Below are 57,492 nucleotides of genomic sequence, written 5' to 3' on the forward strand. Positions count from 1 at the left end.
GGTCAAAGAAATCGTTGAGGATGTAGATGGCCGAAGCCACCGCACTGAAGGAGACGAACGCCAGCAGACATTGCCAGATCATGTTGGTGTTGAAGTATTCGTGCGACAGCACCATCGGCACCGCGATCAGCGAATTCTTCAGCCACTGATGCACCCGCAGCATCCTGACGAATGTCTTCAATGTCCTTTTCGGCGCCGGCAGCACTTCGGCGCTATTGGCGGCCTGCCAGCGCTTCGCATGGCGGTCGGGCGCCACGACGATGGCATCGCGCGCGGCTTCGAAAACCTTGAGATCGTGACGGCTGTTGCCGGCATAGTCGAAACCGCCATCGCCATAGGCGGCAGTGAGCGCGTCACGCTTGCGGCCCGAGGTCATGTTGTGCGGACCGTCGGTCGCCAGCACATAGTCGAAGATGCCCAGATGGGCGGCGATCGCCTCGGCGAACTTGCGTGGCGTACCTGTCGCCAGCACGATCTTGCGACCGTCGGCATGCTCGGCGCGCATGCGCTGCAGCAGTGCTTCGCGATAGGGCAGCGAGGCCGGATCGATGTCGATGCGGTCGGCAATGGCTTGCTTCAGCTGCGCCGGGCCGGCGACCAGCCAGAACGGAACCAGGAAGATATAGAGCGGATTCTTCTTGAGAAGGATGAACAGACCTTCCCACAGAAGGTCGGTCGCAATCAGCGTCCCGTCGAGGTCGACCGCAAGCGGGATTGCGTTCTTGTCCGACCGCGCATCCATGTCTGTCCTGTCCTGCTCATAAACCCGTCGCGCCGTGTTTCGGCGTCTTCACAAGGGTATAGCGGCGGAACGGCATAGTGAACGTTAAAACGCCTGGTTGCAGCCGGTAGACACGATGATATTTCCCGCGTCATTGTTAAGCAATTGCTACCACGAACAATAAAAGGCCGGGCATTGCCCGGCCTCTACAAGAGCTACCCGCCAATGTTACTTGATGCGGGCGACGCCACCCGAAATTTCGACCGTTTCCGAGCCGGTCAGGGCCTCGAGGTCACCATTGGGCAAGGTGACGAAACAGCCGTTAGGGCAGAATTCCACGGTCTCGCCGGCGGCCAGCGCCAGCTCCGTCTTGCCGCCGCCTTCCGTCACGATCAGCGTACGGGTCTCAGCGTCCTTGTTGACCGCGCTGGCGGCAAAGGCCGAGCCACTCGCTGCGGTAAAAGCGATGGCGACGACGAGCGACTTCCACATTTTGCAATATCGGTGTTTCCACACCGCCTCTGTTGCATTTCGCAAGGCATTATCGCCTTTGCATGTGAGCTTATATGAGATGCAAGCTGAACCGCAACTGAATGCCGCATTCATGCCGCAATTGGTTTCGCCAAGCGCCAAGGCGCCTTGAGATTCAGGTCAGGCCGAGTCGAAAATGGTTGATACCGAGAACCGGAGCGGAGCGTACTTAAAGTACGTGAGCACCGGAAGCGCAGGTATTGGCCATTTGCAGGCCGGCCTCACCTGAATATCAATGCGCCTAGCTGGGATCGGGCTTTCGCGCCTTACGGCCCGATTTGGCCAGGCGCGCCTTCTCGGCCGCCGCTTCGGCCTCCGCCTGCTCCTTCTCGGCGAATTCGACTTCGATCTTGTCGTCGTCGAGCGGCCATGCCTCGGTCTGCTTGACCTTGACCTCGGCGCGCGGCGTCGAGGGGATTTCGATGTGCTCGGCCTGAAACGCATCGAGCACGGCAAAGCGAATATCGTTCTGCACGATGGCCCCGTTCAGCACATCGGCAAGAAACACGCGGATCTCGAACTCGAGTGCTGCCGGCCCGAAATTGGTGAACAGCACGAACGGTTCCGGGTTCTTCAGCACCAGCGGATGGCTGCGTGCGATATCCAAGAGGATTGCGTGCACCCGCTTGACGTCGCTGCCATAAGCGACGCCGACCTTGATCTCCACACGCCCAAGCTTGTTGCGGTGCGTCCAGTTGCCGACCGCGTTGTTGATCAGGTTCGAGTTGGGCAGGATCACCGACTGCCGCTGGAAGGTCTCGATCTCGGTGGCGCGCACACTGATCTTCTTGACCGTGCCTGAGGTCTCGCCCGCGACGATCCAGTCACCGACCTTGAACGGCCGCTCGGCAAGCAGGATCAGGCCGGACACGAAGTTGGAGACGACATTCTGCAAGCCAAAACCGATACCCAGCGAAAGTGCGCCGGCAACCAGCGCCAGGTTGGAGAGATCGATACCCGCCGCCGAGATGCCGACGAGGCCGGCAACGGCGACGCCGGCATAGCCGACCGCCAGCCGGATCGAATTACGCACGCCGGTATCGACCTTGCCGCGCGCCATCACGGAGCCGTCGAGCCAACCCTGGAACCAGCGGGTCAGGAAATAGCCGATGATGAAGACGACGATGCCGGTGAGGATGCCGGTGACCGAAATCGTCACCGAGCCGATGGTGATGCCTGTCGCCAGCTTATAGGCCCAGGCCTGGATGTCGCCGGGCTGGAACCCCCACATGAACAGGATCAGCGGCAGGAACACCAGCACGATCATCAGGTTGATGGCGACGCTGACCACCAGCCCGAGCTGGTCGAGCGCGGTATCCTCGTAGCCGGCATTGGTCGACAGCCAGCGCCCGATCGAGGTGCCGGCGAAACCACCCTCCTCGCCGATCTCGCGCGCCGACAGGAAGCCTATATAGGCGGTGACCAGGATAGTGCCGGTGACCACGACCTGCAGCGAGACGAAGATTGCAAGGCCGATATAACCGAACAGCGCCGCCGTAATGGTGGATAGGCCCAGCGCCACGGATGTGTAGCGCAGCCAGGCCGGCCACGGGCGCCAGCTTCCGTCGGCTCTCTTATACGGCCTCAGCAACGCCATCAGGATCAGGATGACGCCGACGATGACGGTGGCGACAAAACTTCTGGCGATCGTCAGCGACAATGGCGAACCCATCTTGTCGTTGACGATCGACAGGAAGTTATTGACGCCGATGACGACCGCCATGGCCGTCGTCAGCCGCACCAGCCAGCGCGCCGGGCCGGTCTCGACCTGGATCAGGCGCCAGTTCGGCATCCGTGGCTCCAGCGCGGCATTGGTCAGGCGATTGACGCAGAACACCACCGCGATGACGGCAGCCAGCGCGTTGAGGAAGACGCCGATGTCACCGCGCAGGACATTGTAATAATTGTACAGAAAGACAGTCGAAACGAGGAAGGCGCAGACCGCCAGCGTCGGCAGCAAGGTCGACCAGAACGCCACGGACAGGCGGCTGAGATAAGTCGGATCCTCGACCGACGGATCGGCTTCGAAGATGCGCCCGAACAGACGGCGTCCCCCGACGAGAAGCACTGCCGCCAGCCCCAGCGACATGAACGTCGCGGCAAGCATCGCCTGGAACTTGAACTTGAAGGCAAAGCTCAGCCACGACGATACCGCCCTGAAAAGGTTGGCGTATTCGTCCCTTGCGTCGGAGAACACCTGCGAGCTCAGCGCTTCGGACAGTGTGTAGCGCTTGGTCAAAAAGCTGCGGAACTGCTCGCTGCGCATGTTGCCGATCTTGTCGATCAGCCCGCTGATGCGGATCGACAGGTTCTGAGCGCTGGCGACGACCGCGTTGATCTCGGCCTTTTCCGATGCCAGCGCCTGGCGCTCGCCGGTCACGATGTCGGGCTCCTGCGGCTGGCCCGCCGCCGGCGGCGGACCCAGCACCTCGATGCGGTTGTTGATATCGGTGAGCCGCGAACGGAACGCCAGCGCACTGGTCAGCGCCGCCCGCGACAGATCCTCCAGCTGCAGGCGGATATCGACGAGGGAGGCATCGTCCTGGCCGTCCTGCTGTAATTTCTTCTCGAGATCGTCGGTCTTGGCGGTCAGGCCCTGGATGACCTTCTGCTGGTCGGTGACCAATCCGGCAGCACCCTGGCCGAGCGCCTGGGCCAACGCGCCGACAGACGGCGCGGACACGACCAGCGCTAGGATCAGGAGCAGACGGAGCAGGCGAAAAAACATAATGCTAGCGACTCAATCGCGCGGCAAAGGCCGCTTCTAAAGCGATCCTTGATAAAGACGCTCATCCCAAGGGGCAAGTCATGGCCAGGTCATGGCGGTTGCCGGCCTTGCCGGAGTCGGCCAGTCGAAAAGCCATGGCGCAATCTTGGCTTTGCACCCGCCGCCTGCTCTATAGTCTGCCGCATCGCATCAAGGATGGCATGAAGAATGGCGGAATATTCAGCCCTTTCGCTTCTCACGAACGCGCTCAAGGGAAACCAGGACTGGAAGCCGGCCTGGCGCAAGCCCGACCCCAAGGCTTCCTATGATGTCATCATCATCGGCGGCGGCGGCCATGGCCTGTCGACGGCCTACTATCTGGCCAAGGAACACGGCATCACCAATGTCGCTGTGCTGGAGAAGGGCTGGCTGGGCTCCGGCAATGTCGGCCGCAATACCACAGCGGTGCGCTCCAACTACCTGCTGCCCTCCAACACCCGCTTCTACGAACATTCGATGAAGATGTGGGAGAACCTGTCGCACGACCTCAACTACAACGTCATGTTCTCGCAGCGCGGCTGCCTGAACCTGGCCCATACGCCGGCCCAGTTCGACGACTACGCACGGCGCGGCAACGCCATGCGCCATCTCGGCGTCGACGCCGAGCTGATGAGCACCGCCGAGATCAAGCGGCTGGTGCCGGCGCTGGACGTTTCGGCTTCGGCGCGCTTTCCCATCGTCGGCGGCCTGATGCAGCCGCGCGCCGGCACCGCCCGCCATGACGCGGTCGCCTGGGGATATGCGCGCGGCGCCGACCGCCGCGGCGTCGACATCATCGAGAATTGCGAGGTCACCGGCTTCCTTCGCGACGGCGACCGCATCACCGGCGTGCAGACGACGCGCGGCGAAATTCGCGGCAAGAAGGTTGCGGTCGCTGTGGCCGGCAGCACCGGACGGGTGATGCAGCTTGCAGGCGTCGACAGAATGCCGATCGAGAGCCATGTGCTGCAGGCCTTCGTCACCGAATCGCTGAAACCCTTCATCGACACGGTCCTGACCTTCGGTATGGGCCATTTCTATATGTCGCAGTCCGACAAGGGCGGCCTCGTCTATGGCGGCGACATCGACGGCTACAACAGCTACGCCCAGCGCGGCAATCTGCCGATCGTCGACGAGGTGATGAGCGAGATGCTGGCGCTGTTTCCCGGCCTTGCCCGTGTGCGCATGCTGCGCTCCTGGGGCGGCGTCTGCGACATGTCGATGGACGGTTCGCCGATCATCACCACCGGGCCGCTGCCGGGCATGTATCTCAACTGCGGCTGGTGCTATGGCGGCTTCAAGGCGACCCCGGCCTCGGGTTGGTGCTTTGCCTACACCATCGCCAAGGACGAACCGCACGACTTCAACGCGCCTTTTACGCTCGACCGCTTCCACCGTGGTCTCGTCATCGACGACAAGGGCCAGGGCGCAACGCCCCGGCTGCATTAGGGTTCAAACGAATGCTTATCACCTGCCCCTATTGCGGCCCGCGCGACGTCATCGAGTTCACCTACCAGGGTGATGGCAACCGCGAGCGCCCGCAGCCCAATTCGCAGGACCTCGACGCCTGGAACGCCTATGTCTACGACCGGCTGAACCCGGCCGGCGACCACAATGAGATCTGGCAGCACTCCGGCGGTTGTCGCACCCATCTGAGAATGGTGCGCAACACGGTCACGCACGAGATTTCCAGCACCGGTTTCGCGCACGGCGACCACAACGCCGCCGCCCGGCACAAGGCGGGGGGCAAGTCGTGAGCCCGCGCCGCATCGAGACCGGCGGCCGCATCGACCGGCTGCGCACCATCCGCTTTACCTTCGACGGCACGCCCTACACCGGCCATGCCGGCGACACGCTGGCCTCAGCGCTGCTTGCCAACGGCGTCACGTTGTTCGGCCGTTCGTTCAAGTACCACCGTCCGCGCGGCGTGCTCTCCGCCGGTGTCGAGGAGCCGAACGCGCTGGTGACGGTGCTGCGCGGCGACGTGCGCGAGCCCAATGTCGCGGCGACCATGGTCGAGATCTATGACGGGCTGGTGGCCGTCAGCCAGAACCGCTTTCCCTCGCTCGCCTGGGACGTCAACGCCGTCAACCAGCTCGGCGGCAAGCTCCTGGCCGCCGGCTTCTACTACAAGACCTTCATGGGTCCGGTCTTCGGCCCGCTGAAAGGCACCCGCTTCTGGATGTTCTGCGAGCATTTCATTCGCCGCGCCGCCGGTCTCGGCAAGGCCGGCATTGCCGCCGACACCTCGCGCTACGAGCGCATGAATGCGTTTTGCGACGTGCTGGTGGTCGGCTCCGGCCCGGCCGGCCTGTCGGCCGCAAAGACGGCTGCCGACCAGGGCGCACGCGTTATCCTGGCCGAGTTGGAGCCGCGTTTCGGCGGCTCGGCCAACTGGTCCGGCGAGACCATCGACGGCGCGCCGGCCGCCGACTGGGCGGCGCGCACCGTCAGCCAGCTCGAAGGCCATGACACGGTGCGCCTTTTGCCGCGCACCACGGTGTGGGGCTATTATGACGGCAACACGCTGGCCGCACTCGAGCGCGTCACCGACCACAAGGAAACGCCTGGCAAGGGCGAACCGCGCCATCGCTACTGGGCGATCCGCGCCAAAACCGTGGTGCTGGCCACCGGCTCTTTCGAACGGCCGCTGGTGTTCCCCGGCAATGACCGGCCGGGCGTCATGCTGGCGCATGCGGCCGAGCGCTATGCCAATGACTATGGCGTGCTGCCCGGCGACAGGATCGCGCTGTTCACCAACAATGACAGCGCCTATCGCTCGGCGCTGGCGCTGAAGAAAGCCGGCGCGGCCATTGTCGCCATCGTCGATGTGCGCCCCGAACTGTCGGCCGAGATGCGCAGCCTCGCCACCGAGGCCGAAGCCGAAATTCTCTCCGGCCATGCCGTGGTCGCCACCGAGGGTGGCAAGGCGCTCTCCGGCCTCAAGGTGCAGCGCTTCGACATGAACTCTGGCTTGCTCAGCGGCGACGCCCGCAGCATCCACGCCGATTGCCTGCTGATGTCGGGCGGCTGGTCGCCGACCATCCACCTCGCCAGCCAGGCCGGCGCGAGTGCCGAATGGAACCCTGCCCGCCAGGCCTTCCTGCCGCCGAAGCCGACACAACAGCGCTGGGTCGGCGCCGGCGCGTTCAACGGTAGCTTTTCCACGGTCGAAGCCATCGCCGAAGGTCGCGCGGCCGGCCTGTCGGCGGCAGGCGGCGCGACCGCGCCTGCAGCCTTGCCGGACGTCGAGGCAGCGCCCGGCAGCCCCGATCCGGCGCCGGTGTTCGAGATCAAGGCGAAAGGCAAAAGCTTTGTCGACTTCCAGCATGATGTGACGGCCGAAGACGTGCGGCTGGCGCATCGCGAAGGCTTTGTCTCGGTCGAGCACCTGAAGCGCTACACCACGCTCGGCATGGCGACCGACCAGGGCAAGAATTCCAACGTGCCGGGCCTCGCCATCATGGCCGAGGCGCTGGGCAAGCCGATCCCCGAAGTCGGCACGACGCGTTTCCGCCCGCCCTATTCGGCGGTGTCGATCGGCTCGCTCGCCGCCGAACGTTTCGGCGATTTGAAGCCCGAGCGGCTGACGCCGATGCATGACTGGCACCTCGCCAATGGCGCGACCATGTATTCGGCCGGCCTCTGGTTCCGACCAATGATCTACGGGCTTTCAGGCGAGACGGTCGAGCAGGCCTATGTCCGCGAGGCCAAGGCGACGCGCGAAAGTGCCGGCATCGTCGACGTCTCGACCCTGGGCAAGATCGCCGTGCAGGGTCCTGACGCGGCTGAGTTCCTCGACCGCGTCTACACCAACATGTTTTCCACCCTCGCCGTCGGCAAGGCTCGTTACGGCCTGATGCTGCGCGAGGATGGGCTGGCCTTCGACGACGGTACCACCTGGCGGCTTGGCGAACAGGATTTCCTGATGACCACCACCACGGCGAACGCCGGCAAGGTGATGCAGCATCTGGAATATTTCCTCGACGTCATCTGGCCGGAGCTGAAGGTGCACGTCACATCAGTGACCGACGAATGGGCGGGCGCGGCCATCGGCGGGCCGAAGGCGCGCGCCATCCTCGCCGCTTGCGTCACCGGCACCGCTGTCGACAACACAGCCCTGCCCTTCATGGGCATTGTGCATGGCCAGATTGCCGGCGTGCCGGTGATGATTTGCCGGCTGTCCTTCTCCGGCGAGATGGCCTTCGAGGTCTATTCCGGCGCCGGCCACGGCACCCATGTCTGGGAAGCGCTGGTCGAAGCCGGCAAGCCGTTCGGCCTGGTCACCTACGGGCTGGAGGCGCTGGGCACGATGCGCATCGAGAAGGGCCATGTTACCGGCGCCGAGATCGACGGCCGCACCACGGCGCGCGACCTGCATCTCGACTGGATGCTGTCGAAGAAGAAGCCTTTCATCGGCTCGGCGATGATGGATCGCGAAGGCCTGATCGCGCCCGACCGGCTGCAACTGGTCGGCCTGGTCTCGCTCGACAACCTTCCGCTCAACGGCGGCGCCCATATCGTGGCGGAGCTTGACGAGGCCAATCCGCACGATTCGCTCGGCCACATCACCGCCTGCTGCTATTCGCCGGCGCTGGGCAAGCATATCGCGCTGGCCCTGGTCGAGGGCGGCAAGGCGCGCCACGGCAGCCGCGCGTTCGTCTCCGATCCGCTGCGCAAGCGGTTCGGACCGGTCGAGATCGTCTCCAACCATTTCTACGACCCGGACGGGAGCCGCATGCATGGCTGAGCGCCAATCACGTGAAAGCCAACGACCTGAGCGCCTCTCGCCGCTCGAACCGGTGTTTCATCCGGGTTCACACGGCAATTTCGAGCATGGCGTCGATGTCATCCTGACCGAGACAAGGCCGGGCTCGATCCTGCAGCTTGCCGCATGGCCGGGCGCGGAAAAGCAACTGATCGAGGCGATCCGCAGCGTCACCGGCCTCGCTCTGCCCGACGGCGCAGGCAGCGGTCTGGCCAAGGACGGCAAGGCGGTATTCGGCTTTGCGCCGGGAAAGTTCACGGTCGTCGATGAAGCCGAGGGTCTGGCTTCGGCCTTTGCCAAGGCTGTCACCCCGGCCATCGGCACGGTGACCGACCTGTCTCATGGCCGCACTGCGATCCGCATCGCCGGGCCGAAGGCCGAATGGGTGCTGGCGAAATTCTTCGCCATCGACTTCGCACTGCCCGCCTTCCCCGTCGGTGCCGGCCGCTCGACCACCCATCACGACGTCTTCGCCCAGATCCAGCGCACCCGCGCCGATCAGTTCGACATCTATGTCTTCCGCTCCTTTGCCCGCTCGTTCTGGAAGGCGCTTTGCCATGCAAGCGAGGAAGTCGGCTACGAAGTACAATAAGCGAAGCGGCAAAATGGCCGTTTCCCCTCGACTTCTGGCATCAACGCCGACCGGTTCTGCCGCTAGAGAATCCTGCTGCAGACGCCCATGATGGAACAAGTGGCCGTCCAACCGGTCCAAGGGGTCAAAAAGATCCCGTCTCAGAGTCGGCATCGTCGTTTGGTTCGAACATCCCCATGACTGCAGAACTATCCGCCGGCGCCACGGATCGCGCCGATGTGTCGGCCAGAGCCTTGCTCTTGCTGCCGCTGACGGTCGCCTGCGGCGTGTTCATGACCAGCCTCGACCAGAATGTCGTGGTCACCGCCCTGCCCGGCATCAGTGAAAGCCTCGGCCGCCCGCCGAGCCAGCTCGGCCTGCTGATTACCGTCTATGTCGCCAGCCTGATCATCTCGATGCCGCTCGGCGGCTGGGCCGCCGACCGCTTCGGCCTGCGCAACGTCTACTGCTTTGCCTTGCTGGTGTTTGCGGCGTCATCGGCGCTCTGCGGGCTGTCCAACGACATCTGGACGCTCGTCGGCGCCCGGGCGCTGCAAGGGTTCGGCGGCGCGCTGATGGGGACGCTGGGTCAGGTCGTCATCCTGTCGACGTTCCCGCGCAGCCGCACGCTGAAGATCAACATGTACATCTCGCTCGCCGGCCAGTCAGGACCGCTGGTCGGCCCGCTCGTCGGCGGCGCGCTGACCACCTACATTTCGTGGCGCTGGATCTTCTTCATCAACGTACCGTTTGCGCTGGCGGCGGCCGTTCTTGCCGCGTCGCTGTTTCCGACGGTTACCAAACCGGTGCGCACACCGTTCGATTTTCCGGGCTTCCTGCTGGTCGGCAGCGGCATGGTGCTGCTGGTCTTCGGCATGGATTCGCTTGCCGCGAAAGACGCGAGCAGCAGCATGATCGCGGCCGAGTTGGCGTTGGCGATCGTCATCCTGACGGTTGCCTCCTTCTACTGCCTGCGTGCCCGCAACCCCTTGCTGGACCTGAAACTGCTGCGCATCCGCACCTTCCGCATCTCCTTCCTCACCGGCGGCGGGCTGGACACGATCGGCCTGAGCTCCGTCGTCTTCCTGCTGCCGCTGATGTTCCAGCTCGGCTTCGGCATGAGCGCGGTGCAGGCGGGCTCGCTGACCTTCGTGGCCGCGATCGGCTCGCTGACCATGCGTGTTTTTATGCCGCGGCTGCTCAACCGCTTCGGCTTTCGCCGTGTGCTGGTCGTCAACACGCCGATTGTCGCCGCCATGGTTGCGGGCTTCGCCGTGATAGAGGCGACCACACCCGTCTGGATCGTGCTTGCCTATATCTTCGCCTTCGGTGTCCTGCGCTCGGCGCAGTGGGCATCGACCGGCAATCTCGCCTATTCCGACATCGCGCCCGACCAGCTCGCCCGCTTCAGTGCCCTCTATTACATTCTCTGGCAGCTGGCGGTGGCAATCAGCGTCGGCCTGGCGGCAGCACTGCTGTCGTTCCTGGCCGGCGGTGGGCCTGCCGTGACCAACGACTTCCGCATCCTGTTCGTGGTCGAGGGCGTCATCACGCTGTGCGCACTGATCGCCTATCTCAAGCTGACGCCGCAGGACGGCGCCCATGTCAGCGGCCACGGCGCGCAAATGACCGTGGAATAGTACCGGCGAGCTAAGGCTCGCCCTATTCGCTGAACGTCACCCACTCTTCCAGCGGCACGCGGTCGGTGCGGAAGTCGTTTTCGGGCTTGGAGGTGTCTTCATGACCGAGTGCCATGCCACAGACGACGATTTCCTCGTCGGGAATGTTGAGCACCGGCCTTATCTGCCGGTGATAGGGCGCAAAGGCTGCCTGTGGGCAGGTGTGCAGGCCCCTGCCCCGCGCCGCGACCATGATGTTCTGCAGGAACATGCCGTAGTCGATCCACGAGCCCTGGTTCAGCCGCCGGTCGATGGTGAAGATCATGCCGACCGGCGCATCGAAGAAGACGAAGTTGCGGTCGTGCTGGGCGCGCATCTTGTCGACCTCGCGGCGGCCGATGCCGAGCGCCCCGTAGAGCCCGAAACCATTGGCGCGCCTGCGCGTGAGATAGGGTTCGAAGAACTGGGTGGGATAATAGCGATACTCGTCCCAATCGGCTTTCTCGGCGCGAATTCCGGAATTGAGAATGGCATCGGTAATCTGCTGCTTGATCTCGCCCTTGACCACATAAACCCGCCAGGGCTGCATGTTGGTGCCGGAAGGCGCGCGCGCGGCGACGGAGAGAATGGCGCGGATCGTCTCGTCATCGACCATGTCGGGCAGGAAGGCACGCACCGAACGACGCGACAGGATCGCCTCGTCGACAACAGCCGCGTCCTGCGCGATTTGGGCGTTTTTTTCCAGCATGGGCCGTCCCTTTGCGCATACCCGGAAGGCCGAAACGGCGTTCAGAGAAGACCTTGCGCAGATTCCAAACCTTGGTCGCCGACCCGGCGCCCCCAGATCAGCCGTTCGTGGCCCGAGCCTTTGCATGAACCGTCAAAATCGCGCAAGCAAATCTTGTGGCCTCATGAAAATCCCCTTGATTTTTTCACGCACGTGGGGTCTCATGAAATTCACTCCAGAATTTTCATCCAGTGAGCGTTTTGCCCCCAGCTATCGCCAAAACATTGCAGGGACCTGACGAGCGCCTGCTGGCGAGCGACATCCGTGCGCTGCGCAAAGCGCGCGGGCTGACGCTGGCCGAGATCGCGCTGAACCTCGGCCGCTCCGTCGGCTGGGTCAGCCAGGTCGAGCGCGGCCTGTCGATCCCTTCGCTGGGCGACCTCAGGGCCTTCGCCGACCTGTTCGGCGTGCCACTCAGCCTGTTCTTCAGCCACGACGTGCCTATCGAGAAGGAACGCGGCGTGATTGTGCGCGCCGGCAGCCGGCGCACGCTTGGCACAAGCGAAACTGGCTTGGTGGAGGAGCTTCTGTCACCCGATCTCGGCGGTAGTTTCGAGATGGTGCGTTCGATCTTCGCGCCGGGCGCGGAGCTGAAGACCGAACAGCTGCGACCGACCGAGGAAGCCGGCTATATCGCTTCGGGTATTTTCGAGATCGAGATCGCCGGCGTCTGGCATCGGCTCGGCGAAGGCGATTCCTTCCGCTTCGAGCGCAAGCCGTACCGCTGGCGCAATCCCGGCAGCGAGCCGGCCGTGGTCATCTGGGTGGTTTCCCCGCCCGTATATTGAATGCATGTCGCCCAAAAGTGTGCAGCGGTTTTGGGACAGCGACATGCATCAAACAAAAAGTAGAAGCGCAACGCGCTTCAGGTTTGGGAGAAGAACATGGCCGGTTTGCCGACCACGGCACGCGTGGTGATCATCGGAGGCGGTGTCGTCGGCACCTCCTCGCTCTACCATTTGTGCAAGGCGGGCTGGACCGACTGCGTGCTGCTTGAAAAGAACGAGCTGACATCGGGCTCGACCTGGCATGCCGCCGGCAACGTGCCGACCTTCTCGTCCTCCTGGTCGCTGATGAACATGCAGCGCTATTCGACCGAGCTCTATCGCGGCCTCGCCGACGCTGTCGACTACCCCATGAACTATCACGTCACCGGCTCTCTGCGGCTTGCCCACTCCAAGGAGCGCATGCAGGAATTCCAGCGCGCCAAGGGGATGGGCCGCTACCAGGGCATGGACATCGACATTGTCGGCCCAGACGAGATCAAGCGCCGCTACCCCTTCATCGAGACGCATGATCTCAAGGGCGCGCTCTACGACCCGAGCGACGGCGACATCGACCCGGCGCAGCTGACCCAGGCGCTGGCCAAGGGCGCGCGCGACATGGGCGCGAAAATCGTCCGCTTCTGCCCGGTCACGGGTGTTCGGCGCGAGAACGACGAATGGGTTGTAGAGACATCGCAAGGCGAAATCCGCTGCGAGATCGTCGTCAACGCCGCCGGCTACCGAGCCGCCGAAGTCGGCAAAATGTTCGGCCGCGACGTGCCGATGATGGTGATGAGCCATCAATATATTTTGTTCGAGGAAATCCCCGAACTGATGGCCTGGTCGAAGGAACAGGGCAAGAAACTGCCGCTGCTGCGCGACGTCGACACGTCCTACTATCTGCGCCAGGAAAAGAACGGCATGAATCTCGGCCCCTATGAGCGCAATTGCCGCGCGCATTGGGCGACCCACAACGATCCGATGCCGGAGGATTTTTCCTTCCAGCTGTTCCCCGATGATCTCGACCGTCTCGAACATTATCTGGCCGACGCCGTCGCCCGCGTGCCGATCCTCGGGACCGCAGGCCTGTCCAAGGTCATCAACGGACCGATCCCCTACGCGCCGGACGGCAATCCGCTGATCGGTCCGATGCCCGGCGTTCCCAATGCTTTCGAGGCCTGCGTCTTCACTTTCGGCATCGCGCAAGGCGGTGGCGCCGGCAAGGTGCTGGCCGAATGGATCACCGAAGGCCAGACCGAATGGGACATGTGGTCCTGCGATCCGCGCCGCTTCACCAGCTTTGCCGCCGCACAAGACTACAGCGTCTCCAAAGGCATGGAGATCTACGGCAACGAATACGCCATTCAGTTCCCGCGCCATGCCTGGCCCGCGGGGCGCGACCGCAAGCTGTCGCCGATCCACGATCGCATCAAGGCGCTCGGCGCCCAGTTCGACGCTTACAATGGCTGGGAGCGCGCTACCTGGTACGCGAAGGACGGCGACGACACGTCGGAAGAAGCGACGCTCACCTTCCGCCGCGAAGGACCATGGCAGCACCGCGTGCGCGAAGAATGCCTGGCGGTGCGCGATGCCGCCGGCATTCTGGACCTGCCCGGCTTCTCGCGCTTCAACCTCGAAGGCCCTGGCGCAGGCGAATGGCTGGCGCTGCAGGTCACCGGCCTGGTGCCCAAGCCCGGCCGCATCGGCCTCGTCTACTTCGCCGACGACAAGGGTCGCATCGTCACCGAGATGTCGGTGGTGCGCCATGGCGAAGAGCAGATGACTCTGATCACCGCGGCGGTAGCGCAGTGGCACGATTGCGAATGGCTGAAGTCGCGCATGCCGAAGGACGCAGCTTTCACCCTCACCGACAGGACCGAAGACTATTCGACGCAAATCCTCGCCGGTCCCAATTCGCGCAAGCTCCTGGCCGAGGTCTGTGGCGCGGATCTCTCGCTGCCCTGGCTGACGCATCAGGAAACCACCATCGCCGGCCGCTGGGCGAAGCTGGTGCGGGTATCCTTCGCCGGCGAACTCGGCTGGGAAATCCACACCAAGGTGGGAGACACCGCCGCCATCTTCGACGCCGTCTGGGCGGCGGGACAAAAACACGGTCTGAAACCGTTCGGCATGTATGCGCTGGATTCGCTGCGCCTCGAAAAAGGCTACCGGACCTGGAAGGGCGACCTGTCGACCGACTATACGGTCCTGCAGGGCGGGCTCGAGCGCTTCGTCAAATGGGACAAGCCCGACTTCCGCGGCAAGGCAGCCCTGCAGAACGAAAAGCAGCAAGGCGTGAGGAAGCGCTTCGTCACCCTGGTGGTCGAAAACCCCGGCGATTGCGACGCGCCCTCGGTGTCGACACTATGGCATGACGGCAAGATCGTTGGCGAGACGACCTCGGGCGGTTGGGGTCATCGCATCGACAAATCCATCGCCCTCGGCATGCTGCGCGCCGATCTGGCTGAACCCGACACCGCCATCGAGATCGAAATCTTCGGCGACCGTTTCAAGGCGGTCGTGCAGAAGGACGAGCCGCTGTGGGATCCGAAGAATGAGAGGCTGCGGGCGTGAAGACTGTTATCCTCACCGATGGCGGCATGGGCCAGGAGCTGGTCCGCCGCAGCAAATCCGAGCCGACGCCGCTGTGGTCTGCCAGGGTGCTGATCGACGAGCCGGATCTGGTGCGCGACCTGCATGCGGAATTCATCCGTGCCGGCGCCCGCGTCATCACCATCAACACCTATTCCGCGACGCCTGAGCGACTGGCGCGCGAGGGCGCGGAAGAGCTTTTCAAGCCGCTGCAGAAGCGCGGCATCGAGCTCGCAAGGCAAGCTTGCGAGCAAGCCGGAGAGGCAACCATCGCCGGCTGCCTGTCGCCGCTGTTCGGCAGCTATGCGCCGGCACTGACCATTTCCTATCAGGACACACTCGACATCTACCGTCGCATCGTTGCCGAACAGGCGGACGGCGTCGATCTCTTTCTGTGCGAAACCATGGCCTCCGCCGATGAGGCGCGCGCGGCCGTCACGGCGGCATCGGAAAGCGGCAAGCCGGTCTGGGTGTCATGGACGCTGGCCGACCACGGTACCCCGCGCCTGCGCAGCGGCGAAGCGATCGCCACGGCTTCCCGTGCACTCGACGGCCTGCAGCTCGCAGCACGGCTGGTCAATTGCTGTCGTCCCGAAGCGATCGCCGCGGCACTGCCCGAACTGATCGATCTCGGCGGCCCGGTCGGCGCCTATGCCAATGGCTTCACCTCTACCGAAGCGCTCAAGCACGGCGGCACCGTCGATGTGCTGCACGCCCGCCACGACCTTGGTCCTGATGCCTATGCCGACCAGGCGCTCGGCTGGGTCGAGGCCGGCGCCACCATCGTCGGCGGATGCTGCGAAGTCGGCCCTGCCCACATCGCTGCCTTGCGTGACCGGCTCGAACGGGCCGGCTACCAGATTTCGGGAGTTCAATGATGCCCAGACCGTCAAAGCGCATTTCCGGCATCGTGCCTTCGGGCAAGGATGGCTGGGAGGTCCATACCGAGGCCTGGGCTCGCAAGGAGGCCGGCCAGGACATCATCATGCTGTCGGTCGGCGACCATGATTTCGATACGCCGTCGCAGACGATCGAGGCCTGCGTGACCGCGGTGCGCGGCAGCAACCACCATTACACTCCGCTTTCCGGCGTTCCGCGCCTGCGCAGGGCGATGGCGGCGGCCTCGACCGCTTGCACCGGCATCGAGACGACACCTGACCAGGTCATCGCCACGCCGGGCGGCCAGGCAGCCCTTTATGCTGCCGTACAGGCCGTGCTCGACCAGGGCGACCACGCCATCGTGGTGGCGCCTTACTATGCCACCTACCCCAACACGTTCAGCGCCGCGGGCGCCAGTTTCACCGTGGTCGAGACGCCGGCCGAGGACGGCTTCCAGCCGCGCGCCGACAGGATCCGCGCGGCACTGAAGCCCAACACCCGCGCCATATTGATCAACACGCCGAACAACCCAACCGGTGCCGTCTATTCGCGCGAGCGGCTGGAAGAACTGGCCGCAATCTGCCGCGAGCACGACCTCTGGCTGCTGTCAGACGAGGTCTACTGGACGCTAGGCGGCGGCGAGCACATCTCGCCGCGCGGCCTGCCCGGCATGGCCGAGCGCACGCTGGTCATCAACTCGATGTCCAAGAGCCACGGCATGACCGGCTGGCGCATGGGCTGGCTGACCGGCCCGGCTGAGATGATCACGCTTTTGACCAACCTCAATCTGGTGACGACCTACGGCCTGCCAGCCTTCATCTCGATCGCCTGTGCCGAGGCGCTGGAGAACCGCTACGGCGTCAAGGAGATCGCCGAGCGCTATGCGGCGCGCCGCACAGTCCTGCTCGACGCCGTGCGCGGCATGAACAATGTCACCGTGCACGGCTCCGAGGGCGGCATGTATGTCATGCTCGACATCTCGGCCGTCGAGCCCGACGACGAGAAATTCGCCTGGGCCTTTCTCGACAAGGAGAATGTCGGCGTCATGCCGGGCTCGAGCTTCGGCCATGCTGCCGCCGGCCATATCCGGATCAGCCTATGCCAACCGGAGCCGGTGCTTCAGGAAGCCGCGCAGCGCTTGCGCCGTTTTGCATCCAGCTATCGCCGCGAGGCTGCATGACCAAGACGATTCCAACCAAAGCCCGCGCCGTGATCATCGGCGGCGGCGTCTCCGGCTGCTCGGTCGCCTATCATCTGGCCAAGCTCGGCTGGACAGACGTCGTGCTGCTCGAACGCAAGCAGCTGACCTCGGGCACGACCTGGCACGCCGCCGGCCTGATCGGGCAGTTGCGCGGCTCGCAGAACATGACGCGCTTGGCGAAATATTCGGCCGACCTCTACGTCAAGCTGGAGGCCGAAACCGAAGTCGGCACCGGCATGCGCCAGGTCGGCTCGATCACCGTGGCGCTGACCGAGGAGCGCAAGCACGAGATCTACCGGCAGGCGTCACTCGCCCGCGCCTTCGATGTCGATGTGCGCGAGATTTCACCCAAAGAAGTCAGTGAGATGTATCCGCATCTCAACGTCTCCGATGTCGTCGGCGCAGTCCACCTGCCACTCGACGGCCAGTGCGACCCCGCCAACATCGCCATGGCGCTGGCCAAGGGCGCGCGCCAGCGCGGCGCCACCATTGTCGAAAATGTGAAGGTCACCAAGGTCCACACCAAAGCCGGCCGCGTCACCGGCGTGTCGTGGGCCCAAGGCGAAGACCAGGGCACCATCGAGGCCGACATCGTCGTCAACTGCGCCGGCATGTGGGCGCGTGAACTCGGTGCCCAGAACGGCGTCACCATCCCGCTACATGCATGCGAGCACTTCTATCTCGTCACCGAGCCAATCGCCGGTCTCGGCCGTCTGCCGGTGCTGCGCGTGCCCGATGAGTGCGCCTATTACAAGGAAGACGCCGGCAAGATGATGCTCGGTGCTTTCGAGCCGGTGGCAAAACCCTGGGGCATGGACGGCATCCGCGAGGATTTCTGCTTCGACCAGCTGCCCGAGGACATGGAGCATTTCGAACCAATCCTCGAAATGGGTGTCAACCGCATGCCGATGCTGGCGACTGCAGGCATTCACACCTTCTTCAACGGCCCCGAAAGCTTTACTCCGGACGACCGCTACTATCTCGGCGAAGCGCCGGAACTGCGGGGTTATTGGATGGCGACCGGCTACAACTCGATCGGCATCGTGTCGTCCGGCGGCGCCGGCATGGCGCTGGCGCAGTGGATCAACGATGGCGAAGCGCCTTTCGACCTCTGGGAAGTCGACATCCGCCGCGCCCAGCCGTTCCAGAAGAACCGCCGCTATCTCAAGGAGCGCGTCTCCGAAACGCTCGGCCTGCTCTATGCCGACCATTTTCCCTACCGGCAGATGGCGACGTCGAGGAATGTCAGGCGTTCGCCTTTGCATGAGCACCTGAAGGCGCGCGGCGCCGTGTTCGGCGAAGTCGCCGGTTGGGAGCGCGCCAACTGGTTCGCCCGTGAGGGACAGGAGCGCGAATACCGCTATTCCTGGAAGCGGCAGAACTGGTTCGGCAACCAGCGCGAGGAACACCTTGCCGTCCGCAACAAGGTCGGCCTGTTCGACATGACCTCGTTCGGCAAGATCCGGGTCGAGGGTCGCGATGCCTGTGCGTTCCTGCAAAAGCTCTGCGCCAACGACATGGACGTGGCGCCCGGCAAGATCGTCTACACGCAGATGCTCAACCAGCGCGGCGGCATCGAGAGCGACCTCACCGTGTCGCGGCTGTCGGAAACAGCGTATTTCCTCGTCGTTCCCGGCGCGACGCTGCAGCGCGACCTTGCCTGGCTGCGCCGGCACGTCGGCGAAGAATTCGTCGTCATCACCGACGTGACAGCGGCTGAAAGCGTGCTCTGCCTGATGGGTCCGGATGCGCGGAAGCTGATCCAGAAGGTCAGCCCCAACGATTTCTCCAATGAGAACAATCCGTTCGGCACGTTCCAGGAGATCGAGATCGGCATGGGCCTCGCCCGCGCGCACCGCGTCACCTATGTTGGCGAACTCGGCTGGGAGCTCTATGTCTCGACCGACCAGGCGGCGCATGTCTTCGAGGCGATCGACGAGGCCGGCGCGGATGTCGGCCTGAAACTCTGCGGTCTGCATACGCTGGATTCCTGCCGCATCGAAAAAGCCTTCCGCCATTTCGGCCACGACATCACCGACGAGGACAATGTGCTGGAGGCCGGCCTCGGTTTCGCGGTGAAGACCGGAAAAGGCGAGTTCATTGGCCGTGATGCCGTGCTGAGGAAAAAGGAAGCCGGCCTTTCACGCAGGCTGGTCCAGTTCCGCCTGAAAGACCCTGAGCCCCTGCTCTTCCACAATGAGGCGATCCTGCGCGACGGTAAGATCGTCGGCCCGATCACTTCGGGCAATTACGGCCATCATCTCGGCGGCGCAATTGGGTTGGGTTATGTGCCCTGTCAGGGCGAGAGCGAGGCGGACGTGCTTTCCTCAACCTACGAGATCGAGATCGCCGGCGAGCGCTTTGCGGCGGAAGCATCGCTGAAGCCTATGTATGATCCGAAGGCGGAACGGACGAAAATGTAGCGCCGCCCTGTCCTTCTCCCCTTGTGGGAGAAGGTGGATCGGCGCGCAGCGCCGAGACGGTTGAGGGGTTTTCCAGCGGAGTGAGACGTTGGCGTTCCCTGGAACACCCCTCATCCGTCGCCTTCGGCGACACCTTCTCCCACAAGGGGAGAAGGGAAGTCGTGCCACTCAAAACCGCTCCAGCTTCCTGCGAACTTTCGTGAGAAACGCCGCCCGGCTCTTTGGCGTCGAGGCATCCATCAGGTAATGCGCCAGGAAAAACGTCCGGCAGCGGCGAGCGCACAGCGCGCGCATGCCGCGCAAAAGCGTCTTGCGGCCTGGCTGGCCGACGACAACGCTCCACCAGGTCGGTGCGCCGCAGGTGGTGATGACGCCGACCTTGGTGACATGCGTCATCAGCGAGATGATCCGCCCCTTTCCCAGCTTGAAGGCGACATCGGTCGCCCACACCCGGTCGAGCCATCCCTTCAGCATCGCCGGCAGCCCGTACCACCAGGTCGGATAGATGAAGAGAATCGCCTCAGCCCAGGCGAGATGCTCGAAATGCGGTTTCAGCGCCGGATCCTCCGGCGCACGCTCATTGTAGGCGCGCCGCTCGTCGCTTCCCATCACCGGATCGAATTTTTCCGCATAGAGGTCGAGCAGGCGCACCTCCCAGCCTCGCGCCTGAAGCACATCGACAGCCGTGTCGCGAATAGCGGCGCAAAAACTTTCGGGCACCGGATGGCAGTAGACCACCAGCACGCGCATCAGAATTGATCCATCCTGGCCGCGACCCTGGCGAGGAAGGCCGCCCGCGTCTCGTCGGTCGACAGGTTCATCGAATAATGCGCGAGGTAGGACACGGAAGCGCCGGGCTTGATCGTCGCGCGCAGCATGCGCTTCACCAGCCGGCGTGGCGGATCGCCCATCAGCATGGCGCGAAACCGGCCGCCGCCATAGGTGGTGACGGCCGCCAGTTTACGGATGTTGTGCAGCGATGGCTGCGCCTGGCCGTCGACCAGCTTGAACGACACTCCGGGCAGGAAGACGCGGTCGAAAAAGCCTTTCAGGATGGCCGGAAAGCCATAATTCCAGACGGGGTAGGACAGCACCAGCGCCTCGGCCTTGAGCAGACGCTCGACATAGGGTGCGGCCGGGTCCGCGGGGCTGCGCTGGTTGTGATAGTCCAGCCTCTCCCCGCGCGTCAGCCTGGGATCGAAATCCTCGGCATAGAGATCGCAGTCGTCGACGTCATGGCCGGCCGCCGTCAGCCGCTCGACGATCGTCCGGTGCATGCCGGCATTGAAGCTGGTCTCCACCGGATGTGCATAGAGGACGAGGACTTTCATGGGAAAATCACCCCCCTTGAGGGGGAGATGTCGCCGAAGGCGACAGAGGGGGTCGTCTCGCGTGGGGCGCCAACTTTCTCTTTCTTCGAAAGGCCGAACCGCGTCGCGCCAGCCGAACCGACCCCTTCTGGCCTGCCGGCCATCTCCCCCTCAAGGGGGGAGATCCGACGTCGCCGCGGCCTTCGCCAATCGCCAATGGAGCCGGTGGACGGGCGCAAACCTCTCATCACACCGCCTTCTGCAGGCCCTTGAACAAAAAAGTCCGGCCCGAGCGATAGTCATAATCCGGATTTTCCCAGGCGATCATTTTGCCGGGGTTGAGCAGACCTTGCGGATCGGTCTCGCGCTTGAAGGCGAGCTGGATTTCGTCGGTCTGCTTCATGCCGCCTTCTTCCAGCGTGTAGCGATGCGGGTTGAAGATCGGGCAGCCATTCTCCTCATGCAGCCGGATGATCTCGTTAAGCCGCGCCTCTGTGGTGAATTTGACCAGCGGCAAGCCGAAGCAAGTGATGTTGCCGTCGAGCCGCACGAATTCGAGATGCGAGAAGACCTCGTCCGGAAACATCGCATCCATCTTCTCGACCAGCGCCAGCTGGTTGGGGAACGGATAGAGCGATTGCAGATAGGTGATCGCGGGATCGACGCGCAGCGCCCTGAGCGTCGTGTGGTTCCACGCCAGCTCGAAGCCCGGTGGCAGACCCTTCTTGTCGTCATCCGTCGCCGTCGCCGCATTGAATATGATCTCGCCGCCAGCGCGGCGGGTGAAGGCGAGGAACGCGTCGAGCCCATGCCGCGCGACCATGACGACGCAGATGCTCTGCCCTTCCCTGAAAAATTTCTGGTGGCGCTTGAAATAGAGCTGCGGCACGGGTGCGGCGATCGGCGTGATCAGCTTGGTCAGGATGCCGTCCTGGCAGGCCAGTGCATTGCCGTAACGGGCTGCCGGCATGAAAGCGTCGAAGCCGACGATGACGTCGATCCATTCATAGGCCGCCGTCAGCGGCATCTCGACTTCGGTGATGATGCCGTTGGTGCCGTAGGCGTGCGTCACCTTGTGCAGGTCCTCGCCGGTGAGTTCAAGCGCCTTCGGCTCTGCCTCCATGGTGACGACGCGCAGGCGCAGCACATTGCCGAAATCGCGCAAGCCGCCGAAATTGATCGAGCCGACGCCGCCAGAGCCGCCGGCGATGAAGCCGCCGATCGACGCCGTGTTGTAGGTCGATGGCGACAGCCGCAGTTCCTGCCCGGAATGCGCGCGCGTCGCTCTGTCGATGTCGGCGAGGATAGCGCCCGGTCCTGTCACCACACGCCCCGGCGCGATGGCCTTGATCTCGTTCATCTCGGCAAGATTGAGCACCACGCCGCCGGACAGCGGCATCGCCTGGCCGTAATTGCCGGTGCCGCTGCCGCGCGGTGTCACCGGCACGCCATGCCGATGACAGGCAGCAAGCACGCGGATCAGTTCGGTCTCGTTCTTCGGCGTTACGATGAGGTCACCGGTGACATGGTCGAGCTGCTGCTTCAGCACCGGGCTGTACCAATAGAAGTCGCGGCTCTTCTGCTGGACGATGGCCGGATTGTCGTCGAGCTTTATCCCGTCGAGATCGCGTTTGAGCGCCGAAACATCCATCAGTCCACCATCAGTTCGTCGAGCTCTGCATAGTCGGGCAGTTGCCGGTCGATCGCCCGGCCGTCGCGCACGACGATGCGATCCGATTCGGGCCGCGACAGCAATTCCGTCCAGCTCCGTCCCTTGAAGACGATGAAGTCGGCGCTGCCGCCGGCGGCAAGCGTGCCGACGCCGTCGAGCCGCATCACCTTGGCCGGCGTCGACGCCACCGTCTGCGGCCAGTCGCCGACCGGATGGTCGAAATGCAGGATGCGCGTCGCCATGCGGTAGACCTCCAGCATGTCGAGATCGCCATAGGCATAGAACGGGTCGCGGGTGTTGTCGGAGGCAACGGCGACCGCAATGCCCCTCGCCTTCATCTCATGCAGCAATGTCACCCCGCGCCAGCGTGGCGTGGTCTGGTCGGCGCGCCGATCCTGCAGATAGAGATTGCACATCGGCAGCGACACCACCGCAAGCCCGGCCTTGGCCACCTTGTCCAGCGTATCCAGCACATCGAGGTCCGGCTGGCGCGCCAGCGAGCAGCAATGTCCGACCAGGATGTTGCCCTCGAAACCGTTCCACAGCGACGCCTCGGCAATCTTCTTCAGCGAGATCGCAGCGACATCGTCGGTCTCGTCGGCATGGAAATCGAGATCGAGCCCGTGCTTGATCGCCTCGGAAAACACCTTGTCGAGCAGTTCCTCGAGGTCCGGCACCATATAGGTGACGACGCCGAGCACGCCCTTGGCGGCGGCCACGCGCTTCGCCAGCCTCTCGAACCATTCCTTGTCGCGCACGCCTTCGATGCCGAGCAGACAGGCAGCCTGCAACTCGATGCGGCCGCGCCATTTGTCCCGCATCGTCTCGAACACCGGCCAGGAGATCTCTTCCTGCGGCGGCACGCTGTCGAGATGCGTCCGCAGGGCCCTGGTGCCGTGCGCATAGGCCGAGCGCAGCGAGAAATCCATGCGCCGCGCCACATCCTCGGCACTCCAGCGCGCGGCGCGATCGGCGCCGGTGGCATTGAGCGCGCCCATGAACGTGCCGTCTGGATTGGGTTTTCTGGGCCAGATATGGCCCTTGTCGATATGGGTGTGGCAGTCGACGAAACACGGCAGGATGATACGGCCGGCGAGGTCAATGGCGCCGGCCGGCGTTTTTGTTTTCTTGTGTGCGGCGATGTTTGAGATCTTGCCGTCGGCGACGGCAATGTCGGCCAGCGCAAAACCGTCAGTATCGAAGGTAGCAGTGAAGCCCGGCGTCAATGAGCGATGAACGCGGACGTTGGCGAGATGGTAAGAGCCAGAGGTTGGTATCAAGCCGCACCCCCCTCTGCCCTGCCGGGCATCTCCCCCTCAAGGGGGGAGATTAGCAGCCTCAGCCGAGCCGCCTCTTCAGCAACATCTGTGATTGGCGAAAGCCCAAAAAACATCCGATCTCCCCCCTTGAGGGGGAGATGGCCGGCAGGCCAGAGGGGGGTGCTTCGCGCCAACGTCCCGCTCACTTCGTCACCTACCGCTCCTGCTTCAGCGCGCTTTCGTGCCAGCGCCGCAGGATGAGATGCGACACCAGCGACAGCACCAGGAAGATCACTATGCCGGTGAGCGAAATCAGGATCAGCGCCGCGAATAGCCTTGGTGCATTGAGCCGGTAGCCGGCCTCGATGATGCGCGAGGCCAGCCCCGATGATTGCCCCTGCGCGCCGGCGACGAACTCGGCCACCACAGCGCCGATCAGCGACAGGCCGCCGGCGATTTTTAGCCCACCGAGGAAATACGGCATCGCCGCCGGCAGCCTGAGATAGCGCAATTGCTGCCAGCGCGTCGCGCCGTTGAGCTTGAACATGTCACGCAGATTGCGGTCGACGGAATTCAGGCCGAGCGTGGTGTTGGACAGGATCGGAAAGAAGGCGACGATCCAGGCGCACAGCAGCAGCTTCACCGTCTGGTTGTTCACATAGATGTTGATCAGCGGGAAGATCGCCACGATCGGCGTCACCTGCAGCACGATGGCGAAGGGGAAGAACGACATCTCCACCCATTTCGATTGCGCAAACAGCACCGCCAGCCCGACGCCGCCGATGACCGCGAACAGAAGGCTAAGGAAGGTGATCCTGAGCGTCACCAGAAGCGAGGAGAACAGCAGCCCGGCATCGTCGTAGAGCGTCTGCAGCACGACGCCCGGACGCGGCAGGATGTATTTCGGGATTTCGTTCCAGACGCAGATACGGTCCCAGAACCAGATCGCCAGGATCATGATTGCCAGCGGCAGTAGCCACCGGCCGATCCGCTCCAGCCGCTCCTGGCGCACACGGCCCGCCTCCTCCGGATCGAGAGTCAGTGAGGGCTGCTCAATGGCCGTCATGGTGCGGTCCGGCTGATGTGTTGATGGCGTTGACCAGAATGTCCGAGGCCTGGCGGCAGAGCGCGGCATAGTCGGGCGAGGTCCGAAACACCTCGTCGCGCGGATAGGCGGCATCGATGGCCAACTCGGCATGGACGCGTCCCGGCCGCGCCGCCATGACGACGACTCGGTTGGACAGGAAGACGCTTTCGAAGACGCTGTGGGTGACGAAGACGACTGTAAAACGCTCGTCCTGCCATAGCTCCAGAAGATCGTTGTTGAGCTTGAAGCGCGTGATCTCGTCGAGCGCGGCGAACGGCTCGTCCATCAACAGGATGCGCGGCTTGGTCACCATGGCGCGCGCAATCGAGACGCGCATCTTCATGCCGCCGGAAAGCTCGCGCGGCACGGCGTTTTCAAAGCCGGTCAGGTGCACGCGCGCCAGCATCTCCGTCACAGCCGGGGCTGCCTTGGCCCGCGACACGCCTTTCAGCCGCAGCGGCAGCCAGACATTGTCGAAGACATTGGCCCAGGGCAGCAGCGTCGGCTCCTGGAAGACGAAGCCGATGTTCGAGCGGTCGATCGAACCGCGCCAGTCGAGCACGCCTGAGGTCGGCGTCGACAGGCCGGCGATCAGCCTGAGCGCCGTCGACTTGCCGCAGCCTGACGGCCCGAGCAGGCTGAGAAAATCGCCTTCGCGGATTGTCAGGTCGACATCGCTCAGCGCCGTGACGCCGTTGGAAAACACCTTGCCGACATGGCGCAGCGCCAAAAGCATCGGGCTTTCGCCCGACGCTGTCATGGGCGCCTTCGCCATTGTCTCCAGTCTCACGATTACTTCTTCAGCTCGAGCCCTACGCCCTTGTTGATGAAGGCCAGCGTATAGGCCTTCTTGATGTCGATGCCGGGCTGCGCGACCTTGGCCTTGACCATCTTGTCGTAGAAACTCTGGATGCGTGCGTCGGTCATGGCGCCGATGCCGAGCTTTTCCGAATCGCCGGAATCGACCACGCCGAATTTTTTCAGCTGTTCGATCGAGAAGGCGATCTGCTCATCCGTCATGTCAGGATTGTCCTTCTTGATCATGTCGTTGGCGGCCTTGTTGTCGCCGTAGAGGTAATTGTACCAGCCCTTGGCCGAGCCATCGACGAAGCACTGGACGACCTCCGGCCGCTTGTCGATCGTGTCCTGCATGACCTCGACGGTGGTCGCATAGGTCTCCCAGCCATAGTCGGCGAGCAGGAACTGGTTCGGCAGGAAACCGCCGGCTTTCTGCACCGCGAACGGCTCGGAGGTGACATAGCCCTGCTGGATCGACTTCTTGTTGGCGATGAAGGGCGCCGGATTGAAGGTGTAGGGCACGCGCTTGGCGGCATCGAAGCCGAGCTCGGTGACCATCCACTGGAAGAAGGTCTGCGCGCCTTCGTCGCCGAGAATGTACTGGTCGGCGTTCTTCAGGTCCTCCCACTTGTCCAGTCCCTGCCCCGGCTGGGACATGATGACTTGCGGGTCCTTCTGGAAATCGGCCGCGACGACGCGCATCGGAATGCCCTGCTGCACGGCATCGAAGGCCGACAAGAGATTGCCGCCCATATAGAAATCGAGCTTGCCGGCCAGCAGCAGCGGCCGGCCGCTGACCTGCGGACCGCCCTGCGAGATCGTCACGTCGAGGCCGCAGGCGGCATAGGTACCGTCGGCGACAGCCTGGTAGTAGCCGCCATGCTCGGGCTCGGCCAGCCAGTTGGTGCCGAAGGTGACTTTCTCGTTCGCAGCCGCACCCAGCGTGCTGGCTCCAAGCAGCGCGAGAGCGCCAGCCAAAATCTTCCGTCTTCCGTACATCGACACCACCCTTTGTTGGCTCCGGAGCGTCACGCGCCGGGCTCGACACCATTGGTCCAAGAAGCAAGACACATGCCACCGCCCGGACCGCCTGCTTCACGCGGACGTCATTGCCAAGACCGGACGGGTCATGCTGTGCGGGAGGCATCGTGCCTATTTTTTGGACGCCTGTCCACAATCGCCCCTATGCCATGCACCGCATCTTGAGGGCCCAGCCGTCCGGCCCTAGGCTAGCCGCAGAACCGGAGATTGCCATGTTCAGATTCCTCACCCCGAAGTCGATCAAGCCGCCCTTCGCCCGCTACAGTCACGGCGTCGAGGTCCCCTCAGGCAAGCGGCTGGTGCTGTGCTCGGGTCAGGTCGCCATCACGGCGGATGATCAGATCCCGGAGGATGCCGGCGCGCAGGCCGAGTTGTGCTTCCAGAACATCGCGGCGGTATTGGCTGAGGCCGGGCTCGGGCTTGCCGACATCGTGCGCATCAACGCCTATGTCACCGACCGCGCGCATCTGCGCCCCTATATGGACGTCCGCGACCGGCTGTTTGCCAACCCCGCGCCGGCCTCGACGCTGATGATCGTTTCGGGCTTCGCGCGGCCGGAGTTCAAGGTCGAGGTCGAGGCGATCGCGGCCGGGTGATCGACAGGCGGCGTTTGGCGCGCTAGGTCTCCCGGCACATTGAAGAGGCATGACATGACCGTTGCTAACAGACGCGTGTGGTGGGGCGACTACCGGACCACCGAATACGCCACGATCGACCCTGAGGCGACGATTGCCGTGCTGCCGGTAGCGGCGATCGAGCAGCACGGTCCGCATCTGCCTGTATCGACCGACACCTCGATCATGAACGGCATGCTGGAGACGGTGATCGCTCGCCTGCCCGCCGACCTCGACATCCGCATCCTGCCGGTGCAGGCGGTCGGCAAGTCGAACGAACATCTGCATGCGCCGGGCACGCTGACCTTGCCAGCGACGACCCTGGTCGACGCCTGGACCGAGCTAGGCCTGTCCGTTGCCCGCGCCGGGGTGAGAAAACTGATCGTCGTCAACTCGCATGGCGGCAATGAAGAGATCATGGGCATCGTCACGCGTGAGCTGCGCGTGCGTGAAAGAATGTTGGCGGTGAAGACCAGCTGGCAGCGTTTTGGCCGCCCGGCCGGCATGTACACCGAGTTGGAGGACCGCCACGGCATCCATGGCGGCGACGTCGAGACCTCGCTGATGCTGCATTTCCGCCCGGACCTCGTCGACATGGGCAAGGCTGACAATTTTGTCTCCAAGGTCGCCCGCGCCGAAAACGAATTTGCGCTGCTGCGCCACACCGGAACGCACGCCTTCGCCTGGATCGCCAGCGACCTGAACCCGAATGGCGTCGTCGGCGACGCCTCGATCGCCACAGCTGAAAAAGGCCGGCTGACCGCAGAGCATCAGGCCGACGGCTTCATCAGCCTGCTCAGGGATGTGCGCAAGGCGAAGCTTGCCGACTGGCTAGCGTAGCGGACCGCCATAGCCGTCGATCGTCAAAACGAAAGGCGTGCCCTCGAAAGCATCCGCGCCCCGTCCGATCGCCTCGATCGCTTCGATCATGCGACCTTGGCGGCCAAGCAGTGCATCGGCGACGGCGATCAGCCGTGGATTGGGCGTCGCCGACGGCGACAGCGCCCGCAATGTCTGCGCCAGTTCCGCCTCGTCGCGCTTCGGGGCGAGCGCCGCGGCGATGATATAGGCCGAAGCGGTCGAGCGGCTGATGCCGGCATAACAATGCACGACCATGGGCTTCGCGCGATCCCATTTGCGGGCAAAAGCGAGCAGATTGCGCACATGGTCTTCGCCCGGCATGGTCATGCCGTCCTGCGCCACCGCAATGTCGTGCATGACCAGATGCAGGTGGTTTTCCCTCGATATCGAGGCCGGTCGCGTCACCTCGGTGCCGGCGGCGAGCAGCGACAGCACGCGCTCGGCGCCGCTTTTCGCCACCGTTTCCTCCAGCTTGGACAGCGAACAGACATGGATCATAGCGCGATCTCCTTCGGCTCATCGTCGCGCCGTGCGGCCCAGTCGGCAAGCGCAGACTCAAGCCGCGGCCATTCGTCGTCGGCGCCCGGCAACCCGGCGCGCAGCACCTGCGGTCTGTCAGCGAAATGCCGGAGCAGGATGCCGCGCTCGCCAAGTGCTGAAAACAGCCTGGCCGCGTCCTGCATCTGAAGATAGCGAAACAGCGTCGTGCCGCCGGCGACAGCAACGCCGAAGCGCGCAAACAGCGCGTCGAGCCGCGCCGCATCCTGCGCCAGCCGCCGCCGCATGTCGGCCTGCCAGCCGCTGTCGCCAAGCGCCCTGATGCCATATTCAAGCGCCGGGCCGGCGACCGCCCACGGTCCGAACTGCGTCTCCAGCCTTTCGACCGTCAGCGCATCGGAAAGCGCGAAGCCGAGCCGCAGACCCGCCAGGCCAAAGAACTTGCCGAAGGAGCGAAGCACGACGATGCCGCCCTGCCCGACATCGCCGGCAAGGCTTTCCGCGTGCGGGCCGACATCCATGAACGCCTCGTCGACGACCAGCAGCCCGCCCTTGGCGCGCAATGCCCCGGCAAGCCGAAGCAGCCTTTCCCGCGAAACGACCCGCCCGTCCGGATTGTTGGGATTGACCACGATGGCAAGGTCGGCGGCGGCAAGCGCGTCGACATCCTCGACCTCCACCACCGCATGGCCGGCAATCGCCGCCGCCCTGGCATGCTCGGCATAGGTTGGCCCCAGCACCAGCGCCCGGCCGGGGCTCACCAGCGAGGCAACGCGCGGCAAAAGGATCTGCGTGCCCGGGGCGGCCGCCACATGCGCCGCCGACGGCGCGCCATAGGCATCGGCCGCGATCTTAGCCAGCTCATGCAGACGCGCGGCTTCCGGCAATCTTGACAGAGCGGTGGCGGGCAACTCGAAAAGCGGGTAGGAGTGCGGATTGATACCTGTCGAGAGATCGACGAAAGGCTGTGGCGCGTGAGGGAAGAGCGCGCTCGCCCGGCCAAGGGATCCACCGTGATCCACCGCAGCAATCGCTCCATCAGAAAGCTTCATGTCGATCCTGATCGCTTTCCTGTCGCTGGTCATCGAACGCATCCTGGGCTACCCGGACTGGCTGTTCCGTGCCGTTGGCCATCCCGTCACCTGGTTCGGCAGGCTGATATCCTTTCTCGACCTCAGGCTCAACCGCGCCACTGATTCCGACGCGCGGCGTCGCCGCCAAGGCAAGACCGCTTTGCTTGTCATCGTGCTGGTGCCGGCGGCAATCGCCTTCCTCGTGCAACTCCTGCTCTGGCAGCTCTTTCCTGCCGGGATGATCCTCACCGCGATTCTCGCCTCGTCGCTGCTGTCGCAGAAGAGCCTCACCGAGCATGTCGAGGCGGTCGCCGATGCGCTGGACACTGGCGGACTGGCGCTCGGCCGCATTGCCGTTGCCCGCATTGTCGGCCGCGATCCCGAAAAGCTCGACCACGCCGGCGTCAGCCGCGCCGCGATCGAAAGTCTGGCCGAGAATTTCTCCGACGGCATCGTCGCACCTGCCTTCTGGACGGGCGTCTGCGGGCTGGCCGGCGGCGTCGCCTACAAGGCCGCCAACACCGCCGATTCGATGATCGGCCACCGCACACCGCGCCATGAGGCCTTTGGCCGCGCCGCGGCACTTTTCGACGACTGGATCAACCTGCCGGCCTCGCGGCTGACGGCACTGCTGATCGTTGCCGCGGCCTTTCTTGTCCGCGATGCCGACCCTCGCAACGCTTGGCAAGCCGCGCGTCGCGACGCCAAAAAACACCGTTCGCCCAATGCCGGCTGGCCCGAGGCGGCAATGGCCGGCGCGCTCGGCCTGGCACTTGCCGGCCCGCGCAGCTATGGCGGCGTTGTCGTCGAGGATGCGTTCATGGGCGAAGGCGGTCGCCGCGAAGCCGAGAGCCTCGACATCAGGCGGGCACTGAAACTGTATCAGGTAGCGGACTATCTGCTGATCGGGCTGTTCGGCTTGCTCTCGGCGATCCTGATCGCGGTGACGTTCTGAGATCTAGGCCTCGCCCGTTCTTCACCCTCCCCATGTGACTGGCGTGACTGATCGGCCCGAGGCTTGATTGCCACGTGGTTCCCCCAATCCGTCGCTGCTTCGCAGCGCCACCTTTCCCCCTCCGGAGGGAAAGGAAGGGAGCGTTGCTGGACGAGCATTGGTCGCAAAAAACTTGGCGCCTTTCCTCTACCCCGTCGATCGGGGGAGAGGTGGCTCGGCGAAGCCGAGACGGAGTGGGGGTCGACCAGCGCAGCATAAGGCAATGCATACGCCAAGCTGCCATGCACACTATGGCCAAAGATCAGCCGCTTGGAAATGTATGCAGGCCGTAGCCCATGTGGGGAGAGTAAAAGACCCTTTAAAACTCAATCCCCTGCTGCGCCTTAACGCCCGCAGAAAAATGATGCTTGGTCACGCCCATCTCCGTGACAAGATCGGCCGCCTCGACCAGCGCCGGCTTGGCGTTGCGGCCGGTGACCACGACATGCAGGCCTTCGCGCCGCGCTTTCAGCGCCGCCACCACTCCGTCGAGATCGAGATAGTCGTAGCGTAGCGCAATGTTGAGTTCGTCGAGCACGACAAGGCTGATCGAGGGATCGGCGATCAACTCCAGCGCTTTGGCCCAGGCTGCCTCGGCCGCCGCAATGTCGCGCTTCAAATCCTGCGTTTCCCAGGTGAAACCTTCGCCCATCGTGTGCCAGACGAGGCGGTCGCCAAACGCGGCGAAGGCATCTTTTTCGCCGGTGTGCCATTTGCCCTTGATGAACTGGACGACGCCGACGCGCTTGCCATAGCCGAGCATGCGCAGCGCCAGGCCGAAGGCAGCTGTGGTTTTGCCCTTGCCGGGTCCGGTGTTGACGATGAGCAGTCCCTTCTCGACCGTCTTTTCGGCAACCTCGGCGTCCTGCACCGCCTTGCGCTTGGCCATTTTGGCGCGGTGGCGTTCCTCGTCTTTTGCATCGATATCGGTCATTTATTTCACCTTGAGCGGCAGCCCGGCCACCATCAATAGCACCGTATCGGCAGTTGCCGCGACCTGCTGGTTGAGTCGGCCGGCTGCGTCGCGGAATCGGCGCGCGAGCGCATTGTCGGGCACGATGCCTTGCCCGACTTCGTTGGAGACCACGAGCCACGGCCCGCGCGGCCGCGCCAGCACGTCGGCCAGCCGCCGGCATTCTGCGTCGAGATCATGATCGGCCAGCATATGATTGGTCAGCCACAGCGTCAGGCAATCGACGAGTACGGGCTGGTTGTCCGGCAAGGCTTTGAGCGCACCGGCAAGATCGAGCGGCGCATCGATGGTCGCCCAGCCCTGGCCGCGCCGCGACCTGTGTTGCGCGATTCGCTCACGCATCTCGTCGTCATAGGCTTCGGCGGTGGCAATATAGGCCCACGGCGGCGGCAGTGCCGTCACCAGGGTTTCGGCGTGCGCGCTCTTGCCGGAGCGCGCACCCGCCACCACGAACTGGTGATGCAGGCCTTCCGGGATCGGCGTCTTGAAGCTGTCGGGCTGCGGCGCACCGACAATATGCGGGGCGACAATCAGGACGACAGCAAGGACGGTCAGCGGTGCTGAGGTGCGGAAGGCGATCAAGGCAAGGCCAATGGCGGTCGCCACAACCGTCGCCACCCACCAGATCTGGCGCGGCATCAGATCGGCCGCCGGCATTGCCGGCAGTTCCGGCGGCAGGCCGAGGCCCGGCGCCAGCGTGAACACGGCAAAGCCGGCCAGGCCCCAAAACACGCCCTGGCGCCAGTTGCCGATGCCGCCGGCGAATTCGGAAACCGCAACCAGGACCAGCGCGAAGCCGATGCCGGTGACGATATTGGCCAGCACGCTGAAGGCGAAGCGCTCGAAGCCGTCGGCCGGCGCCCAGCCTTCGTCCTCCACTGGCGCGGCTGCTTCAGCCGGTGCCGGCGCTGCGCTGCTCATGGCATTTTCCGCCGGCGCAGCGGTGCTCATGGCATTGGTGTCCGTGGCGGCGGGCGCTGCGGCATGCTCATGTTGATGGCCGCCACCGGCCTGTTCGTAGACTTCTGCCTTCAGGATGAGCGGCACGGTGGCATAGGCCTGCATGCAGGCGAGAACGACGCCGGCCACGAGCCCTGCGATCGCCGCGATAAACACGACGTTGCGAAACAGGTTCATGATGTCAGATCCTCGTCAGTGGCAGGGAAACGCCATCGAATGGCGATAGTCGTGCGCGGCATTGTGGACCGCATCGATATGCGAGAAGCCGACAACACCGACAACGAACAGGCCGAGAAATGCAGAGAGCACCAGCTGCATGAAGCGCGACTGCGAGGAGACGGAAGCGCCGAGGGAGACGGAAGCGGTATTCATATCTTGTCCTTTCGCCCTCCACCCGAGGGCATCGAAGTCAGTTCCCTGTCGCCGGCAGGTCTCCTGGCTCGCGGATCAGCGCCCTTCCCCACCTTCCCGAAGAAAAATCCTCAGTGGCTTGGAGAGGACTACCGCACACAGTTGCGGGGGCAGCCACGGCATTGGGCAACAAGTCAGCCCTCACCGCATTCCCTCTTGGTCCCTAACGGAACCGACGACATGCGTGACTATAGGCTGAAACAGCCGCATCCGGCAAACCAAATTCCGCCGGCCAACAGCGCGAATGCGCCATGCAGCGTTACGGGTTCAAGGCGGTGATCCGCTCGGCGACCAGCCGCTGAAGCCGCCACAGATGCCGGTCGTGAATGCCGCGCTCCTCCAGATTCTTCACCGTGTTGTAGAGATAGTCGGCGCCCGACCCCCAGTGCCCGCAGGATGTCGCCAGCCGCTCGACGACCTTCGCCTCGTCGAGCGGACCGGAATAGGTCAGGCCGTTGCGGTTGATGACGAAAGCCAGCGCCCTGAGTGGACCGGCCTCGCTTGCAAGCTTCAGCATGCGCGGCCGGTAGCTCGTCGGCTTCAGCGTGACTTCACGCCGGAAAAGCCGGCCCAGCTGTTCTCGCCGGTTGTCGTCGGCCAGCCGGAAGGCGACGCCTTTGCATTGTCCGCCGCTGTCGAGCGCCATCATCAGGCCGGGGCTTTGCTTGGTGCCCCGCCAGCGCGTCATGTTCATGCAAAAGGATCGGTGCCAGCCGCGCGCCAGGGCGACGCGGTCCTCGACATAATCGATTTCCGGTTTCCAGATCAGCGAGCCATAGCCGAACAGCCACAGCGGTTCGCTGTCAGGGAGCTCGGCCTGCAATTCATCCAGCAGCGCGTCATAGTCGCTGTCGTCGAGGTGCATCGCCTCCGGATCGGGTCCGGCGTCGGCGATCTCGCGCCAGCAACGCGCGACCAGCTCCGGCGTAAGCGACATCTCTCGTGCGGCCAATTTCCAAGCCCCCAATGTGACGACATGATTATGCGCCGTGCCTCAAATCGGCAATGCGGCACCCTGATTGACAAACGATTTGCCGGGGTGTCGGCTGGCGTATCCCTAGAGGAAGCCAGCCATGCAACCCAATCCGGGCCAGCGCGACCCCTATAACGGCCTGACCCAGGCCGAACCGACGCTGCCGTCCTCGGCCTATTGGGACGCCGAAGCCTACCAGCGCGATCTCGACGCCATCTGGTACAAAAGCTGGCTGCTCGTCTGCCGCGAGGCAGACCTCGCCCAGCCTTTGGCGTTCAGGACATTTCGCGTCGGCACGCAGGAAATCGTCGTGCTGCGCGACGACACCGGCGAATTGCGCGCCTTCCACAACACCTGCCGGCACCGCGGCTCGCAGCTTTGCCAGGAGAGCGAGGGCCGGCTGAAGGCGCGGCTGATCACCTGCCCCTACCACGCCTGGTCCTATTCGCTGCGCGGCGATCTCGTGCGCGTTCCCTCGAAATCGCTGCCCGACGGGTTCGACAAGGCCGACCATCCGCTTTATCGCGTGGCGCTGTCGGTGTGGCGCGGCTTCGTCTTCGTCAACCTGCAGGAGGATGCGGCCGGTTCGGCGCAGACCTCCTTCGATCCGGCATCGGGCAACCTCGGCAACTGGCCGCTGGAAGCGCTGGTTTCAGGCCATGTGCTGCGCAAGGTAATGAACTGCAACTGGAAGATTTTTTGGGAGAACTTCAACGAGTGCCTGCACTGCCCCGGCGTCCACAAGGACCTGTCGCGGCTGGTGCCGATCTACGGCCGCGGCCTGATGAGCCGCCACGACGACCCCGACTGGGTGCGCCATGCCGACAATGACGCGCCGGAGTTTTCCGGCGGCCTGCGCGCCGGCGCCGAGACATGGTCGCGCGACGGCCACGTCCATGGCCCGATCTTCTCCGGCCTGACGCCGGCCGAACGCGCGGCCGGCCAGACCTATGCCACCAGCCTGCCCTCGATGTTCATCGTCGGCCATGTCGATTATGTCCGCACCGTGCGGCTGACGCCGCTCGGCCCGGAGCAGACCGAACTCACCGCCGAATGGCTGTTCGCGCCTGAAGCGCTGGCTGAGACCGACATCGACAATGTCGTGGCCTTCGGCACCCAGGTGCTGGAGGAGGATGCCGCGATCTGCGAGATCAACCAGAAAGGCCTGCGCTCGATGCGTCACCAGGCCGGCGTGCTGATGCCGGAGGAATACGACCTGCACCGCTTCCACAACTGGGTGCGTGAGCAGCATGCGGCGCTCTGATCAAAGTGATTTTGGCGGCTGGCAATTCCTCGGCCGGTAACAGGAAACCGACCCATTCCCGGCAAAAAGCGAATTCGGTCAAAGGCTTTCCGGCTCTGGCCTAAAGCGGCGCCTGATGCAGCCGCCCGGCCTTCTTTTGTCCGGTGCAACCGTGATAGTCGTCTCTGGGGCTGAATCAGATCGCGAGACCATGAGCATCCATACCGCACCCGTTCCGGATCATCCGAAGCGCATCACAGCCATCGACATCGTGCGCGGCATCGCGCTGATCGCCATGGCCAGCTATCACTTCACCTGGGATCTCGAAAATTTCCACTACACCGATCCCGGCCTCACCGCCGTCGGCTGGTGGAAGATCTATGCGCGCTGCATCGCCTCGACCTTCCTGTTCCTGGCCGGCGTCAGCCTGTTTCTCGCCCATGGCAAGCAGATCCGCTGGAACGGCTTCTGGAAGCGCTTTGCCATGGTTGCCGTGGCGGCGGCTGCCATATCGGCGGTCACGTATTTCATCACGCCGGACAGCTTCATCTTCTTCGGCATATTGCACGAGATCGCGCTGGCCAGCCTGCTCGGCCTGCTGTTCCTGCGGCTGCCGGCGCTGCTGACGCTGGTCGTGGCGGCAATCGTGATCGCAGCGCCCATCTACCTCAGGTCCGAAGCCTTCGACCATCAGGCGCTGTGGTGGGTCGGCCTGTCGGCGATCAACCCGCGCTCCAACGACTATGTGCCGCTGTTTCCCTGGTTTGGCGCGGTGCTTGTCGGCATCGCGGCGGCGAAGCTTGCCTCCACCAGCGGCGTGCTGGCGCGGCTGGCGACGCTCGCGCCCGGACGCTGGGCCAAGCCGCTCGTCTTCATCGGCCGCCACAGCCTGGCTTTCTACCTGATCCACCAGCCGCTGCTGTTCGGCTGTGTCTGGCTGTTCTCGCAGATCGCGCCGGCGCCGGTCGAGACAAGGGAAGTGGTCTTCCTCAAGGAATGCCAGGTCTCTTGCGAACAGCAGCGCGACACGGCGTTCTGCGCCAGCTATTGTGTGTGCATGCTGGACACACTGCAAGGCGAGGCAGCATTCGACCGGCTCTACAATGGCGACCAGACCCCGGAGTTCAAGGCGCATCTGAGCGACCTCGCCGGCATCTGCACCGCCAAAACGGAGGAGAGCCCGATGACGCAGGGAGGGCAACAATGACCGACAAGCTGCCAAAAGGCGGACTGGCAAAACCTGAGCTGGCAAAATCCGGGCTGATCCCCTGGCCGCCGCTGATCTACTGCGCCGCCATCGCCATCAGCATCGTGCTTGGCTTCTTGTATCCTCTGCCCTGGATCGGCGATCTCCTTGGCGACCTTCTGTTCGCGGCCGGCTTCGTGGTGCTGTTTGCCGTCGCCGCCCTCTGGTTCACCGCCATCCGCGCCATGACGCGGGCCAAAACGACGATGAACCCCAACGGCGTGCCGGAGCATCTGGTGACGTCAGGCCCGTTCGGCGTCACCCGCAATCCGATGTATCTCGCCAACACCCTGCTGCTGATCGGCGCCGCCTTTGTTTCGGGGATCGTCTGGTTCCTGCCGCTGGCCCTGATTGCCGCCTTCGCCACCCAGAAGGTCGCGATTGAGAGCGAGGAAAAAGTGCTGGCGGCCAAATTCGGCAAGAAATACCGCGACTACGCCAAACGGGTCAGGCGCTGGATCTGAGGCGGCGCGTGGTCGCCGGCAGGAGTCGCATGCCTTGGCGATTGGCAGACACGCCCGTCTCTTCGTCATCCACGGGCGGAGCAAGGAGCGCAGCGACGCAGCGCAGGCCCGAGGATCCATGCCGCGACTTCTAAGCACCGCCACGGTCCAGAATTCTGCACCGCGGCACTCCCCGGCCAAACATCACGGAATGGATTCTAGGGTCTACGCGACGGAGCTTCGCTCCTGCTCCGCCCTAGAATGACGAAGTTTGGACGGCTCCGGCTAATCGCGAACGTTTGCGACAGGCGCGCTCAAACGTGCGATGGTCAGCTCAGGTATTAACCCCGAGTTCCACCAGCCGCTCGACACACGACTCCTCCGCCTGGTCGAGTTCCGCCAGCGTCTCTTCCAGATCGCGCCGCTTCTGCCTCAGATCCTCGCGCTTTTCCTCGATGCGCTTGATCATCAGGTTGAGTTGACCGACCTCGCCGGGCGGCTCCTTGTACATCTGGATGATTTCGCGGATCTCGTTGATCGAGAAGCCTAGCCGTTTTCCGCGCATGATCTGGCGGATCAGATGCCGGTCCGACGGGCGAAACAGCCTTGTGCGGCCGCGCCGCACCGGCTGCACCAGCCCCTCATCCTCGTAAAAACGCAGCGTGCGCGTCGACACGTCGAATTCGCGCGTCAGTTCGGTGATCGTATAATATTCCCGCATCATTGCTCCAAATTCCGGAACATGAGTCAGCGGCCGCCTGCGCGGCACCTCCCCCAATTCCGATCCACCCGCTCCATACCGGATTCGGCACGAAACCCCGAGGCAGCGTCGCACGGCATTTACGTAAAAGTCAATTGACGTACCAACCTTCCGCGAGTTTCGGCTGTTGAGATTCAGGTCAGGCCGAGTTGAAAATGGCTGATACCGAGAACCGGAGCGGAGCGTACTTATAGTACGTGAGCACCGGAAGCGCAGGTATCAGCCATTTGCAGGCCGGCCTCACCTGAATATCGGCAGCCTAGGGGACGGCGAACCACCAGGTGGCCAGTCCGAGAAAGGCGAAGAAGCCGACGACGTCGGTGACAGTGGTGACGAAGACCGCCGAGGCAACCGCCGGATCGATCTTGAACCGGTCGAGCAGCAGCGGGATCAGGATGCCGGCAAGGGCTGCCACGAACATGTTGATGATCATCGCGGCCGCAATGATGCCGCCCAGGTTGGGGTCGCGGAACCAGGCAGCAGCGACGATGCCGATCAGCACCGCGAAGATGATGCCGTTGATCGAACCCACGCCCATCTCGCGGCGGATGATGCGCCCGGCGTTGTAGATGTCGAGGTCCTTGGTCGCCAGCGCCCGCACGGTCACGGTCATGGTCTGCGACCCGGCATTGCCGCCCATGCCGGCCACGATCGGCATCAGCACGGCCAGCGCTACGATATGCTCGATCGTGCGGTCGAACAGACCGATCACCGAAGCCGCCAGGAACGCCGTCAGCAGATTGACCAGCAGCCAGGGAACGCGCGAGCGCGAGGTCGACAGAATGCTGTCGGACAGCTCTTCGTCGCCGACGCCGCCCATCCGCAGCAGATCTTCCTCGGCTTCCTGCTGGATGACGTCGACGACATCGTCGATGGTCAGCACACCGACCAGCCGCTCGTTCTCATCAACGACGGCGGCGGAGAGCAGATCGTATTGCTCGAATTCCCGCGCCGCCTCTTCCTGGTCCATCGTGGCCGGAATGGCGTGCCTGGTCTCATGCATGACATCCTCGACCTTGATCGTGCGTTTGGTGCGCAGGATCTGGTCGAGGTCGATGGCGCCCAACAGCTTGAAGCTCGGATCGATGACGAAGATCTGGCTGAAGCGGTCTGGGAGATTCTTGTCCTCGCGCATGTAGTCGATGGTCTGGCCGATGGTCCAGAACGGCGGCACGGCGACAAACTCGGTCTGCATGCGCCGGCCGGCCGTCTCTTCGGGATAGTCGAGCGAACGGCGCAGCCTGATCCGTTCGGTGAACGGCAGTTGCGACAGGATCTCGTCCTGGTCTTCCTTTTCGAGGTCTTCGAGAATGTAGACCGCGTCGTCGGAATCGAGGTCCTGCATGCCCTGGGCGATTTGCTCATTGGGCAAATTGTCGACGATGTCGCGGCGGATCGCCTCGTCGACTTCGGTCAGCGCCGAAAAGTCGAAATCGGTGCCGAGCAGCTCGACGAGCGCGCGGCGCTGTTCGGGATGCAGCGCTTCGAGCAGATCGCCGAGTTCCGACTGGTGCAGGTCGTCGACTTCGCGCTTCAGGGTCAGCGTGTCGCGATCGGCGATGGCTGCGCCGATCTGGGCGAGGAAGGACGACAGCACCACGCCATCCTCGCCATAGATGTCGGCGTGGGCATCGTCAGCGGCTTTGGCGCCGCTCGTCTGTTCGTGTTCGCCTTCCACCGGCGCCTCCCACCATCATCCCTTCCGGAAAAGGTGCCCGTCAGGTCTAGACCATGATCTTGAAAAGGGGAAACCGGTTTTGGGTCCGGCGCTCGAACAAAAGACAGGCAAAGCCGCAACGCGAATCGGCTTCACAAGCTGTCGCTCTAACGCACGGGAATTTCAAGCGAAATGCCCGCTTGGCAGTTGGCGCCTTCTTGCGGTGAAGCGACGGTGCCGGCCACACCCGAACCCTGTCATTGCCATCGAAACAGTACGCGCTCCGGCTTAAGGCAGCGCGACAGCGCATGTCGCTGGGGAAAGAGCACCCCTGCACAGTTGGGGCAGAATTGTCATGATGCAGGTCCAGGCAATGGCCGGACCGCTCGGATTGCAACCAGAACAGCCGGAAGCCCTTGAAGATCAGGTCGCAGACAGAAGCCAAGGTATCAGCGGAACGGCGCGTGCGCGTGGTCGTGGCCGAACGCAATCCGCTCGTCATATCGGCTCTGCGCGAAATGCTGGAGTGCGACGGCCGTTTCGATCTCCTCGCCTGCGTGCAAAGCGGCAGGCATTTCCTGGACCTGGCAGCGGAAGGCGAATTCGACGTCGCCGTCATCGGCTGGAAGCTCGCCGACATGGACGGCGCCGATGTGCTGGCCGAAGTTCACAGCCGCAAGCTCGGCGTGCGCATCGCGGTGTTTTCCAACGACCATGACATCGGCATCCTGAAGCAGTGCGTGCGGCTTGGAGCCCAGGGCTACTGCTTCCAGTTCGATGATCCGTCGATCATCTTCGAGACCATCCTGGCCGTCGCGCATGGGCGCATCTGCATCCCCTATATCGACATCAACAAGGTCAACGACACGCCCTTGGCGCAGCTCACCGTGCGCGAGCGTGAGCTGCTGGCGGTGCTGTCCGATGGCTGGACGAACCTGCAGATCGCGACGCGGACGGGGATTTCCGAAAACACGGTGAAATACCACCTCAAGAATCTCTACGACAAGCTTGACGTCCGCAACCGGGCGATGGCCGTGGCGCTCTATGCCAGGGAAAAGCGCACCCAGAAACAGCCTTTCGGGTAGGCAAGCGACAGGCCGCGGGTAGGCCAACCGGGTAGGCTTTCCCCACCCGCACGCGGCGAGATGTTACCCGGCAAGGTGTTGTTGCTTTTAGCCGTCGAAACGAAACTCCCCATCACCGCTTTGCTGGATCAGGAGGAGTTCGCATCATGGCCGGTTTCACCCATCTTTTCATTCCCGGACCGACCAACATTCCCGAACAGGTCCGGCAGGCGATGAACCTGCCGATGGAGGATATGCGCGCCGCATCCTTCCCCGATCTCACGCTGCCGCTGTTCGAAGACATCAAAAAAGTGTTCAAGAACGAGACCGGCCGCGTCTTCATCTACCCCTCCTCCGGCACCGGTGCCTGGGAAGCGGCGATGACCAATGTGCTCAGCCCGGGCGATCGCGTGCTGATGTCGCGCTTCGGCCAGTTCTCGCATCTGTGGGTCGACATGGCCGAACGCCTCGGCTTCGAGGTCGATGTCATTGATTGCGAATGGGGAACCGGCGTGCCGCTGGAGCTCTATGCCGAGCGGCTTAGGAACGACAAGGCGCACCGCATCAAGGCGGTCTTCTGCACGCAGAACGAGACGGCGACCGGCGTCACCAGCGACGTCGCCGGCTGCCGCGCCGCGCTCGACGACGCCAACCACCCTGCGCTGCTCTTTGTCGACGGCGTCTCGTCGATCGGTTCGATCGACTTCCGCCAGGAGGAATGGGGCGTCGACTGCGCCGTCAGCGGCTCGCAGAAAGGCTTCATGCTGCCCGCCGGCCTCGGCTTCCTCTCCGTCAGCCAGAAGGCGCTGGCGGCGTCGCGGACAGCCACCCACAGGCGTTGCTTCTTCTCCTTCGAAGACATGATCCGCGTCAACGATACCGGCTACTTCCCTTATACGCCGGCTACACAGTTGCTGCGCGGCCTGCGCGCCTCGCTCGACCTGATCGCCGAGGAAGGGCTGGAGAACATCTTCGCCCGTCATCACCGCCTCGCCGAAGGCGTGCGCAAGGCCGTCGACGCCTGGGGCCTGAAGCTCTGCGCCAAGGCGCCGAAATGGCACTCCGATACGGTCAGCGCCATTCTGGTTCCCGAAGGCATCGACAGCGCCAATGTCGTCAAACGCGCATACGGGGCCTATCAAACATCCCTCGGCGGCGGCCTCAACAAGGTGGCAGGCAAGGTGTTCCGCATCGGCCATCTCGGCTGGCTGAACGAGGTAATGGTGCTGGCATCGCTCTCGGCGGCTGAACTCACCCTGCTCGATTGTGGCGTGCGGCTGGCACCAGGTTCCGGCGTCGGGGCCGCCATCCAGCATTTCCGCGCATCGGCCGCCGTGCCGGTCGCCGAAGCGGCGTGAGGAACCGACGATGAGCCACACCATCAACCATCTGAAGAAGCTGCGGCTGCAGCGCAGCGAACTCGCCGTTCCCGGCTCCAGCCCGGAGATGATCGACAAGGCGGCCAACAGCGCGGCCGACTTCATCTTCCTCGACATCGAGGACGCGGTCGCCCCGCCCGACAAGGAACGCGCCCGCAAGAACATCATCCAGGCGCTGAACGACATCGACTGGCGCGCCAAGGGCAAGACCGTCTCGGTGCGCATCAACGGGCTCGACACCCACTACATGTATCGCGACGTCGTCGACGTCATGGAGCAGGCCGGCGACCGGCTGGATACGATTTTGGTGCCGAAGGTCGGCGTGCCGGCGGACCTCTATATGGTCGAGGCCATGGTCAACCAGATCGAGATGGCCAAGGGTTTCAAGACCCGCGTCGGCCTGGAAGCGCTGATCGAGACCGCGCTCGGAATGGCCAATGTCGAGGCCATTGCTGCCACCCCCGGCCGGCTGGAAGCCATGCATTTCGGCGTCGCCGATTATGCGGCGAGCTGCAAGGCGCGCACCGTCAACATTGGCGGGCTCAACCCCGACTATCCCGGCGACCAGTGGCATTTCGCGCTGTCGCGCATGACCGTCGCCTGCCGCGCCTACGGCCTGCGCGCCATTGACGGGCCGTTCGGCGATTTCTCCGATCCGGAAGGCTATATCGCTGGAGCCAGGCGCGCTGCAGCACTTGGCATCGAAGGCAAATGGGCGATCCACCCCTCGCAGATCGCGCTCGCCAACGACGTCTTCTCGCCGCCGGAAAAAGAAGTGACGCGCGCCAGGCGCATCCTCGAAGTGCTGAAGGAGGCGGAGGCGCAGGGCAAGGGAGCGGCAGCGCTGGACGGCAAGATGATCGACGCCGCGTCGGAACGCATGGCGCGCAATGTTCTGGTGGTCAACGAAGCCATCGAACGCGCCCGCCAGCCACACGCGGTCGCTCAATAGAGCAATTCCAGGAAAAGTGTGAGCGGTTTTCCGTCCGGAATTGCGGAAAGACAAAGAGAAATACCGGGAGGACAAAATGGACATTCACGAATATCAGGCCAAGGAACTGCTCGCCCGCCACGGCGTGCACGTGCCGCGCGGTGGGCTGGCCTACAGCCCCGAGCAGGCGACGTACCGGGCGCGCGAGATTGGCGGCAGCAAATGGGTGCTGAAGGCGCAGGTGCATTCCGGCGCCCGCGGCAAGGCCGGCGGCATCAAGCTGTGCGCCAATGACGAGGAGATCTCCAATGCCGCCGGGGCGATGCTCGGCCGCAAGCTGGTGACCCAGCAGACCGGTCCGCGCGGCAAGCTGATCTCCAGGCTTTATCTCGAGGAAGCCGTCGACATCGCGCAGGAGCTCTATGTCGGCTTCGTCCTCGACCGCAAGGAAGAGCGCGTCATGATCGTGGCCTCGGCCGCCGGCGGCATGGAGATCGAGGACATCGTCGAGAAGGCGCCCAACTCAATCCTGCGCACCTCGGTCGATCCCGGCGTCGGCATGCAGCGTTTTCAGGCGCGCGAGATCGCCTTCGGGCTTGGCCTCGACCACAATCTGATCGGCAAGGCAACCGAGACCATTTTCAGCTGCTACCAGGTGTTCCGCGACTACGACGCCTCGATGCTGGAGATCAATCCGCTGGTGGTCACCCGCGACGGCAATCTGATCGCACTCGACGCCAAAATGTCGTTCGACGAGAACGCGCTGTTCCGCCGCCCGGAAATCTCCGAACTGCGCGACAAGAGCCAGGAAGACCCGCGCGAAACTTTTGCAAGCGACCGCGGCCTTTCCTATGTCGGCCTCGACGGCAATATCGGCTGCATCATCAATGGCGCCGGGCTCGCCATGGCAACCATGGACATGATCAAGATCGCCGGCGGCGAACCGGCCAACTTCCTCGACATCGGCGGCGGCGCCTCCCCCGAGCGCGTGGCGAAATCCTTCCGCGCCGTGCTCGGCGACAAGAATGTCGAGACCATCCTGGTCAACATCTTCGCTGGCATCAACCGCTGCGACTGGGTCGCCGAAGGTGTCATCAAGGCGATCCGCGAGGTCGGCGTCAACGTACCGCTGGTGGTCAGGCTTTCCGGCACCAAGGCCGAGGAAGGACGCCGCATCCTGGCCGATTCCGGCGAGGCGGTGATCGTTGCCGACACGCTGGCTGAAGCCGCCGAAAAAGCCGTCGCCGCCTGGCGCGCGGCCGCCAAGAAGAAAAAAGCAGCCTGAGGGAGGTCAAGACAATGGCAATTCTGCTCAACCGCAGCACGCGCGTCATCGTTCAAGGGTTCACCGGCAAGATCGGCAGCTTTCACGCCGATGACATGAAACGCTACGGCACCAAGCTGGTCGGCGGCGTCACCCCCGGCAAGGGCGGCCAGAAACATCTCGGCCTGCCTGTCTTCAACACGGTCAAGGGCGCGGTGCGCGAGACCCGCGCCGAGGCCAGCATCGTCTTCGTGCCGCCGCCCTTTGCCGCCGATTCGATCATGGAAGCGGCCGACGCCGGCATAAAACTCTGCGTCTGCATCACCGACGGCATCCCGTCGCAGGACATGATGCAGGTCAAGCGCTACATGATGCGTTACCGCTTTGAGGACCGCATGCGGCTGATCGGCCCGAACTGCGCCGGCGTGATTACGCCCGGACAGGCGCTGATGGGCATCATGCCCGGCTCGATCTACCTCCCCGGCCGCGTCGGCATTGTCGGCCGCTCGGGCACGCTCGGCTACGAGGCGGCGTCACAGATGAAGGCGCTCGGCATCGGTGTGTCGACCAGCGTCGGCATCGGCGGCGATCCGATCAACGGCTCGTCGTTCAAGGACATGCTGAAACTGTTCGAACAGGACGACGACACCGACGCCGTTGTGATGATCGGCGAGATCGGCGGATCGCAGGAAGCCGAAGCCGCGATCTGGGCGCGCGACAATATGAGGAAGCCCCTCATCGCCTACATCGCCGGCCTGTCCGCTCCGAAAGGCCGCCGCATGGGCCATGCCGGCGCCATCATCTCGGCCTTCGGCGAGTCGGCGCAGGAGAAGGTCGAAATCCTGAAGGAAGCCGGCGTCACCATCGTGCCGACGCCGTCCTCGTTCGGCGAGGTGGTGGCCGACACGCTGTCGCGGATGAAGAAGGCGGCGTGATTCCGGTCGGGCAAAGCCCGCATAACGCAATGTGCAGTTGAGGGCTGGCGCCAGGGATCGCCAGCCCAGCGATCGGCAGGATGTCAGATGAAACCGCGTTTGATTGTTACCCGCAAATGGCCGGCCCCTGTCGAAGCGATCCTTGCCGAACGCTTCGACACGACGTTCAACACCAGCGATACGCCGTTGAGCCCGGCGGCAATGACATCCGCCTTCGCCGATTACGACGCGATCCTGGCGACGGTCAGCGACCGTTTGCCTGACGCGGTGTTTCCTGACTCATCCGCTCGCACGCGTATCATCGCCAATTTCGGCGTCGGCTTCAGCCATATCGACGTCGCGGCCGCCCGCGACCGCGACATCGTGGTCACCAACACGCCGGGTGTGCTGACCGATTGCACCGCCGACCTGGCGCTCAGCCTGATACTGGCCGTCGCGCGCCGGACCGGTGAAGGCGAGCGCCAGCTGCGAGCCGGGGAATGGCGCGGCTGGTCGCCAACGCACATGGCCGGCGCGAAAGTGTCGGGCAAAACCCTTGGCATTGTCGGCATGGGCCGCATCGGCAAGGCAACAGCCAGGCGCGCTCATTTCGGCTTCGGCATGAAGATCGTCTTCTTCAATCGCTCAGCAGTCGACGATGAGGAAACGCGCGCCATGGGCGCGGTGCAGATGCAGACGCTCGAAGGGCTGCTCACGGCATCCGACTTCGTCTCGCTGCACTGTCCGGGCGGCGCGGAAAACCGCCATCTCATCGATGCCCGCAGCCTGCGCTTGATGAAGCCCGGCGCCTTCCTGATCAACACGGCGCGTGGCGACGTCGTCGACCAGGATGCCCTGATCGGCGCGCTGGAAAGGCGCGAGATCACTGGAGCCGGCCTCGATGTCTTCGACGGCGAGCCGGCCGTTCCGGAAGCGCTCAAGCGATTGGAAAACGTCGTGCTCTTGCCGCATCTCGGCAGCGCGACCGAGGAAACGCGCGTGGCGATGGGCATGAAGGTGGTGGAGAACCTGACCGCCTTCTTCGAGGGTCGCCCGGTCCCCAACCGGGTTGCCTGAAAGCCTTAGCAATTCCAGGAAAAGTGTGAGCGGTTTTCCGTCCGGAATTGCGAAAAACAAAGAGATAGAGCGGTTCGCCGTTTCCGTGAAACGGTGAACCGCTCTCGCAGCCCTCGGCCCGGGAGGAAAGCGTTTTGGAACAGAGCAAACCGATCAAGTTTCGCGAGGACGAGCGCAGCCTGCTGTTGCGGCTGCTGCTCAAGGTCGCCAGCGCGCGTGAGCCCGAGATCGCCGCCGTTCTGAGCGGGCGCAGGTCGCTTGTCTCGCTTGCCCCGGAACAGCGCATCCCGGCATTGCAGGCGAGCGGCGTCTGGTTCCAGTTGCTGGCGATCGCCGATGAATTGCTGGCCATGCGCACGCGCCGCGAACTCGAACAGGGCGCAGGCACGGACGACGTGCCGGGCTCCTTCGCCAGCGTGATCGCGCAGATGGCGGCGAACAGACGTTCGGCTCAGGAAGTCCAGGCCGCACTTGATGACCTCAGCGTCGGCCCAACCATGACCGCACACCCGACGGAGGCCAAGCGCGTCACGGTTCTGGAGATCCACCGCCGCATCTATCGCAAGCTGACCGAGCTCGATCAGCCGCGCTGGGCACCGCGCGAGCGCGAGCTGCTGGTCGCCGATCTTGAAAGCGAGATCGAGCTTCTGTGGATGACGGGCGAGCTCAGGCTGGAGCGCCCGACGGTCGAACGCGAAATCGCCTGGGGCCTGCATTTCTTCCGTGAAGTGATTTTCGAGGCGACGCCGCAGCTCTACGGCAAGCTGCAGGACGCCTTCCAGCGTCACTATCCCGGCGAGCGGGTGAAAATTCCTGCCTTCATGCGCTATGCCTCGTGGATCGGCGGCGATCGCGACGGCAATCCGAACGTGACCGCCGCCATGACCGCCGGTGCCCTGGCCGAATACCGCAACACCGCCATTGGCTGGTATTTGACGCAAATGCAGCGGCTGGTGACGGTGCTCAGCGCCAGTTCGAACGTCGTCGACCTGCCGGCCACCTTCACATCAATTCTGCAAAGGGCACTCGACAAGAGCGGACAGGGGCACGACATCGCCGCCCGCAACCCCGAAGAGCCGCTTCGCCAGTTCGCCTCGGCCGTGCTGGCCCGGCTTGTGGCCACGCGCGACGGCGGAGCCACCGCCTACCCCTCTGCGGAAGCGTTTGGTGCTGATCTCCGGGGGCTGACTTCTGTCCTGGAAGCGATCGGCGGGCGCGCGGTCGCCCGGCGTTTCGTCCAGCCGCTGTTGTGGCAGGTCGCAAGCTTCGGCTTCCGTACGGTCTCGCTCGACATCAGGCAGAACTCCACGGTCGTCAACCGGGTGTTGGCGGAGCTTTTTGCGCTGACGGACCCGGTCACGCAGGGCACGCCACAATGGTCTGCGCGCATCCGCGCGGCCCTTGGCCAAAGCGAGCGGCTGGAGATCGACGCGGACCGGCTGTCGCCCGAGGCAAGGGAACTGCTTGTGACATTCTCGGTCATCGCGAACCAGATCGCCGGTGCCGATAGCGATGCGGTGGGCTGTTTCATCCTCAGCATGACGCGCTCGGTTGACGATCTGCTCGCGGTCTATCTCCTGGCGCAATATTGCGGTCTCTCGACCGCGCCCGGCAGTGACGGCACGATCAGGCTGCGGATCGTGCCCTTGTTCGAGACCATTGCCGATCTGCAGGCCGCGCCCGGCATCATGAGCGGATTGCTCGACATTGCCCTGGTTCGGCGCACGGTGCGGGATTTTGGTGCACGCCAGGAAATCATGCTCGGCTATTCTGATTCCAACAAGGATGGCGGCTTCCTCGCCTCCAACTGGGAACTGGCCAAGGCGCAAAAACGCCTCGCCGCCATCGGCCGCAAGCACAAGGTCAGGATCAGCTTCTTTCACGGCCGTGGCGGCTCCGTCAGCCGTGGCGGCGCGCCGACCGGCCGGGCGATCGCGGCGCAGCCGGCGGGCACTGTCACCGGGTCCATGCGGGTGACGGAACAGGGCGAGGTCGTGTCGTCGAAATTCGCCAATCGCGGCACCGGCCTCAACCAGCTCGAAATCCTCGCCGCCGCCGTTTTGGCTCACAGTACCGTATCGCCGGGCGACGCCGAAACCAGGCAGGCACCTGAATTCGACGAAGCGCTGGAGGCGCTGGCCGGCATGTCGCAGGCCTCCTATGCCGGGCTGATGGCGGAGCCAGGCTTCCTCGACTATTTCAACCAGGCGAGCCCGGTGGCGGAACTCGGCCTCCTGAAAATGGGCTCACGGCCGGAGCGCCGCTTCGGCGCCAACGGCATTGCCGACCTCCGCGCCATTCCCTGGGTGTTCGCCTGGAGCCAGAACCGCCATCTGCTGACCGGCTGGTATGGCATAGGCAGCGCGCTGAGTTCCTTCGTCACCGTGCGCGGCGACGCCGGGCGAGACCTTCTGGCGCGCATGTTCGAACACTCGCGCTTCTTCCGCCTGATCGTCGACGAGGCGGAAAAGACGCTCTACCAGTCCGACATGGAGATCGCGCGGCTCTATGCCGGCCTGGTGTCCGACAGCGATGCATCGCAGCGGATCTACACCCGCATCCTCGCCGAATACGAACTGACCCGACGCCTGATCCGCGACCTCACCGGCGGCGATCTTTCCGTGCGCTTCCCGATGTTCAAGCGGCGCTTCGACAGCCTGCGGCGTCAGATGGACGACATTCACCGGCTGCAGGTCGATCTGCTGCGTGAAGTCAGGACAGGCGGGTCGGATCAAAAGCGGTCGACCGACGCCCTGCTTGTCTCGATCAATTGCATCTCGTCTGGCCTGGGGTGGACGGGATAGGCGTGAGTTGGTGAGCTACCAACGTTACGTCTCGCCCGTCGCCGTGAAGAGGCCGGCGTCGTCATAGCACCGACAGCGCACTCTTCGGTGAGACTGCAGGAGCCGCCTGTATGGCGGCTCCTCGCGCCTCAGGCGGCCTTGTCGGTCGCGGGCTTCGCGATCTTGGTGCGGGTGGCGCTGCGGCGGCCGTCGACGCTGACGGGAACGTCGCCGTCGACCGTGGCGCGGCGCACCACCCGATGCTGATCGCCATAGTCGTTGACGGCGTAGTGCTGCGTGGCCCGGTTATCCCAGATCGCCACATCGCCGGCTTTCCAACGCCAGCGGATGGTGTTCTCCGGCGCCGTGACATAGGACTGGAACACCTCGTAGAGCCGCGCTGAATCGCTTTTGGAAAGACCTATCAGCCGTTGCACGAAATTGCCGAGCAAAAGCGTGCGCTCGCCTGTTTCGGGATGGACGCGGACGACGGGATGTTCGGTCTCGTAGACCGTCGAGGTGAAGACCTCCTCGAAATGCTTCTTTTCCGCAGCGCTCGCACGCGGCCTCACCGCGGCGTAGTCGTAGACGTTGCTGTGAACCGCCCAGAGATTGTCCGCCAGCAGCTTCAATGGCTCGGGCAGGTCCTGGTAGGCTGCCGCGGTGTTCGACCAGATGGTGTCGCCGCCGGCCGGCGGTATGACGACGCCGCGAAGAACAGAGAATTTCGGATAGGCGTCAACGAAGGTGACATCGGTGTGCCACTGATCGGCGCGACCGCCGCCGCGGCTCGAATCGAGCTCGAGAATGGACGCCGTTCCCTTGACGGGACCTTGGGTCGGATGCGGAACAAGGTCGCCGAGACGATGCGCGAAGCGCTCCTGCTCGACATCGTCGAGATGCGCCTGGTCGCGGAAGAACACAACCTTGTGCCGCAACAGGATCTGATTGATCGCCGCGACCGTCTGCTGCGGCAGGTCGCCGGAAAGCCGAATGTTCCTGATTTCTGCGCCGACACGTCCCGTAAGCGGCACAATGTCGGCTTCCGGGATGATCTGCTCTACGGGTGCAAGTTTGGGCATGGGAACCTCTGTCCTCTGGAACCGCGGGCTGCTGGCAATGCTCCGCCGCTACCGGCCGCACAGCGATCGGCGGAGCAACTCCCTCATCGGGAGCTGGTCTTGCTTGCTTACGAAAGCGCCGATCGCAAACTCAGGAGGCGAAGACCGCCAGAGCCTAGCGAGCAGTACCGAGATCCCATTCAAGACGTAATTCTACAAAATCCATAGAAAAAGTCTTTCAAAGTTCGGTGGCGTTGAGAAAAATGGCTTCTGCCCAGGCTAGTTCTCGCAGCTGTCGGCAGCGTGGAGCACGCCCGCAACGGCAGACGCCAGATCGTATCGACTTTGCTGGGAAGGCCTGCAGGAACGTTTCAACAGGGCGAGACGCCGTTTCAGGGCAGAGGAGCTGCGCTGATAGGAGAATGCATCGATCGCCCGGACCAGCACGCAAGAGCGCCCGGCGGCTGCCGCAAGCAGCAGGACGTCGCAACCTGATCTTAGTTGGATTTAGGCGATTCCGATCGCGATGGATCGGGATGTTGGTGCGGTCGAGAAGACTCGAACTTCCACGGGTTGCCCCACAGCGACCTCAACGCTGCGCGTCTACCAATTCCGCCACGACCGCCCGTGGTAGGAGCCGGAACGAACCGGCTCGCGGCGTGTAGCAAATCGTTTCCGGCGAAACAAGGGCGCGGTGCGCAATAATCGCCGGGAATTGGCATAACGGTCGGGAAGGCCAAAATGCGGGGCGAACTGGACGTTTCGGCCGGATACCGCCATATGAAGGGCAAATGCATTCCGCCCCGGGCCTGAGGCGGTTTTGGAAGCCGGCGTGCATTAGAGCGTGATCCCGGAAAGTGGGAGCCGGTTTTCGGAAAAGATCACGCTCTAACAAACAGACGGATCAAGATGACGATTCAACGAAACGTCATTTTGATCCAGCGAAAAACGAAAAGCCATGACTGAACGCAGCCAGATCGCCACGTCGTTCCTGCCCTTGCACGGTTCAGCACCCGTCGAATGGCGCATCGAACCCGGCCTGACCGGCTACGCCGACGCGCTGGCCCTGATGGAAGCGCGCGCCGACGCGATCCGCACCGGTGCGGCCGCCGAGCTGGTCTGGCTGGTCGAGCACCCGCCGCTTTACACCGCCGGCACCAGCGCCCGCGTCGAAGACCTGATCGACCCCGACCGCTTTCCGGTCTTCGCGGCCGGGCGTGGCGGCGAATACACCTATCACGGACCGGGCCAGCGCGTTGCCTATGTCATGCTTGACTTAAAACGCCGGCGCGAGGACGTGCGCGCCTTCGTCGCCGCGCTCGAACAATGGATCATCGGCACGCTCGCCGCCTTCAATGTGCGCGGCGAACGCCGCGAGGACCGCGTCGGCGTCTGGGTGGTGCGGCCCGATCGCCCTGCCCTGCCCGACGGCTCGCCGGCCGAGGACAAGATCGCGGCCATCGGCATCCGGCTGAGGCGCTGGGTGAGCTTTCACGGTATCGCCGTCAATGTCGAGCCGGATCTCAGCCATTTCAGCGGCATCGTGCCCTGCGGCGTGCCCGACCACGGCGTCACCAGCCTTGTCGATCTCGGCCTTCCCGTAACCATGGCCGACTTCGATCTGGCGCTGAAATCGGCCTTCGAGGATGTTTTTGGAGCGGCCGAGGCCATTTCTGCCGAACCCGCGCGCAAGGTCGGCTGAAACCGCGCCTCGATCAAACGCTCAGAGTAACTTCGCCGACGCCCACAACAGGCCGTAGCCGTGGATGGCGAACACCGCCAGCAGCGCGCCGGCCATGGCGAAACGGTCGAAGGTGCGGATCGGCTTCAGCTCGTGGCGCGGCTTTACCCCGCTGCCCACGGTCAGCAGGCTGAGGATGGCAAAGACCGCGCCTGCCACCAGCAGAAAGCTTTGGGAAAAACCGGCCAGCCAGCCGATCGCCAGCAAGGCTGAGAGCAGAGAGAAAGAAGCCAGCGCCAGCGCGATCGGCCCCGGGCAGATCTGGCGCAGCACCTGGCCGCCGTCGAATTTCCACACCGGCACCAGATTGGCGATGTTGAACAAAGCGGCAAAGCCGGCGAGCGTCGCCAGAAGGGCAGCGGCCAGCCGATGCCCCTCGCTGGACGCGAAGCCGCTGGTGACGATCAGCAAAGGCACCAGGAAAGCGGAAAAGCCCGCCCCCATCAGCGCCACGAAGGCGACCTCGAAGCGGCTGTCATAGGGCCGTCCGCCAATGGCGATGCCGCCGAGCAGCGGGATGAAGATCATCCGCGCCTTGCGGTGCCCGGTCAGCCGGAAAGCCGCCATATGGCCGAGCTCATGCAGGGCGACGACAGAGGTCAGGATTGCGGCCAGCGCGAAGCCGCCGAGATTGAGCCCGAAGAACGGCCACAGGATGAAGGCCGACAGAATGGCGAAGCCGACCTGGCTCAACGGATGTTCGAACCAGCCGCCCTTGCGATATTCTCCGGTCCTCGCCCAGACCTGAAGCTTGCCGAGTTCGCGGCGCATGGCGAAGTAGCGGAAGACCAGGAAAGCGATGCCGCGATAGCGGTCCGTCTGGCTGAGCGTCACCCGCGTGCCCTCGCCTTCCGGGACAAGTACGGTGGTTTCGTAAAAATCCTTCCAGAACGAAGCGTCGAGCGCGGTATCCTCGATGACGTGCATCGAAAAACGACTGCCTTCGACGACGTCCTCGAAGCGCGACCTGCGCTCGATCGGCTGGCCGTCGCGGCCTTCCCAGGACAGCATGATGCGGGCCGTGCCTTGCCCGTCCAGCGGCTCTGCCGAGAGTATCTCGCCGGACCAGCCGGCATCGCTACCGAGCGGCCACAGCGCCTGCCAAAGGCGCTGCCGGTCCATGGCAACCACGCGGCTGAGCCTCACCGTGCGCAAACCGAGCGGCGCGGTCATCAAAAGGAAAATCAGTCCGAGATTGCCGGCCACGAGAAGGGCCGTGATGATCGGCGACACTTGGGCGTTTGCTCCCTGTCTTGGCAGGGCATCCTAGCGTCATGGCGGCAAGAAAGGCTTAACAACACAACGCCCTCCTGCCCGCCTCAAAACACTGCGGCGAACCGCAGATTGATCACATGGCGCCGATCCAGACGGCCATGGAAATAAGAAACGCACTCATGCACACCAACGAAACGACGTCCTGAACAAGATCGCTCATAACTCTCTCCTGTTGTTGCTATGTTCGTATTTTGTTCTAATTTTGTTCGAATGTCAACGATCAGGAGAGCGGCATGCCGACGAATCCTGACAGCCGGTTTGGGCAGGGTTAAGGAAAGGTTAGCAGGCGCGATGCCCCGTCTTCCAGCGCCGACGCAGGGCATGTCGAGACTCAGGTCAGGTCGAGTCGAGAAAGGGGGATTCCGAGAACCGGAGCGGAGCGTACTTTTGGGTACGTGAGCACCGGCCTACGCCGGCCGTAGCCTTAACTGCCACGACCTCTCAAGAGTGCTTCGGCCGGCGAAGGCCGGAAGCGCAGGAAGCCGCCTTTCGCAGGCCGGCCTCACCTGAGTATCGATGTGCCCTAAAGCGGGACGACCTTACCCTCGTGCAGCGTCACCCGCCGGTCCATGCGCGAGGCCAGCTCGTGATTGTGGGTGGCGATCAGCGCGGCAAGACCGGATTGCTTGACCAGCGCGCCCAGCGCCTCAAACACGTAGGACGCGGTGACCGGGTCGAGATTGCCGGTCGGCTCGTCGGCGAGCAGCAGCAAGGGCGCGTTGGCGACCGCACGGGCGATGGCGACGCGCTGCTGTTCGCCGCCCGACAGTTCGGACGGACGATGCGACGCGCGCTTGCCGATCTGCATGTAGTCGAGCAGCTGCGCGGCGCGCTCCGACGCCTCCTTGCGGGACAGCCCCTTGATCAGCTGCGGCATCATGATGTTTTCGAGCGCCGAAAACTCCGGCAGCAGGTGATGAAACTGATAAACGAAGCCGACATCGTTGCGGCGGATCGCGGTACGCTCGTCGTCGGAGAGCCGTCCGCAGGCGCGGCCGGCCAAAATGACGTCGCCGGCGTCGGGGCGCTCGAGCAGGCCCGCCGTGTGCAAGAGCGTCGACTTGCCGGTGCCGGACGGCGCCACCAGCGCCACCATCTCGCCGCGCCTCAACGAAAAGTCGGCGCCGTTCAGAATGGTAAGCTTGCGCGGCCCCTGGACATAGTGCCGCTCGACGCTCTTCAGCTCGATAATGATCTCGGACTTCATTCGTATCTCAAGGCCTCGACCGGATCGAGACGGGCGGCCCGCCACGCCGGAAACACCGTTGCCAGGAAGGACAGGCCGAGCGCCATCAGGATGACATAGGTGGTCTCGCGCGGGTCCATCTTTGCCGGCAGCTGGCTGAGGAAATAGAGCTCCGGATTGAACAGCACCTTGCCGGTCATCCACGAGAAGAACTGGCGGATGGATTCGATGTTGGTGCAGATGAGCACCCCGAGCAGCACGCCGGCGAGCGTGCCGGTAACGCCGATCGCCGCGCCCGTCATCAGAAAGATGCGCAGGATGGCGCCGCGTGACGCGCCCATCGTGCGCAGGATGGCGATGTCGTGGCCCTTGTCCTTCACCAGCATGATCAGGCCGGAGATGATGTTGAGCGCCGCCACCAGCACGATCAGCGTCAGGATCATGAACATGACGTTGCGCTCGACCTGAAGTGCCGAAAAGAACGTCTCGTTGCGCTGGCGCCAGTCGACCATGTCGATCGGCCGCTGCGCCGCCGCATCGACCAGCGGTTTCAGCGCGTCGACATTGTCGGGATTGTCGACATAGATCTCGATCGTCTGCGCCCTGCCGTCCATGTTGAAATAGAGCTGCGCTTCCGAAAACGGCATGTAGACAATGGAGCTGTCATACTCCGACATGCCGACTTCGAAGATCGCCGCCACCTTGTAGCCCTTCAGCCGCGGCGTCGTGCCCATCGGCGTCACATCGCCATCCGGCGAGATCAGCGTGATGGTGTCGCCAAGCACGAGGCCGAGATTCTCGGCCATGCGCTTGCCGATGGCGACGCCCTCGCCCGAGTCGAAATCGGCGAGCGAACCTTGCTTGACGTTTTTGGCAACGATGGCGATCTTGTCGAGGTCTTCGGCGCGTATGCCGCGCACCAGCGCGCCCATGCCGCCGCCGACATTGCCTTGCGCCAGCACCTGGCCGTCGATCAGCGGAATGGCGTATTTGACGCCGGCCACGCCGTTGATGCGGGCGGCAACCTGCGCATAGTCCTCAAGCGGCGAATCCAGCGGCTGGACGATCAGGTGGCCGTTGACGCCGAGGATGCGGGTCAGAAGCTCAGCCCGGAACCCGTTCATCACCGCCATCACGACGATCAGCGTGGCGACGCCAAGCATAATGCCGAGGAACGAGATCGAGGCGATGACCGAGATCACCGTCTCCTTGCGGCGCGAGCGCAGATAGCGCCAGGCGACCATGCGTTCGAACATGGAGAACGGACCAGCAACCGGAGACTTGCCGACCGGAGACTTGGCAACCGGCGACTTGGCGACCGAAGGCTTCGCTGCCGTGGCTTCGCTCATGCGGCGACACCGAAGCGTTTCCTGGCCTCCGCGACCGGCAGCGTCTCGCGCTCGCCGGTCCGGCGGTTCTTGATCTCGATCTCACCGGCGGCCACGCCGCGCGGCCCGACGATCACCTGCCAGGGCAGGCCGATCAGGTCGGCGGTGGCGAACTTGCCGCCCGGTCGCTGGTCGGTGTCGTCGTAAAGCACATCCTTGCCGGCGCCAGTGAAGGCGGCATAGAGCTCGTTGCAGACGCGGTCGCAGTCGGCGTCACCGACCTTCATGTTGATCAGGCCGATGTCGAACGGCGCCACCGCTTCCGGCCAGATGATGCCGTTGTCGTCATGGCTGGCTTCGATGATCGCCGCTACCAGGCGCGACGGCCCGATGCCGTAGGAACCGCCGGAGACGAAATGATCCTTGCCGTCGGGCCCGGTCACCTTGGCGTTCATCGGCTTGGAGTATTTGTCGCCGAAATGGAAGATGTGGCCGACCTCGATGCCGCGCGCCGAGACCCGGTCAGCTTCGCCGAGCTTGTCCCAGGCCGCCTCATCATGCATCTCGTCGGTGGCGGCATAGGGCGTCGTCCACGTCTTGACGATGTCGGCGATCTCGCCGTCATTGGCGAAGTCGGTGTTTTCGCCGGGTACCTGCAGCGACAGATATTCGCGGTCGCAATAGACCTGGCTCTCGCCAGTGTCGGCCAGGATGATGAATTCATGGCTGAGGTCGCCGCCGATCGGCCCGGTGTCGGCCCGCATCGGAATGGCCTGCAGCCCCATGCGCGTGAACGTCCTGAGATAGGAGACGAACATCCTGTTATAGGCCGCCTTGGCGCCCTCGAAATCGAGATCGAAGGAATAGGCGTCCTTCATCAGGAATTCGCGCGAACGCATGACGCCGAAGCGCGGCCGCACCTCGTCGCGGAACTTCCACTGGATGTGGTAGAGGTTGAGCGGCAAATCCTTGTAGGACTTGACGTAGGCGCGCACGATCTCGGTGACCACTTCCTCATTGGTCGGACCGTAGAGCATGTCTCGGTCCTGCCGGTCCTTGATGCGCAGCATCTCCTTGCCGTAGTCGTCATAGCGGCCGCTTTCGCGCCACAGATCGGCCGACTGGATGGTCGGCATCAGGATTTCCAGCGCGCCGGCGCGGTTCTGTTCCTCGCGGATGATGCGGCAGACCTTGTCCAGCACCAGCTTGCCCAGCGGCAGCCAGGAAAAGCTGCCCTGCCCCTGCTGACGGATCATGCCGGCACGCAGCATCAGCCGGTGCGAGACGATCTCGGCCTCGCGCGGATTTTCTTTCAGGATGGGCAGGAAAAACTGCGACAAACGCATGGACAGGTCCGTGAGAGAGGAGGCTGCACCGGAATCGGCGCGGCTGGCTTGCTTGCCCCGGCTTCATAGCTATTTCGTGACGGAATGGAAACCCGACCCGCCGCATCGGCCCGAAATCGCAAAAATCGATTCTTCTTCCAAAGACCTTCGAAAGACCTTCGAACCGAAAACGATAAAGCTTGGGTGCAAAGTGCCGGGCCTGGCTGCAAAGTGCTGACACACGCTTTGCGCGTCTGAGCGACGCGGCACACCTGGCCACAATAATTGGGCAGCGCCGCTGTTGTTCGTTTCGCAAGCAAAGCCTGCCGTACTATTGTGCAGTGCAGCACAGGATTGCCCGTTTGCGGGCAAAATTCTGCGTGACAATTTCATCAGGGTTAGGCTAGTGTGCCCCGATAACCGAGAGGGCGGAGAAAAATCTGCTCTCCTACGCGGTCAAAGTCTTGGGAGGATGCGATCTAGGCGCGGTTACCCGCTGCCGCCGGAAACCGGAAAACAGATCGGAACGCGTTTAAATTGCAAGGCCTTGTGCCTTGCATTTTTTTTGCCCAATCATCTGGTTAGATCAACCTGTTCCCAAATCACATGAGCTTGCGCCGGCGTGATCTGGTCGCGATTCTGTCAGCATCGGCTATGCTTGGGTGCGGAGTTGCTAACCTTGGCCCGAG

48 protein-coding genes, 1 tRNA gene, 1 pseudogene and 1 riboswitch (1 of these 51 only partly in view) are annotated in these 57,492 nt (G+C 63.8%); of the genes and pseudogenes, 24 read left to right on the forward strand and 26 right to left on the reverse strand.

Features of this window, described 5'->3' with window-relative positions; all coding sequences use genetic code 11:
* From AC1DYC_RS09370 to AC1DYC_RS09380, 3 genes are all read right to left on the reverse strand, one after another.
* A protein-coding gene (locus AC1DYC_RS09370; RefSeq protein ID WP_477405675.1) for a UbiA family prenyltransferase crosses the window boundary here: on the reverse strand, positions 1-742 show its 5' portion. Its footprint begins 692 nt before the window's first position; 742 of the gene's 1,434 nt are visible here — the first part of the coding sequence; the start codon lies at positions 740-742; the stop codon falls past the left edge of the window.
* 207 nt (positions 743-949) lie between these two features.
* Entirely contained in the window at positions 950-1,213 is a 264-nt protein-coding gene (locus AC1DYC_RS09375) for a hypothetical protein (protein ID WP_477231363.1), read from the reverse strand.
* Positions 1,214-1,493: 280 nt separating this feature from the next.
* Positions 1,494-3,980, reverse strand: a complete 2,487-nt coding sequence (locus AC1DYC_RS09380) for a mechanosensitive ion channel family protein (RefSeq protein WP_477405677.1) — start codon at positions 3,978-3,980, stop codon at positions 1,494-1,496.
* Positions 3,981-4,187: 207 nt separating this feature from the next.
* On the opposite strand from AC1DYC_RS09380, the gene AC1DYC_RS09385 reads away from it, so the two are divergent.
* From AC1DYC_RS09385 to AC1DYC_RS09405, 5 genes are all read left to right on the forward strand, one after another.
* Positions 4,188-5,447, forward strand: a complete 1,260-nt coding sequence (locus AC1DYC_RS09385; RefSeq protein WP_477280734.1) for a sarcosine oxidase subunit beta — start codon at positions 4,188-4,190, stop codon at positions 5,445-5,447.
* 11 nt (positions 5,448-5,458) lie between these two features.
* Positions 5,459-5,755: a sarcosine oxidase subunit delta gene (locus AC1DYC_RS09390; protein WP_477307464.1), complete on the forward strand. Its 297-nt coding sequence runs from the start codon at positions 5,459-5,461 to the stop codon at positions 5,753-5,755.
* Positions 5,752-8,748 (forward strand): sarcosine oxidase subunit alpha, encoded by a 2,997-nt coding sequence (locus tag AC1DYC_RS09395; RefSeq protein WP_477405679.1) that lies wholly within the window; start codon positions 5,752-5,754, stop codon positions 8,746-8,748. Before AC1DYC_RS09390 ends, AC1DYC_RS09395 begins: the two co-directional genes overlap by 4 nt.
* Positions 8,741-9,358, forward strand: a complete 618-nt coding sequence (locus AC1DYC_RS09400) for a sarcosine oxidase subunit gamma (protein ID WP_477405681.1) — start codon at positions 8,741-8,743, stop codon at positions 9,356-9,358. The genes AC1DYC_RS09395 and AC1DYC_RS09400 overlap by 8 nt, the downstream gene beginning before the upstream one ends.
* 176 nt (positions 9,359-9,534) lie before the next feature.
* Positions 9,535-10,977: an MFS transporter gene (locus AC1DYC_RS09405; RefSeq protein ID WP_477405683.1), complete on the forward strand. Its 1,443-nt coding sequence runs from the start codon at positions 9,535-9,537 to the stop codon at positions 10,975-10,977.
* Between the two features lie 22 nt (positions 10,978-10,999).
* Here AC1DYC_RS09405 and AC1DYC_RS09410 read toward each other — a convergent pair whose 3' ends face one another.
* The gene (locus AC1DYC_RS09410; protein ID WP_477405685.1) at positions 11,000-11,704 is read right to left on the reverse strand and encodes a nitroreductase; all 705 of its coding nucleotides are present in this window, start codon (positions 11,702-11,704) and stop codon (positions 11,000-11,002) included.
* Positions 11,705-11,988: 284 nt separating this feature from the next.
* Between AC1DYC_RS09410 and AC1DYC_RS09415 the strand changes: the two genes are divergently transcribed.
* The 5 genes from AC1DYC_RS09415 (at position 11,989) to AC1DYC_RS09435 (ending at position 19,602) form a co-directional block, all read left to right on the forward strand.
* Positions 11,989-12,531: a helix-turn-helix domain-containing protein gene (locus AC1DYC_RS09415; RefSeq protein ID WP_477408229.1), complete on the forward strand. Its 543-nt coding sequence runs from the start codon at positions 11,989-11,991 to the stop codon at positions 12,529-12,531.
* A gap of 96 nt (positions 12,532-12,627) precedes the next feature.
* The gene (locus AC1DYC_RS09420; protein WP_477405687.1) at positions 12,628-15,081 is read left to right on the forward strand and encodes a GcvT family protein; all 2,454 of its coding nucleotides are present in this window, start codon (positions 12,628-12,630) and stop codon (positions 15,079-15,081) included.
* Positions 15,078-15,977, forward strand: a complete 900-nt coding sequence (locus tag AC1DYC_RS09425; protein WP_477405689.1) for a homocysteine S-methyltransferase family protein — start codon at positions 15,078-15,080, stop codon at positions 15,975-15,977. The genes AC1DYC_RS09420 and AC1DYC_RS09425 overlap by 4 nt, the downstream gene beginning before the upstream one ends.
* The gene (locus tag AC1DYC_RS09430; protein WP_477405691.1) at positions 15,977-17,158 is read left to right on the forward strand and encodes a pyridoxal phosphate-dependent aminotransferase; all 1,182 of its coding nucleotides are present in this window, start codon (positions 15,977-15,979) and stop codon (positions 17,156-17,158) included. Before AC1DYC_RS09425 ends, AC1DYC_RS09430 begins: the two co-directional genes overlap by 1 nt.
* Positions 17,155-19,602: a GcvT family protein gene (locus AC1DYC_RS09435; RefSeq protein WP_477405693.1), complete on the forward strand. Its 2,448-nt coding sequence runs from the start codon at positions 17,155-17,157 to the stop codon at positions 19,600-19,602. The genes AC1DYC_RS09430 and AC1DYC_RS09435 overlap by 4 nt, the downstream gene beginning before the upstream one ends.
* A 168-nt stretch (positions 19,603-19,770) precedes the next feature.
* On the opposite strand, the gene AC1DYC_RS09440 is transcribed toward AC1DYC_RS09435, so the two are convergent.
* The 7 genes from AC1DYC_RS09440 to AC1DYC_RS09470 form a co-directional block, all read right to left on the reverse strand.
* Positions 19,771-20,352 carry an NAD(P)H-dependent oxidoreductase gene (locus AC1DYC_RS09440; RefSeq protein WP_477405695.1) on the reverse strand — a complete coding sequence of 194 codons (582 nt, stop codon included), beginning with the start codon at positions 20,350-20,352 and terminating at the stop codon, positions 19,771-19,773.
* Complete coding sequence (locus AC1DYC_RS09445; protein WP_477405697.1) at positions 20,352-20,933, reverse strand: NAD(P)H-dependent oxidoreductase; 582 nt, start codon at positions 20,931-20,933, stop codon at positions 20,352-20,354. Before AC1DYC_RS09445 ends, AC1DYC_RS09440 begins: the two co-directional genes overlap by 1 nt.
* Positions 20,934-21,159: 226 nt before the next feature.
* Entirely contained in the window at positions 21,160-22,563 is a 1,404-nt protein-coding gene (locus tag AC1DYC_RS09450) for an FAD-binding oxidoreductase (protein WP_477405699.1), read from the reverse strand.
* A complete protein-coding gene (locus AC1DYC_RS09455; RefSeq protein WP_477405701.1) occupies positions 22,563-23,864 on the reverse strand; it encodes a cytosine deaminase in 1,302 nt (433 codons plus the stop codon). Before AC1DYC_RS09455 ends, AC1DYC_RS09450 begins: the two co-directional genes overlap by 1 nt.
* A 193-nt stretch (positions 23,865-24,057) precedes the next feature.
* Positions 24,058-24,909, reverse strand: coding sequence for an ABC transporter permease (locus AC1DYC_RS09460; protein WP_477405703.1), 852 nt, complete (start codon positions 24,907-24,909; stop codon positions 24,058-24,060).
* Complete coding sequence (locus tag AC1DYC_RS09465; protein ID WP_477405705.1) at positions 24,896-25,705, reverse strand: ABC transporter ATP-binding protein; 810 nt, start codon at positions 25,703-25,705, stop codon at positions 24,896-24,898. The genes AC1DYC_RS09460 and AC1DYC_RS09465 overlap by 14 nt, the downstream gene beginning before the upstream one ends.
* A gap of 17 nt (positions 25,706-25,722) precedes the next feature.
* Complete coding sequence (locus AC1DYC_RS09470) at positions 25,723-26,727, reverse strand: ABC transporter substrate-binding protein (protein WP_477310837.1); 1,005 nt, start codon at positions 26,725-26,727, stop codon at positions 25,723-25,725.
* A gap of 254 nt (positions 26,728-26,981) precedes the next feature.
* Here AC1DYC_RS09470 and AC1DYC_RS09475 point away from each other — a divergent pair, with 254 nt between their 5' ends.
* Both AC1DYC_RS09475 and AC1DYC_RS09480 read left to right on the forward strand, forming a co-directional pair.
* Complete coding sequence (locus AC1DYC_RS09475) at positions 26,982-27,365, forward strand: RidA family protein (protein ID WP_477405707.1); 384 nt, start codon at positions 26,982-26,984, stop codon at positions 27,363-27,365.
* 54 nt (positions 27,366-27,419) lie between these two features.
* Positions 27,420-28,223, forward strand: coding sequence for a creatininase family protein (locus tag AC1DYC_RS09480; protein ID WP_477405709.1), 804 nt, complete (start codon positions 27,420-27,422; stop codon positions 28,221-28,223).
* On the opposite strand, the gene AC1DYC_RS09485 is transcribed toward AC1DYC_RS09480, so the two are convergent.
* Positions 28,215-28,742 carry a tyrosine phosphatase family protein gene (locus tag AC1DYC_RS09485; protein WP_477405711.1) on the reverse strand — a complete coding sequence of 176 codons (528 nt, stop codon included), beginning with the start codon at positions 28,740-28,742 and terminating at the stop codon, positions 28,215-28,217. The two genes, AC1DYC_RS09480 and AC1DYC_RS09485, sit on opposite strands and share 9 nt — an antisense overlap.
* Positions 28,739-29,794, reverse strand: a complete 1,056-nt coding sequence (cobD, locus tag AC1DYC_RS09490; protein WP_477408231.1) for a threonine-phosphate decarboxylase CobD — start codon at positions 29,792-29,794, stop codon at positions 28,739-28,741. The genes AC1DYC_RS09485 and cobD overlap by 4 nt, the downstream gene beginning before the upstream one ends.
* On the opposite strand from cobD, the gene cbiB reads away from it, so the two are divergent.
* Positions 29,793-30,770: an adenosylcobinamide-phosphate synthase CbiB gene (cbiB, locus tag AC1DYC_RS09495; RefSeq protein WP_477405713.1), complete on the forward strand. Its 978-nt coding sequence runs from the start codon at positions 29,793-29,795 to the stop codon at positions 30,768-30,770. The genes cobD and cbiB overlap by 2 nt on opposite strands.
* 358 nt (positions 30,771-31,128) lie before the next feature.
* Here the strand turns inward: cbiB and cobO are convergent, their stop codons facing one another.
* From cobO to AC1DYC_RS09520, 5 genes and pseudogenes are all read right to left on the reverse strand, one after another.
* Complete coding sequence (cobO, locus tag AC1DYC_RS09500) at positions 31,129-31,743, reverse strand: cob(I)yrinic acid a,c-diamide adenosyltransferase (RefSeq protein WP_477405715.1); 615 nt, start codon at positions 31,741-31,743, stop codon at positions 31,129-31,131.
* The gene (gene cobU, locus AC1DYC_RS09505) at positions 31,744-32,259 is read right to left on the reverse strand and encodes a bifunctional adenosylcobinamide kinase/adenosylcobinamide-phosphate guanylyltransferase (RefSeq protein WP_477408233.1); all 516 of its coding nucleotides are present in this window, start codon (positions 32,257-32,259) and stop codon (positions 31,744-31,746) included. It lies immediately after the preceding gene.
* Positions 32,260-32,277: 18 nt separating this feature from the next.
* Positions 32,278-32,919 (reverse strand): annotated as a pseudogene (locus AC1DYC_RS09510) (CbtA family protein); the annotation flags it as partial.
* 15 nt (positions 32,920-32,934) lie between these two features.
* The gene (locus tag AC1DYC_RS09515; protein ID WP_477405717.1) at positions 32,935-33,114 is read right to left on the reverse strand and encodes a CbtB domain-containing protein; all 180 of its coding nucleotides are present in this window, start codon (positions 33,112-33,114) and stop codon (positions 32,935-32,937) included.
* A gap of 36 nt (positions 33,115-33,150) precedes the next feature.
* Positions 33,151-33,345, reverse strand: a riboswitch (cobalamin riboswitch).
* Positions 33,346-33,412: 67 nt separating this feature from the next.
* Positions 33,413-34,090: a gamma-glutamylcyclotransferase gene (locus tag AC1DYC_RS09520; RefSeq protein ID WP_477405719.1), complete on the reverse strand. Its 678-nt coding sequence runs from the start codon at positions 34,088-34,090 to the stop codon at positions 33,413-33,415.
* A gap of 136 nt (positions 34,091-34,226) precedes the next feature.
* Between AC1DYC_RS09520 and AC1DYC_RS09525 the strand changes: the two genes are divergently transcribed.
* The 3 genes from AC1DYC_RS09525 to AC1DYC_RS09535 all read left to right on the forward strand — a co-directional run bounded on the left by AC1DYC_RS09525 (position 34,227) and on the right by AC1DYC_RS09535 (position 37,079).
* Positions 34,227-35,390, forward strand: a complete 1,164-nt coding sequence (locus AC1DYC_RS09525; protein WP_477405721.1) for an aromatic ring-hydroxylating oxygenase subunit alpha — start codon at positions 34,227-34,229, stop codon at positions 35,388-35,390.
* Between the two features lie 190 nt (positions 35,391-35,580).
* Complete coding sequence (locus tag AC1DYC_RS09530) at positions 35,581-36,576, forward strand: acetyltransferase domain-containing protein (protein ID WP_477405723.1); 996 nt, start codon at positions 35,581-35,583, stop codon at positions 36,574-36,576.
* Positions 36,573-37,079: a methyltransferase family protein gene (locus tag AC1DYC_RS09535; RefSeq protein WP_477405725.1), complete on the forward strand. Its 507-nt coding sequence runs from the start codon at positions 36,573-36,575 to the stop codon at positions 37,077-37,079. Before AC1DYC_RS09530 ends, AC1DYC_RS09535 begins: the two co-directional genes overlap by 4 nt.
* Positions 37,080-37,392: 313 nt before the next feature.
* Here the strand turns inward: AC1DYC_RS09535 and AC1DYC_RS09540 are convergent, their stop codons facing one another.
* The gene (locus AC1DYC_RS09540) at positions 37,393-37,779 is read right to left on the reverse strand and encodes a MerR family transcriptional regulator (protein WP_112565167.1); all 387 of its coding nucleotides are present in this window, start codon (positions 37,777-37,779) and stop codon (positions 37,393-37,395) included.
* 298 nt (positions 37,780-38,077) lie between these two features.
* The gene (gene mgtE / locus AC1DYC_RS09545; protein WP_477310812.1) at positions 38,078-39,496 is read right to left on the reverse strand and encodes a magnesium transporter; all 1,419 of its coding nucleotides are present in this window, start codon (positions 39,494-39,496) and stop codon (positions 38,078-38,080) included.
* A 443-nt stretch (positions 39,497-39,939) separates the two neighbouring features.
* On the opposite strand from mgtE, the gene AC1DYC_RS09550 reads away from it, so the two are divergent.
* The 7 genes from AC1DYC_RS09550 (at position 39,940) to AC1DYC_RS09580 (ending at position 48,908) form a co-directional block, all read left to right on the forward strand.
* Positions 39,940-40,560 carry a response regulator transcription factor gene (locus tag AC1DYC_RS09550; protein ID WP_477405726.1) on the forward strand — a complete coding sequence of 207 codons (621 nt, stop codon included), beginning with the start codon at positions 39,940-39,942 and terminating at the stop codon, positions 40,558-40,560.
* Between the two features lie 146 nt (positions 40,561-40,706).
* Entirely contained in the window at positions 40,707-41,897 is a 1,191-nt protein-coding gene (locus AC1DYC_RS09555) for an aminotransferase class V-fold PLP-dependent enzyme (RefSeq protein ID WP_477405728.1), read from the forward strand.
* A gap of 10 nt (positions 41,898-41,907) precedes the next feature.
* Positions 41,908-42,870 (forward strand): HpcH/HpaI aldolase/citrate lyase family protein, encoded by a 963-nt coding sequence (locus AC1DYC_RS09560; RefSeq protein WP_352560152.1) that lies wholly within the window; start codon positions 41,908-41,910, stop codon positions 42,868-42,870.
* 76 nt (positions 42,871-42,946) lie between these two features.
* Positions 42,947-44,134: a malate--CoA ligase subunit beta gene (locus tag AC1DYC_RS09565; RefSeq protein WP_477405730.1), complete on the forward strand. Its 1,188-nt coding sequence runs from the start codon at positions 42,947-42,949 to the stop codon at positions 44,132-44,134.
* A 14-nt stretch (positions 44,135-44,148) separates the two neighbouring features.
* Positions 44,149-45,048 (forward strand): succinate--CoA ligase subunit alpha, encoded by a 900-nt coding sequence (gene sucD / locus AC1DYC_RS09570; RefSeq protein WP_477405732.1) that lies wholly within the window; start codon positions 44,149-44,151, stop codon positions 45,046-45,048.
* Between the two features lie 87 nt (positions 45,049-45,135).
* A complete protein-coding gene (locus tag AC1DYC_RS09575; protein ID WP_477405734.1) occupies positions 45,136-46,104 on the forward strand; it encodes a 2-hydroxyacid dehydrogenase in 969 nt (322 codons plus the stop codon).
* 134 nt (positions 46,105-46,238) lie between these two features.
* Positions 46,239-48,908 (forward strand): phosphoenolpyruvate carboxylase, encoded by a 2,670-nt coding sequence (locus AC1DYC_RS09580; RefSeq protein WP_477405736.1) that lies wholly within the window; start codon positions 46,239-46,241, stop codon positions 48,906-48,908.
* 128 nt (positions 48,909-49,036) lie between these two features.
* Here the strand turns inward: AC1DYC_RS09580 and AC1DYC_RS09585 are convergent, their stop codons facing one another.
* Together AC1DYC_RS09585 and AC1DYC_RS09590 are read right to left on the reverse strand one after the other, a co-directional pair.
* Positions 49,037-49,969: a TauD/TfdA dioxygenase family protein gene (locus AC1DYC_RS09585; protein ID WP_477405738.1), complete on the reverse strand. Its 933-nt coding sequence runs from the start codon at positions 49,967-49,969 to the stop codon at positions 49,037-49,039.
* Positions 49,970-50,488: 519 nt separating this feature from the next.
* Positions 50,489-50,573: transfer RNA gene (locus tag AC1DYC_RS09590), tRNA-Leu, on the reverse strand.
* Positions 50,574-50,906: 333 nt separating this feature from the next.
* Between AC1DYC_RS09590 and lipB the strand changes: the two genes are divergently transcribed.
* Complete coding sequence (gene lipB, locus AC1DYC_RS09595) at positions 50,907-51,650, forward strand: lipoyl(octanoyl) transferase LipB (protein ID WP_477405740.1); 744 nt, start codon at positions 50,907-50,909, stop codon at positions 51,648-51,650.
* Positions 51,651-51,671: 21 nt separating this feature from the next.
* On the opposite strand, the gene AC1DYC_RS09600 is transcribed toward lipB, so the two are convergent.
* The 4 genes from AC1DYC_RS09600 to proS all read right to left on the reverse strand — a co-directional run bounded on the left by AC1DYC_RS09600 (position 51,672) and on the right by proS (position 56,824).
* The gene (locus AC1DYC_RS09600) at positions 51,672-52,922 is read right to left on the reverse strand and encodes a site-2 protease family protein (RefSeq protein ID WP_477405742.1); all 1,251 of its coding nucleotides are present in this window, start codon (positions 52,920-52,922) and stop codon (positions 51,672-51,674) included.
* 565 nt (positions 52,923-53,487) lie between these two features.
* Positions 53,488-54,171, reverse strand: coding sequence for an ABC transporter ATP-binding protein (locus AC1DYC_RS09605; RefSeq protein ID WP_477405744.1), 684 nt, complete (start codon positions 54,169-54,171; stop codon positions 53,488-53,490).
* Complete coding sequence (locus AC1DYC_RS09610; protein WP_477405746.1) at positions 54,168-55,499, reverse strand: lipoprotein-releasing ABC transporter permease subunit; 1,332 nt, start codon at positions 55,497-55,499, stop codon at positions 54,168-54,170. Before AC1DYC_RS09610 ends, AC1DYC_RS09605 begins: the two co-directional genes overlap by 4 nt.
* Positions 55,496-56,824, reverse strand: coding sequence for a proline--tRNA ligase (gene proS / locus AC1DYC_RS09615; RefSeq protein ID WP_477405748.1), 1,329 nt, complete (start codon positions 56,822-56,824; stop codon positions 55,496-55,498). Before proS ends, AC1DYC_RS09610 begins: the two co-directional genes overlap by 4 nt.
* Positions 56,825-57,492: the final 668 nt, after the last annotated feature.

It is taken from the genome of Mesorhizobium sp. P2_E7, from assembly GCF_056403855.1.

Excerpts from the sequence above, each read along its gene's own strand:
- AC1DYC_RS09605 (WP_477405744.1), bottom strand. The coding sequence starts at position 54,171 with ATGAAGTCCGAGATCATTATCGAGCTGAAGAGCGTCGAGCGGCACTAT.
- AC1DYC_RS09560 (WP_352560152.1), top strand. The coding sequence starts at position 41,908 with ATGAGCCACACCATCAACCATCTGAAGAAGCTGCGGCTGCAGCGCAGC.
- AC1DYC_RS09585 (WP_477405738.1), bottom strand. The coding sequence starts at position 49,969 with ATGCCCAAACTTGCACCCGTAGAGCAGATCATCCCGGAAGCCGACATT.
- AC1DYC_RS09385 (WP_477280734.1), top strand. The coding sequence starts at position 4,188 with ATGGCGGAATATTCAGCCCTTTCGCTTCTCACGAACGCGCTCAAGGGA.
- AC1DYC_RS09390 (WP_477307464.1), top strand. The coding sequence starts at position 5,459 with ATGCTTATCACCTGCCCCTATTGCGGCCCGCGCGACGTCATCGAGTTC.
- AC1DYC_RS09400 (WP_477405681.1), top strand. The coding sequence starts at position 8,741 with ATGGCTGAGCGCCAATCACGTGAAAGCCAACGACCTGAGCGCCTCTCG.
- AC1DYC_RS09540 (WP_112565167.1), bottom strand. The coding sequence starts at position 37,779 with ATGCGGGAATATTATACGATCACCGAACTGACGCGCGAATTCGACGTG.
- cbiB (WP_477405713.1), top strand. The coding sequence starts at position 29,793 with ATGTCGATCCTGATCGCTTTCCTGTCGCTGGTCATCGAACGCATCCTG.
- AC1DYC_RS09555 (WP_477405728.1), top strand. The coding sequence starts at position 40,707 with ATGGCCGGTTTCACCCATCTTTTCATTCCCGGACCGACCAACATTCCC.
- AC1DYC_RS09375 (WP_477231363.1), bottom strand. The coding sequence starts at position 1,213 with ATGTGGAAGTCGCTCGTCGTCGCCATCGCTTTTACCGCAGCGAGTGGC.
- AC1DYC_RS09410 (WP_477405685.1), bottom strand. The coding sequence starts at position 11,704 with ATGCTGGAAAAAAACGCCCAAATCGCGCAGGACGCGGCTGTTGTCGAC.
- AC1DYC_RS09460 (WP_477405703.1), bottom strand. The coding sequence starts at position 24,909 with ATGACGGCCATTGAGCAGCCCTCACTGACTCTCGATCCGGAGGAGGCG.
- AC1DYC_RS09565 (WP_477405730.1), top strand. The coding sequence starts at position 42,947 with ATGGACATTCACGAATATCAGGCCAAGGAACTGCTCGCCCGCCACGGC.
- AC1DYC_RS09535 (WP_477405725.1), top strand. The coding sequence starts at position 36,573 with ATGACCGACAAGCTGCCAAAAGGCGGACTGGCAAAACCTGAGCTGGCA.
- AC1DYC_RS09530 (WP_477405723.1), top strand. The coding sequence starts at position 35,581 with ATGAGCATCCATACCGCACCCGTTCCGGATCATCCGAAGCGCATCACA.
- AC1DYC_RS09440 (WP_477405695.1), bottom strand. The coding sequence starts at position 20,352 with ATGCGCGTGCTGGTGGTCTACTGCCATCCGGTGCCCGAAAGTTTTTGC.
- AC1DYC_RS09380 (WP_477405677.1), bottom strand. The coding sequence starts at position 3,980 with ATGTTTTTTCGCCTGCTCCGTCTGCTCCTGATCCTAGCGCTGGTCGTG.
- AC1DYC_RS09475 (WP_477405707.1), top strand. The coding sequence starts at position 26,982 with ATGTTCAGATTCCTCACCCCGAAGTCGATCAAGCCGCCCTTCGCCCGC.
- AC1DYC_RS09450 (WP_477405699.1), bottom strand. The coding sequence starts at position 22,563 with ATGGATGTTTCGGCGCTCAAACGCGATCTCGACGGGATAAAGCTCGAC.
- AC1DYC_RS09420 (WP_477405687.1), top strand. The coding sequence starts at position 12,628 with ATGGCCGGTTTGCCGACCACGGCACGCGTGGTGATCATCGGAGGCGGT.
- AC1DYC_RS09430 (WP_477405691.1), top strand. The coding sequence starts at position 15,977 with ATGCCCAGACCGTCAAAGCGCATTTCCGGCATCGTGCCTTCGGGCAAG.
- AC1DYC_RS09465 (WP_477405705.1), bottom strand. The coding sequence starts at position 25,705 with ATGGCGAAGGCGCCCATGACAGCGTCGGGCGAAAGCCCGATGCTTTTG.
- AC1DYC_RS09480 (WP_477405709.1), top strand. The coding sequence starts at position 27,420 with ATGACCGTTGCTAACAGACGCGTGTGGTGGGGCGACTACCGGACCACC.
- AC1DYC_RS09485 (WP_477405711.1), bottom strand. The coding sequence starts at position 28,742 with ATGATCCATGTCTGTTCGCTGTCCAAGCTGGAGGAAACGGTGGCGAAA.
- AC1DYC_RS09470 (WP_477310837.1), bottom strand. The coding sequence starts at position 26,727 with ATGTACGGAAGACGGAAGATTTTGGCTGGCGCTCTCGCGCTGCTTGGA.
- AC1DYC_RS09520 (WP_477405719.1), bottom strand. The coding sequence starts at position 34,090 with ATGTCGCTTACGCCGGAGCTGGTCGCGCGTTGCTGGCGCGAGATCGCC.
- cobO (WP_477405715.1), bottom strand. The coding sequence starts at position 31,743 with ATGACCGATATCGATGCAAAAGACGAGGAACGCCACCGCGCCAAAATG.
- AC1DYC_RS09575 (WP_477405734.1), top strand. The coding sequence starts at position 45,136 with ATGAAACCGCGTTTGATTGTTACCCGCAAATGGCCGGCCCCTGTCGAA.
- proS (WP_477405748.1), bottom strand. The coding sequence starts at position 56,824 with ATGCGTTTGTCGCAGTTTTTCCTGCCCATCCTGAAAGAAAATCCGCGC.
- AC1DYC_RS09435 (WP_477405693.1), top strand. The coding sequence starts at position 17,155 with ATGACCAAGACGATTCCAACCAAAGCCCGCGCCGTGATCATCGGCGGC.
- AC1DYC_RS09515 (WP_477405717.1), bottom strand. The coding sequence starts at position 33,114 with ATGAATACCGCTTCCGTCTCCCTCGGCGCTTCCGTCTCCTCGCAGTCG.
- AC1DYC_RS09405 (WP_477405683.1), top strand. The coding sequence starts at position 9,535 with ATGACTGCAGAACTATCCGCCGGCGCCACGGATCGCGCCGATGTGTCG.
- sucD (WP_477405732.1), top strand. The coding sequence starts at position 44,149 with ATGGCAATTCTGCTCAACCGCAGCACGCGCGTCATCGTTCAAGGGTTC.
- cobD (WP_477408231.1), bottom strand. The coding sequence starts at position 29,794 with ATGAAGCTTTCTGATGGAGCGATTGCTGCGGTGGATCACGGTGGATCC.
- AC1DYC_RS09610 (WP_477405746.1), bottom strand. The coding sequence starts at position 55,499 with ATGAGCGAAGCCACGGCAGCGAAGCCTTCGGTCGCCAAGTCGCCGGTT.
- AC1DYC_RS09525 (WP_477405721.1), top strand. The coding sequence starts at position 34,227 with ATGCAACCCAATCCGGGCCAGCGCGACCCCTATAACGGCCTGACCCAG.
- lipB (WP_477405740.1), top strand. The coding sequence starts at position 50,907 with ATGACTGAACGCAGCCAGATCGCCACGTCGTTCCTGCCCTTGCACGGT.
- AC1DYC_RS09445 (WP_477405697.1), bottom strand. The coding sequence starts at position 20,933 with ATGAAAGTCCTCGTCCTCTATGCACATCCGGTGGAGACCAGCTTCAAT.